The organism is Streptomyces sp. NPDC053755, from assembly GCF_040677675.1.
In the GTDB taxonomy this organism is placed as follows: Bacteria; Actinomycetota; Actinomycetes; order Streptomycetales; family Streptomycetaceae; genus Streptomyces.
Map to the genome: position 1 here is coordinate 56,214 of NZ_JBFASK010000025.1, position 51,025 is coordinate 107,238.

Sequence of the window (51,025 nt, forward strand, 5' to 3'; positions counted from 1 at the left end):
CCGTACAGCCTGCGCAGTTCGGGGTTGCGCATGGGGGCGAGGAAGGCGGCCTCCAGGCGGTCCTTGACCTGCTGCATGCCACCGACGTCGGCGAGGCGTACGGATCCGGGGGCGTCGACGTCCCACGCGGACGCGTCGCCGGGGTCGCCGCTGCCGTCGGCGGTCAACGGCCGCTCCACGCCGTCGTCCGCACCGTCGGCGCCGTCCTCGGCCTCGTCGGTGTCGCTCCCGGCTCGGCTCTCGACGAACCGGGGGCCGACGACGTCTCCGATCTCCCGCTCGGCGGCGGCCCAGTCGAAGGCGGCGGGTGCCGGGTCGGGGGCGGCGGCGGACCGCGAAGCCGCACGGTCCGGGGCCGGGGGGTCCGCGGCCGGGGAGGGATCCGGGGCGGGGGCCGGTGGTGCGGTGTCCGCGGCCGCCGTCGGCAGGCCCATCGCGCGGGCCATCAGGGCGCGGGCGGTCTCGTCCCCGGGCGCGTGCTGGAGCGCCACGGCCGCCTCCGCGACGGCCTCGTCGTTCCGGCCCTCGGCGAGGAGGAGTTCGGCGACGTGCAGCCGCAGGGGAACGTCGTCGGGGGCGGCGGCGACCGCGGCGCGCAGACTACGGATCAGAGGGGATTCGTCGGCCATGCGTGCAGCCTAAGGAGCGCACCGCCCTCCGCGTCCACCGGGTCGGGAAGGCCGGTACGCGCGGGCCGATACGCAACCGGTCCGCGTGCCCGCCGGCACGGGCGCGCCCACGACGGGGCACGGCGAACGCGACCCGGCGCTCCCTCCCGGCACGCCCACGACCGGACACGGCGAACGCGCGCGCCTCAGGACCAGCGGCCGGTGCGTCCCAGCAGGAGGGCCGTCGCCGCCGTGCCGGCGGTGGAGGTGCGCAGGACGCTGTGGCCCAGACGGTACGGCTTGGCCCCCGCCTCCTCGAAGAGCGCCAGCTCCTCCGGGGAGACGCCCCCTTCGGGCCCGACGACCAGCACGATCTCACCGTCCGCCGGAAGCGTGGCGTCGGCGAGCGCTCCGCTGGGGTGGGCGCGGTCCTCGTGCAGGACGGCCGCGAAGTCCGCCCGCGCGAGGAGGGCCGCCACCTGCTTCCCGGTCATGGCGTCGGCGACCTCGGGGAAGCGGGTGCGGCGGGACTGCTTCCCCGCCTCGCGGGCGGTGGCCCGCCACTTGGCCAGGGCCTTGAGCCCCCGCTCCCCCTTCCACTGCGTGATGCATCGGGACGCGGCCCAGGGGACGATCGCGTCGACACCGGTCTCCGTCATGATCTCGACGGCGAGCTCGCCCCGGTCTCCCTTGGGCAGGGCCTGGACGACGGTGATCCGGGGGGTCGGCTCCGGGTCCTGGTGCGTGGCCGTCACCTCGACGGTCAGCCGGTCCTTGTCCTCGGCCGCGGTCACCGCGCACGCCGCCCAGGCTCCGCGCCCGTCCGTGAGGACGATCTCCTCGCCCGCGCGCAGACGCTTCACGGAGACGGCGTGGCGGCCCTCCGGGCCGTCGAGCACGAAGGCGCCGGGGCCGGGGACGGCCTCGACGACGAAGACGGGGGCGGTCATGTCACACGTTCCTCTGTGCGGGCGCGGTGAGCGCGGCGAGCGCGGTGTCGGTCTCGGCGGCCAGTACCTCCACGAGCTGGCCGGCCGGGAGTTCACGGGCGAGACGGTGGCCCTGGCCGGCCCACAGGGCCATGCCCTGCGCGTCGCCGGCGGTGGCGGCGGCCTTGCGCAGAGGGGCGGTGAGGTGGTGGACCTCGGGGTAACCGGCGGGGGCGTACGGCCCGTGCTCGCGGACGAAGCGGTTGACGAGCCCGCGCGCCGGCCGGCCCGAGAAGGCCCGGGTCAGTTCGGTGCGGGCGAAGAGCGGATGGGTCATCGCCTGCTTGTGCAGGGGGTGCGCGCCCGACTCCGGGCAGACGAGGAAGGCGGTGCCCAGCTGGGCGGCGTCCGCGCCCGCGGCGAGCACGGCGGCGATCTGCGCCCCGCGCATGAGCCCGCCGGCCGCGATGATCGGCAGGTGCACGGCCTCCTTGACCAGGGTGACCAGCGCCAGGAGCCCGGTCCCGGCGTCGGCCTCGGGGTCGTCGCGGTGGGTTCCCTGGTGTCCGCCCGCCTCGACGCCCTGGACGCAGACCGCGTCGGCGCCGGCCCGCTGGGCGGCCTGGGCCTCCTCGGCGGAGGTGACGGTGACGACGGTGAACGTACCGACGCGGGCGAACGCCTCCAGGGTGTCGGCGCCAGGGCAGCCGAAGGTGAAGGAGACGACGGGGACCGGGTCCTCCAGGAGGATGGCCAGCTTGGCGTCGTACGCGTCGTCGCGCCCGCTGTCGGCGTCGCCGAGGGCGGTCTCGTACCAGGTGGCCTCGCCGGCGAGCTGGTGGCGGTACATCTCGACGGCGGCGGGGTCTGCGTGCTGGCCGCTCTGCGGCATGAAGAGGTTGACGCCGAAGGGCCGGCCGGTCAGCCCGCGCACCTGCTTGATCTCCTGGTACAGGCCGCCCGCGGTCTTGTAGCCGGCGGCCAGGAAGCCGAGCCCTCCGGCCTCGCACACGGCTGCGGCCAGCTGCGGACACGAGGCGCCACCCGCCATGGGGGCCTGCACGATCGGGTAGCGGGACAGATCGTTCAGTGCGGTCGTGGACATGCGGGCATCGTGTCACGAGCGGGCTCGGAGACCGAAACGACGGAGGGCGCCGTCCGCGGTGTGCGAACGGCGCCCTCCGGTGGGCCGGGGTCGCCGGAGACCCGTGCCTGGGCCGCGACCTCTTCCGGTTGCGTCCTAGCGCCCGTTGAACGCGTCCTTCAGGCGCGAGAACAGCCCCTGCTGCCCCGGCTGGAACTGCCCGGTCGGGCGCTCCTCGCCCCGCAGCTTGGCCAGTTCGCGCAGCAGGCGCTCCTGCTCCGGGTCCAGCTTCGACGGCGTCATGACCTCGACGTGCACGATCAGATCGCCGCGCCCGCCGCCGCGCAGGTGCGTGATGCCGCGCCCGTGCAGCGGGATCGACTGCCCGGACTGCGTTCCGGGACGGATGTCGACCTCCTCGACGCCGTCGAGGGTCTGCAGCGGCACCTTCGTGCCGAGCGCGCCCGCCGTCATCGGGATCGTGACCGTGCAGTGCAGGTCGTCACCGCGCCGCTGGAAGGTCTCGTGCGGGACCTCGTGGATCTCGACGTACAGGTCACCGGCCGGGCCGCCGCCGGGGCCGACCTCGCCCTCGCCGGCCAGCTGGATGCGGGTGCCGTTGTCGACACCGGCCGGGATCTTCACGGTCAGCGTGCGACGCGAGCGGACCCGCCCGTCGCCCGCGCACTCCGGGCACGGCGTCGGGACGACCGTCCCGAAGCCCTGGCACTGGGGGCACGGCCGCGAGGTCATGACCTGGCCCAGGAAGGAACGGGTCACCTGGGACACCTCACCGCGGCCGCGGCACATGTCACAGGTCTGCGCGGAGGTGCCGGGCGCGGCACCCTCGCCGGAGCAGGTCGTGCAGACGACCGCCGTGTCGACCTGGATGTCCTTGGTCGTACCGAAGGCGGCCTCGTTGAGGTCGATCTCCAGACGGATCATGGCGTCCTGGCCGCGGCGGGTGCGCGAGCGCGGTCCGCGCTGCGACGCCGTGCCGAAGAACGCGTCCATGATGTCGGAGAAGTTCCCGAAGCCGCCCTGGCCGAAGCCGCCGGCTCCGCCGCCACCGCCCGACGCGGACAGCGGGTCGCCGCCGAGGTCGTAGACCTGCTTCTTCTGCGGGTCCGACAACACCTCGTAGGCGGCGTTGATCTCCTTGAAGCGCTCCTGCGTCTTCGGATCGGGATTGACATCCGGGTGCAGCTCGCGGGCGAGCCGACGGAATGCCTTCTTGATCTCGTCCTGGGACGCGTCGCGGCGCACGCCGAGTACGGCGTAGTAGTCCGTGGCCACTTACGACTCCGCCAGGATCTGTCCGACGTAACGTGCCACTGCGCGTACCGCTCCCATCGTTCCGGGGTAGTCCATGCGGGTCGGTCCGACCACGCCGAGTTTGGCGACTGCCTCGTCGCCCGAACCGTAGCCGACCGCGACGACGGACGTGGAGGTGAGCCCCTCGTGGGCGTTCTCGTGCCCGATCCGTACGGTCATGCCCGAGTCCTTGGCCTCGCCGAGCAGCTTGAGGAGCACGACCTGCTCCTCGAGTGCTTCCAGCACCGGCCTGATCGTCAGGGGGAAGTCGTGCCCGAAGCGGGTGAGATTGGCGGTGCCGCCGATCATCAGCCGTTCCTCGTGCTCTTCCACCAGGGTTTCCAGCAGGGTCGCGAGCACCGTCGAGACCGTGCCCCGGTCCTCCGTCTCCTCGAAGGACTCCGGGAGATCCTGCACCAGCTGCGGCACGTCCGCGAAACGGCGGCCGACGACCCGGCTGTTGAGCCGGGCCCGCAGATCCGCCAGCGAGGTCTCCCCGAACGGCGCCGGGCAGTCGATCACCCGCTGCTCGACCCGGCCGGTGTCCGTGATCAGGACCAGCATCAGGCGGGCGGGAGCCAGCGACAGCAGCTCCACGTGCCGGACGGTCGAACGGGTCAGCGACGGGTACTGCACGACGGCGACCTGGCGGGTCAGCTGCGCGAGCAGGCGGACCGTGCGGCCCACGACGTCGTCGAGGTCCACGGCGCCGTCGAGGAAGTTGTGGATGGCGCGCCGCTCCGGCGTCGACAGCGGCTTGACGCCGGCCAGCCGGTCGACGAAGAGGCGGTAGCCCTTGTCGGTGGGGATGCGGCCGGCGCTGGTGTGGGGCTGGGCGATGTAGCCCTCGTCCTCCAGGACGGCCATGTCGTTGCGCACCGTGGCGGGTGACACGCCGAGCTTGTGGCGCTCCGTGAGCGCCTTGGAGCCCACCGGCTCCTCCGTCCCGACATAGTCCTGGACGATGGCGCGCAGCACCTCGAGTCTGCGTTCGCTGAGCATGTCGCACACCTCCAGCTGTCGATCCGGTTGCTCCGTGTTTGGCACTCGCCCTGTTCGAGTGCCAGGAAACCCCCGGCAAGTGTACGGCGGCGGGCGTCACTCCTGGCAAGGAGGCCGTGCCCGAGCCGCCTTGTGGCCGCCGCGTGGTCGTGCCGTGGCCGTCCTGTGGTCCCGCCGTGGCCGGTCCGTGTCCGCGCTGTGGCCGCCACCCGGCCGCCCCGTGGCTCCGTCGTAGCGGATAGCGTCGCCGTATGGACGTCGGTTGGGAAGAGTTCGGCTGGGAACGGCTCGCGGACGGGGTGGGGCGGCGGCGGCTGCCCGGCTGGGACGCCACGGTGGGTCTGGTGCTCGGCGAGAGGTCGGTCCTCTTGTATGACACGGGTTCCACGCTCCGGGAGGGCGGGGAGCTGCGATGCCAGGTGGAGAGCATGACCGGCCGCAAGGTGACGCACATCGCACTGAGCCACCCGCACTTCGATCATGTCTTCGGCACCGCGGCGTTCTCCGGGGCGGAGGTCTTCGGGGCGGTGGGCGTCGACGACCTCCTGCGGCGGGAACGGCAGGCGCTGCGGGCGGACGCGGTGCACCACGGGGTCGACGAGGCCGCGGCGACGGAGGCGGCCGACACCCTGGTGGCGCCGCGCCACACGGTGTCCGGGGAGTGGACGCTGGACCTGGGCGGCCGCCAGGTGCTGCTGGCCAACGTGGGTCCGGGTCACTCGGGGCACGACCTGGTGCTCCTCGTCCCCGGCGCCCCGGAGATCGTGTTCTGCGGCGACCTGGTGGAGGAGTCCGGCGAGCCGCAGGCCGGCCCGGACGCCATCGGTTCGCAGTGGCCGGCGGCGCTCGACCGGCTGCTGCGGCTGGGCGGGGAGGACGCGGTGTACGTGCCGGGGCACGGGGCGGTCGTGGACGCGGCGTTCGTGCGGACGCAGCGCGATGAGCTGGCACGGCGGTTCGGAGTGTCATAACGTCGCGCGAATGCGGAGCTACAACCCCGATCTCACGCCCCCGTGGAAGAAGCCGGCCCCCGTACCGGAGGTGCCGGCGGACGTCGACCTCGTCGTGGAGGAGGTGTCGACGGGCTTCTGCGGGGCGGTGATCCGCTGCGAGGCGGGCACGGTGACCCTGGAGGACCGCTTCGGCAAGCACCGGGTCTTCCCGATGGAACCGCGCGGCTTCCTCCTCGAGGGGCGCGTGGTCACCCTCGTACGGCCCGCCGCGGGCGCGCCGGTCCGGCCCGCCCGCACGGCCTCGGGTTCGATCGCGGTGCCGGGCGCCCGGGCCCGGGTCGCGCGCGCCGGTCGCATCTACGTGGAGGGCCGCCACGACGCCGAACTGGTGGAGCGGGTGTGGGGCGACGACCTGCGCATCGAGGGCGTGGTCGTGGAGTACCTGGAGGGCGTCGACGACCTTCCCGCCATCGTCGCCGACTTCGGGCCCGCGCCGGACGCCCGGCTCGGCGTCCTGGTGGACCACCTGGTCGAGGGCTCGAAGGAGTCCCGTATCGCGTCCCGCGTCTCGTCGCCGGACGTCCTGGTCGTCGGCCACCCGTACATCGACGTGTGGGAGGCGGTGAAGCCGTCCTCCGTCGGCATCCCGGCCTGGCCGGTGGTCCCCAGGGGCCAGGACTGGAAGACGGGCGTGTGCCGCGCCCTCGGCTGGCCGGAGAACACGGGCGCGGCCTGGCAGCACATCCTGTCGAAGGTCCGCTCCTACAAGGACCTGGAACCGGCGCTGCTCGGCAGGGTCGAGGAGCTGATCGACTTCGTGACGGCGCCGTAGCCCGCTTCGGGACGACGGTGGGCGGGCGCAGGCCGCCCACCGTCGCCGGACCGGGCAGGCGGGCACTCCCCGAGGGGCGTGGGCCGGCGGGACGGGGCCCCGAGGGGCGTGGCCCGTCGGGGCGATGGCTCCCGAGGGGCGTGGGCCCGACGGACGGGGGCCCTCCCGGGAGCCGGGACACGCCCTAGTCCACCAGGTCCCGCACCACCGCGTCCGCGAGGAGGCGGCCCCGCAGGGTGAGGGCCGCGCGGCCGGCGGCGTAGGGCTCGGCGGCGAGGAGGCCGTCGGCCAGTGCCTTGCGGGCCGCGGCGAGCCCCGCCGGCCGCAGGAGCGCGAGCTCGACGCCCTCCCGGAGCCGCAGCTCCAGGAGGACCCGCTCCACGCGCCGGTCCTCCGCCGACAAAATCTCGCGCCCCGCCCCCGGGGAGCGTCCCTCCGCCAGCGCGGCCGCGTACGCGCCCGGGTGCTTGACGTTCCACCACCGCACACCGCCCACGTGGCTGTGGGCGCCCGGCCCCGCGCCCCACCAGTCGGCGCCGCGCCAGTACAGCTCGTTGTGCAGGCAGCGCCCGGCCTCGGACGTGGCCCAGTTCGAGACCTCGTACCACGCGAAGCCGGCCTCGGCGAAGACGGCGTCGGCGATCAGATAACGGTCCGCGTGCACGTCGTCGTCGGTCATCGGCACCTCGCCGCGCCGGATCCGCCGCGCCAGCTGCGTGCCCTCCTCCACGATCAGCGCGTAGGCGCTGACGTGGTCGGGGCCGGCGCCGATCGCGGCGCCGAGCGATGCCCGCCAGTCGTCGTCGGTCTCGCCCGGCGTGCCGTAGATCAGATCGAGGTTGACGTGCTCGAAGCCGGCGGCCCGCGCCTCAGCGACGCACGCCTCGGGACGTCCGGGCGTGTGCGTCCGGTCCAGGACCTTCAAAACGTGCTGCCGCGCGCTCTGCATGCCGAAGGAGACGCGGTTGAACCCGCCCTCGCGCAGCTCCGCCAGATACGCCGGGTCCACCGATTCCGGGTTCGCCTCGGTCGTCACCTCGGCGTCGTCGGCGAGCCCGAACTCGTCCCGGATCGCCCCCAGCATCCGCACGAGGTCTCCGGCGGCGAGCAGCGTCGGCGTCCCGCCGCCCACGAAGACGGTCCGCACCGGCCGGGGGTCGTCGCCGAGCACCTTCCGGGCGAGTCTGATCTCCTCGACGACCTGCTCGGCGTAGTTGTCACGGGAGGCGAGCACGCCCCCGCTGCCGCGCAGCTCGCTGGCGGTGTAGGTGTTGAAGTCGCAGTACCCGCAGCGCGTCGCGCAGTAGGGCACGTGCAGATAGAACCCGAGGGGCCGCTCGGCCGCCCCTTCCAGGGCGTGCGCGGGCAGCGCCCCGGTCTCGGGCATGGGCTCACCATCGGGCAGTACGGAAGGCATGAACCCATTGTCCCGTACCGCCCGAGGTGGACCGTCGCCCTGTGGACGACCGGGCTCCTGTGGAGAACCCGGTCACCCCGGAGAGGCCGCCGGCCCGCCGGTCCCGGCCCCACGCGGGTCCGGCGCCTCGCGGGTCCGGCCCACGTGCGTCAGGCCTCGCGCGACCCCGCGTACATGTCCTCGATGAGGTGCTTGTACGTGCGCTCCACCACGGGCCGCTTCATCTTCAGGCTCGGCGTGAGTTCGCCGTGCTCGACGTCGAGGTCGCGCGGCAGGAGACGGAACTTCTTGATCGTCTGCCAGCGCTGCAGGCCTTCGTTGAGGCGGTCGACGTAGCCCTGGACCAGCTTCTCGGTCTCGGGAGCCGCCACGACCTCCGCGTAGGTCTTGCCGCCGAGGCCCTGCTCGGCCGCCCAGCCGAGGATGGCGGGCTCGTCGAGGGCGATGAGCGCGCTGCAGTAGTTGCGGTCGGCGCCGAGGACCACGATGTTGGAGACGAACGGGCAGACGGCCTTGAACTGGCCCTCGACCTCGGTCGGCGCGATGTACTTCCCGCCCGACGTCTTGAACAGGTCCTTCTTGCGGTCGGTGATCCGCAGGTAGCCGTCGGCCGACAGCTCGCCGATGTCGCCGGTGTGGAACCAGCCGTCCGGCTCCAGTACCTCGGCCGTCTTCTCCGGCAGGCCGTGGTAGCCCTCCATGATGCCGGGGCCGCGCAGCAGGATCTCGCCGTCGTCGGCGATGCGGACCTCGCAGCCGGGCAGCGGCTTGCCGACCGTGCCGGTGCGGTACGCCTCGCCGGGGTTGACGAAGCTCGCCGCGCTGGACTCGGTGAGGCCGTACCCCTCCAGGATGTGGATGCCGGCGCCGGAGAAGAAGTAGCCGATCTCGGGCGCCAGCGCGACCGATCCGGAGACCGCGGCGCGGAGCCGGCCGCCGAACGCCTCGCGCAGCTTCTTGTAGACCAGCGCGTCAGCGATCTTGTGCTGGGTGGCGAGCCCGAAGGGGGCGGAGGCGGTGCCGGTGCGGCGGAAGTTGTCCTGGGTGACCTTGGCGTACTCCCGGGCGACGCCGGCGGCCCACTGGAAGATCTTGTACTTGGCGCCACCGCCCTCGCGCGCCTTGGCGGCGACCCCGTTGTAGACCTTCTCGAAGATGCGGGGCACGGCGGCCATGTACGTGGGCTGGACGACCGGCAGGTTCACGATGATCTTGTCGATGCGGCCGTCGACGGCGGTGACGTGCCCGACCTCGATCTGTCCGGAGGTCAGCACCTTGCCGAAGACGTGCGCGAGCGGCAGCCACAGGTACTGGACGTCGTCCTTGGTGACCAGGCCCGTCGACGCGATGGCCTTGGCCATGTACGACCAGTTGTCGTGCGGGAGGCGGACGCCCTTGGGACGACCCGTGGTGCCCGAGGTGTAGATGAGGGTGGCGAGCTGGTCGGCGGTGATGGCCGCGACGCGCTCCTTCACGGCCTCGGCGTGGGTCTCCAGGTACGCCTTCCCGCGCGACTCCAGGTCGGCGAGGGTCAGGACCCAGTCGTCCGTCTCGACGCCGGTGGGGTCGATGACGACGACGTGGTGGAGGCCGGGCAGCTCGGCGCGGCGCTCCCGGGCCTTGGCCACCTGGGCCGCGTCCTCGGCGATGAGGACCTTGGACTCGGAGTCGGCGAGGATGAACGCCGACTCCTCGGCGTTGGTCTGCGGATAGACCGTGGTGGTCGCGGCGCCCGCGCACATCACGCCGAGGTCGACCAGGATCCACTCCACCCGGGTGGCGGAGGCCAGCGCCACCCGCTCCTCCGACTGGACGCCGAGGCCGATCAGACCGGCGGCGATGGCGTAGACCCGCTCGGCTGCCTGCTCCCAGCTGAGCGACTTCCATTCGTCGGGTCCCTGGCCGGAGGCGGCCGGGACCGGGTAGCGATAGGCCTCCGCGTCGGGAGTCCGCGCCACGCGCTCAAGGAAGAGGGTCGCCACGGAGGGCGGCCGGTTCTCGATCTGGGTCAGTGTGTCGCTCACGACGTCCTCCGGGCGGCGGCGGTGCCTGCTGGTGGTGCGATCTGGCGGTGCGTATCTAACTGGCGAGTAACCTGCGATCCGGGATCAGACTAGATGGCCGAAGTCCGGTGCGTAAGAGCCTGCGGGCCGCCGCTTCATACCCGGTTGATAACAGAACGAACGCCGAACGGGCCCCCGCACCATGCGTGCGGGGGCCCGTTCGATGTATCCGTCAGCTAATCGTCCGATCGACCCGGGGCCCGATCGGGTGACCCGGCAGGCCGGCCGGCCCGGGCGGCCGACTACTTCTTGCTCTTGCCGCCCGCGGAGTCGTCGCTCGACAGCACGGCGATGAAGGCCTCCTGCGGGACCTCCACCGAGCCGACCATCTTCATCCGCTTCTTGCCTTCCTTCTGCTTCTCCAGCAGCTTCCGCTTACGGGAGATGTCACCGCCGTAGCACTTGGCGAGGACGTCCTTGCGGATCGCGCGGATGGTCTCGCGGGCGATGACCCGGGAGCCGATGGCGGCCTGGATGGGCACCTCGAACGCCTGCCGCGGGATCAGCTCGCGCAGCTTGGCGACGAGCCGCACGCCGTACGCGTACGCCGCGTCCTTGTGGGTGACCGCCGAGAACGCGTCCACCTTGTCGCCGTGCAGCAGGATGTCCACCTTGACCAGGCTGGAGGCCTGCTCGCCGGTGGGCTCGTAGTCGAGGGAGGCGTATCCGCGCGTCTTGGACTTCAGCTGGTCGAAGAAGTCGAAGACGATCTCGGCGAGGGGGAGGGTGTAGCGGATCTCCACCCGGTCCTCGGAGAGGTAGTCCATGCCCAGCAGCGTGCCGCGGCGGGTCTGGCACAGCTCCATGATCGCGCCGATGAACTCGCTCGGGGCCAGGATCGTGGCGCGTACGACCGGCTCGTACACGTCACTGATCTTGCCCTCGGGGAACTCGCTCGGGTTGGTGACCGTGTGCTCGCTGCCGTCCTCCATGACCACGCGGTAGACCACGTTGGGGGCGGTGGCGATCAGGTCGAGACCGAACTCGCGCTCCAGACGCTCCCGGATCACGTCCAGGTGGAGCAGACCGAGGAAGCCGACGCGGAAGCCGAAGCCGAGCGCGGCGGAGGTCTCCGGCTCGTAGACCAGCGCGGCGTCGTTGAGCTGCAGCTTGTCGAGGGCCTCGCGCAGGTCCGGGTACTCCGAGCCGTCCAGCGGGTAGAGCCCCGAGAAGACCATGGGCTTCGGGTCCTTGTACCCGCCGAGCGCCTCGGTCGCGCCCTTGTTCAGGGAGGTGATCGTGTCACCCACCTTGGACTGACGGACGTCCTTCACACCGGTGATGATGTAGCCGACCTCGCCGACGCCGATGCCGTCGGCCGACGTCATCTCGGGGGACGAGACGCCGATCTCCAGGAGTTCGTGGGTGGCGCCGGTCGACATCATCTTGATGCGCTCGCGCTTGTTGAGCTGTCCGTCGACGACACGGACGTACGTCACGACACCGCGGTACGAGTCGTAGACCGAGTCGAAGATCATCGCGCGGGCGGGGGCGTCGGCGACACCGACGGGGGCCGGGACGTTCTGCACGACCCGGTCCAGGAGCGCCTCGACGCCCAGGCCCGTCTTGGCCGAGACCTTGAGCACGTCCTCGGGCTGGCAGCCGATGAGGTTGGCGAGCTCTTCGGAGAACTTCTCCGGCTGGGCGGCCGGCAGGTCGATCTTGTTCAGTACGGGGACGATGGTGAGGTCGTTCTCCATCGCCAGGTACAGGTTCGCGAGGGTCTGCGCCTCGATGCCCTGGGCCGCGTCCACGAGCAGGACCGTGCCCTCGCAGGCCGCGAGGGAGCGGGAGACCTCGTACGTGAAGTCGACGTGCCCGGGGGTGTCGATCATGTTGAGGATGTGGGTCCTGCCCTGACCCGCGCCCTCGGTGGGCGCCCAGGGAAGACGGACCGCCTGGGACTTGATGGTGATGCCGCGCTCGCGCTCGATGTCCATCCGGTCGAGGTACTGGGCGCGCATCTGCCGTTGGTCGACGACACCGGTCAGCTGGAGCATCCGGTCGGCAAGGGTCGACTTGCCGTGGTCGATGTGCGCGATGATGCAGAAGTTGCGGATCAGCGCCGGGTCGGTACGGCTCGGCTCGGGCACGTGGGTAGGAGTCGCGGGCACGCAGGGTCTCGTCTCGGGGCGATGTCGGATCGATACGTAGGCTCCATGGTCCCACGAGTGCGGTGCGGCGCTCGGTTTGGGCGGCACCGAGGGCGCCTGATACCGTGGACAGCTGTGTCTCGTACGCCCTCTCAGCTACGGGGTCACACACTCAGAAACATCATCGAACCTGAAAAGGCTCTTTTCGTGGCGAACATCAAGTCCCAGATCAAGCGGAACAAGACGAACGAGAAGGCGCGCCTGCGCAACAAGGCCGTCAAGTCCTCGCTCAAGACCGCGATCCGCAAGGCCCGCGAGGCCGTCGCCGCGGGTGACGTCGAGAAGGCCGTCGTGGCTTCCCGCGCCGCCTCCCGCGCGCTCGACAAGGCTGTCTCGAAGGGTGTCATCCACAAGAACGCCGCCGCCAACAAGAAGTCGGCGCTGGCCACCAAGGTTGCCGCCCTGCAGGGCTGAGCTCTGATGTGACGCCGGACGGGACCCAGCGGGCCCTCTCTCCCGCTCCCAACCGGCACCCCGGACTCGTACGCGATACGCGTTCGCCACGCGTGTACGGGCCCACCCCGTCTTACGCCGAAGGCCCCGTTCCTCTCCTTCCCCAGGAGAGAGCGGGGCCTTCGCCGTACGCCGCACAGGCCGGCGGGGCCTGCGGCACACCAGCCGGACGCGCATCGGGGCATGGCCGGGCGGGACGGGCCCGACCGGCAGACCTTCAGCGGGCCGGCAGGACCGACCGACCGGCAGACCTTCAGCGGGCCGCCGGGACGTTCTGCGGGTCGGCGGCCCCGGCTAGCGGCTAGCGGCTAGCGGCGGAGTCTGGCCGCCCTCGCCACCGCGACGACCGCCTTCTCCAGGGCGTACTCCGGGTCGTCGCCGCCGCCCTTCACGCCCGCGTCCGCCTCGGCCACCGCGCGCAGGGCGAGCGAGACGCCGTCCGGCGTCCAGCCCCGCATCTGCTGGCGGACGCGGTCGATCTTCCACGGCGGCATGCCCAGCTCCCTGGCCAGGTCGGCCGGCCGGCCGCCGCGCGCCGACGACAGCTTGCCGATCGCGCGGACGCCCTGGGCGAGCGCGCTGGTGATGAGGACCGCCGGGACTCCAGTCGACAGCGACCAGCGCAGCGCTTCGAGCGCCTCCGCGGCCCGCCCCTCCACCGCCCGGTCGGCGACGTTGAACGAGGACGCCTCGGCCCGGCCCGTGTAGTACCGCCCGACGATCGCCTCGTCGATGGTGCCCTCCACGTCCGCGGTCAGCTGCGATACCGCCGAGGCCAGCTCCCGCAGGTCGCTGCCGATGGAGTCGACCAGCGCCTGGCACGCTTCGGGCGTGGCCGAGCGCCCCAGCGCCCGGAACTCCTGCCGTACGAACGTCAGCCGCTCCGCGGGCTTCGTCGTCTTGGGGCAGGCCACCTCGCGGGCGCCCGCCTTGCGCGCCGCGTCGAGCAGGCCCTTGCCCTTGGCGCCGCCCGCGTGGAGCAGCACGATCGTGATCTCCTCGATCGGCGCGTCGATGTACGCCTTGACGTCCTTGATCGTGTCGGCGGAGAGGTCGTGGGCGTTGCGCACGATCAGGACCTTGCGCTCGGCGAAGAGCGACGGGCTCGTCAGCTCCGCCAGCGTGCCGGGCTGGAGCTGGTCGCTGGTGAGGTCGCGCACGTCCGTGTCCGCGTCGGCGGCGCGGGCGGCCGCCACCACCTCCTGCACGGCTCGGTCGAGGAGCAGGTCCTCCTGGCCCACGGCGAGCGTCACGGGGGCGAGGAGGTCGTCGGTCGAATTCTTCCTGGGTGCCATCGCGTCCCAGCATCCCACGGGCCACCGACACCCCCGCCCGGATCGCCGCGGCCGTACCGGAGAATGGCCCGGTGAGCGAACGACACGTACTCGTACTCCCGGACCGCGACGCCGCCGAGGAGGTCGCCGAGGAGCTGCCCGCCCGCTTCGGCGTCGCCGAGGAGCCGCAGCTCGTCAGGGACGCCCTGGCGGGTGAGGACGACGCGGAGGACGCCCAGTGGCTGGTCGTCGTGGAGGACCCCGAGAACCGGCTGGACGCGGGGGCGCTCGACGCGCTCGCCGCGGAGTACGAAGGCTGGCTGGAGGCTCCGTAACGGGGCGGGCGGCGCGGGGGTCCCGCCGCCTCGTCCCTCGCGGGACCCGGCGCTCCGGCGTTCGGCCCGGCGCCAGCCCGGCCGACGCTCCGGCGCTGGGCCCGGCGTCAGCCCGCGGGGGCCGTCAGAGCGCCGCCAGCCCGGCGGGGCCGCTCCCCCGGGGGGCGGAGGACCGGCAGCTCGGTCAGCACGATGCCGAACAGGTCGCGGTAGGCGGCGCGCACCTGGTCGTCACCGTCCAGCAGCCGCTCGGTGCGCCGGCCCTGCGCGCGGGTGACGAGCTTGTGGCCGCTGAGCGTGATCCGGCCCTGCTCGGTCAGCCGGGAGCAGACGAGTGAGCGCGTGAAGTGCGAGTCCGGCGAGGTGCGGTGGTACCAGGCGCCCGCCGTGAAGTCCGCCGCGGTCCGTGGCCGCGGCTCCAGCCGGTACTGCGGCTTCCCGTCCCGCAGCACGTCCAAATCCCCTTCGTCCGTCTCCACGATGCGGAACGTGCCGCCCGGATCCGCCTGGTCACCGCGCTCGTCCAGGGCCGTCGGGAAGTGGCTGTGGTCGCCGAAGCCGACGTCCGCGAGCCATCGCCCCTCCGGTGTCCCCACCACGACGCCCATGTGGTCGTACGGGATGCCGAGCCGGCCCTCGCCGTCGAAACACCGCGCCTGGACGAGGGCGACCGGGAAGCCGAGCGCGCGGAGCAGGACGGCGAACGCGGTGTTGAGCTCGTAGCAGAAGCCGCCCCTGCGGGCGCCGACCACCTTGTCGAGCAGCGCCTTCTCCTCCAGGACGACGTCCTCGCCGAGGTGGAGGGAGAGGTTCTCGAAGGGGACGCTCCGCAGGTGCCGCAGATGCAGCTCGCGCAGGGCCGCCGCGTCGGGCCGGGCCGGTCGCGCGGCACCGATGCGCCGGAGGTAGGCGTCCACCGTCGCGGGGGGAGGCCAGGCGGTCGATGCGGTCTGCGGGGCGGGTTCCGGGGCGGTCATCCGTCCAGTCTGCCCGGGCGGGCGCCGGGTGATCCAGGACCTCAGGCCACGGGGACGGCCTCCTCGGCCGGTGCGGGCAGGTCGCGCGTACGGGGCAGCGGTGACGGCAGCAGCCACAGCACGGCGAACACCGCTCCGACGGTCGCGACCCACAGCGTCGGACGCAGCCCGATGGCGGTGCCGAGGAAGCCGCCGGCGAGTGCGCCGAGCGGACGGAAGCCGTGGTTCAGCGTCCGGAACGCCCCCATGACCCGGGCCCGGACGGCGTCGGGTATCAGCGCCATCTGGAAGGAACCGGCGGCGATGTCGACGATCATCACCCCGACGCAGGACAGGAACTCCGCGCCGAACAGCAGGGCGACGACCAGGGCGGTGGGCCCTTCGGCGAGGGGGATCAGCAACAGCGGCAGGGTGAAGCCGAGGAAGCCGCCCGTGATCGACGGGCCGATGCCGAACCGCCGCACGACCGTCCCCGCACACGCGGCGCCGATCAGCCCTCCCACGGCTCCCGCGCCGAGGACCGCGCCGAGCACGCCCGCGCTCAGGCCGAGTTCGGCAGTCGCGTACAGCACGAACAGGGTGTGGAACATGTAGTTGAAGAACTGGATCGTGCCGGAGGCCGCGAACAGGGCCCGCATGGAGGGGTTCCGCACGACCCAGCGCAGTCCCGCGGTGAAGTGCCCCTTCCCGACCGGCGCGGGCGGGGGTTCGACGGGGTGGATCCTGGCCAGGAAGCACGCCGAGAGCAGATAGGTGAGGGCGTCGGCGAGCAGCGCGAAGGGGGCGGTGAGGACCTGCACCAGCACGCCGCCGATGCCCGGGCCGGCCAGCCAGGCGGTGGAACGGCCGCCGTTGACCAGGGCGTTGGCCTGGACGTAGCGCTCGGTGGGGACGAGGGCCACGAACAGCGCGGCGTTGCAGGCCTCGAACAGCACGCTCAGCGCCCCGACCCCGAACGCGACCGCGTAGAGCTGTCCGAGCGTGAGGGCGTCGAGCAGGTAGGCGACGGGGAGCGTCACCAGGAGCGCCGCCCGTCCGAGGTCGGCGGCGATCATGGCGCGTCTCCGGCGTGCCTGCCGGTCGGCCCACGCGCCGAGAGGCAGGTTGAGAAGGAGCGCGGGCAGCAGCTCGGCCGTCTTGAGCCAGCCCATCTCGGCGGCGTCGGCCCCCAGGACGAGCACCGCGGCGAGGGGGATCGCGATGAGCGATATCTGGTCGCCGACGAGCGAGACCGTCTGGCCCGTCCAGTACCTCCGGAAGGACCGCTCCCGCAGGAGCGCGGGTACGCGGGCGGCGAGTGTCATCTCTCACTCCTCGTCAGGGGCGACCCGCTCGGCGGGCTCGGCGTCAGGGCCGGGGCCGGGGCCGGGGCCGGAGTCATGGGCAGGGCCGGAGTCACGGGCAGGGGCAGATTCGGCGTCAGGGCCGGGGGCGGCGTCATGGGCGGGTGTCGGGGTCGTCGGACCGGCCCGGGGCGGCCGGGTCGATCGCGTCGCCCTGCGCGGCGAGGGTCTCGCGGTCGAGGTAGGCGATCCGCAGCACGCTGACGGGCTTGGCCCCCTCCGGCCGGAGCGACGGGTCCGTCTCACGGTCCTCGTAGGGCCGCAACAGGTCGTCGACCCGCTCGCCCAACGCCGTCAGCTCGGCGGGCGTGAGGTAGAGGAGGGAGTCGCCGAGCTGCTCGGCCTCCCGCCACTCCCGCGGCAGGCTCCGCCGGTCCTCCATGGCCCTCAGGACCCGCCCGAAATACAGCTCGGCGACCGCGGCGCTCAGCGCGTCCGCCGCCTCCGCGACCGAGGCGTCCTCACTGTCCCCCGGCCAGTCGGTGTAGCGAGCCGTCGCCCGCCAGGGCTTCTCCCGCCCCCGGCCGCCCGGCGCCTCCTCCACGAGCCCGTACTTCGCGAGTATCCGCAGGTGGTAGGAGCAACTGGCCACCGACTCCCCGGTCAGCTCGGCCGCCCGGGTGGCGGTGAACGGCCCGTCGGCCCGCAGCATCCCGACGAGCCTCATCCGCGTGGGATGTGCGTACGCCCGCAGGGCCCGGGGGTCCGTGAGGCTGATGCTGCGCGGCTGTTCGTGCTTCCCCATGATGTAAAGCTATCTTTAGAAAGCTTCCTTTACAAGGATGGGTGCCGCTCATAGGCCGTTACCCCTCGGCAGGGCGCGCAGGGCCGAGCCCGCCCCCGCCACCGCGATCGCGCCGTCCCTGTCCGTCCTGAGCACCCGCGCCCCGCCGGCCCGCAGCGCGTCGAGGGTCCGGGGCGAGGGATGCCCGTACGGGTTGTCGCGCCCCGTCGACACCAGGGCCAGCCGGGGCCGGACCGCCCGCATCAGTCCGGGATCCTGATGCGCGGAACCGTGGTGGGCGACCTTGAGCACGTCCACCGGACGCAGAGCCGGGTAGGACCGTGACAGGCCGCGCTGGGCAGGAGGTTCGAGGTCCCCCAGGAGAAGCAGCGTCAGCCCTCCCGCCGTCCGCACGAGCAGGGTGACGCTGGCGTCGTTCGGTCCAAAGTCCTCCGCTCCCCTCGCGTCCGGCGCCGCACGGGGCCACAACACCTGCCACTCCAGCGTCCCCAGACGCCGTCGTTCCCCGGGCACGGCCCGGACGACCGGGACCCCGGCCGCGGCCGCCGTGCGCCGTACGAAGGCGGCCTGCCCCGGCGGATCGTCCAGCCCCGTCGTCTGGATCGCCCCGACGGCCCGCCCCCGCATCACCCCCGCCAGCCCGGCGACATGGTCCGCGTGGAAGTGCGTGAGGACGAGCAGCGGGATCCGGCGGATCCCCAGGTCGCGCAGGCAGCGGTCCACCAGCGCCGGATCGGGCCCGGCGTCCACCACGACGGCCGTCCCGCCGCCGGCCGCGAGGACGGTGGCGTCGCCCTGCCCGACCTGGCACATCGCGAACGCCCAGTCCGGCGGCGGCCATCCCGTGACCAGCCGGGCCAGCGGCGCCGGCCGGAGCACCACGACGAGCAGCAGGACGGCGCACCCGGCACCGATCCACCGCCGCCACGGCAGCTTCCGCGCGCCGAGCACCATCAGCACGCAGACGGCTGCCAGGAGCAGCCCGCCCGGCAGGCCTCCCGGCCAGGTCACCTCCGCGCCCGGCAGCGCCGCCCCGGCACGGGCGACCGTGGCGATCCACTCGGCGGGCCAGGCCGCGACCCGGGCGACCAGCTCCGCGGCCGGCAGGGACACCGGTGCCAGCGCGAGGACGGCGAACCCGAGCACCGTCGCGGGTGCGACCGCCGGCTCCACGAGGAGGTTGGCGGGAATCGCGACCAGGCTCACCCGGGCGGCGAAGACCGCCACCACCGGCGCGCACACCGCCTGGGCCGCCAGAGCCGCGGCCAGCGCCTCCGCCGCACGTCCCGGCACCCGGCGCCGCCGCAGGGCGTCACTCCAGCGGGGCGCGATCGTGAGCAGTGCCCCGGTGGCGAGCACGGAGAGCAGGAATCCGTAACTCCGGGCCAGCCACGGGTCGTACAGCACCAGCAGCAGCACCGCCGCGGCGAGCGCGGGAAGCAGCGACCGGCGCCGCCCCGTGCCGATGGCGAGCAGGGCGACCAGGCCGCAGGCCGCCGCTCGCAGCACGCTCGGATCGGGCCGGCAGACGATGACGAAGGCCAGGGTGAGCCCGCCTCCGAGCAGCGCCGTGGAGCGCAGCGGGATGCCGAGCCGCGGCGCGAGTCCTCCGCGCTCCGCACGCAGGGCGCTGCCGGGGCGGCCGACCAGGAGCAGCAGCACGATCGTGAGGTTGGATCCCGAGACCGCCAGCAGGTGGGTGAGGTCCGTGGCCTGGAAGGCATCGCTCAGTTCGGGCTCGATCCGCGAGGTGTCCCCCACGACCAGGCCGGGCAGGAGTGCCCGCGCGTCCGGCCCGAGACCCTCGGTGGCCCGTCGCAGTCCGGCCCGCAGCTTCCCCGCCGTGCGCTGCGGGGTGTTCGGCGGGCCCGTGATCCGTGGAGGGCCCGCCCCCTCGACCCGCAGCACCGCGGCGAACGGCTCGCCCTGACGGGTCGTCGGAGCGAGACGGCCGTCGACCCGCAGCCGCGTGGAGGGCAGCAGCCGCAACCACCGCTCCCGGCCCTCTCCCGCCGGCACGATCACCAGGACCGGTGTCCTGGTCCGGTGCGCCGACCCGTCGGGCCTCGCGATCCGGGCCGCCTCGGCCTCCAGCACGACGGAGACCGGGGCCGCGTGGTCGCCCCGGATCCGGGGCCGCGTGAGCCGCGCGTCGGAGGTGACCGCCAGCTCGGCGCTCACCCGGGCGTACTCCCCCGCGAGGGCGGGCACCGGCCCTCGCGTCAGGTCCGCCGCGTGCAGCCCGCCGGACGCGGCCCCGGCCGCCGCGCAGAGCAACGCCGCCGCCGTCGCGGTGGCTTTGAGCCGCCACGCCGCTTGGCGCCGGGCCCGGGTCGCCACGGGGAGGAGCAGGAGCAACGCTCCGGCGAGGCAGGCCAGCACCCCGCCCAGGGTCCACCGTCCGGGGAGGCCCACCGCGACCGCGGCCGCTCCCCACGCAGCCAACGCCGGGGGCACGAGCCGCAGATCGGCCGGCCCCTCGTCACCCGGACCGCGCGGGTCACGGCCGCCGACGGGCCCCTCGTCGGCCGGACCTGGCGCCTGCCGAGCCAGGGTGAGCGCTCGCGTCCCCGTCCCCGGCCGGCTCACGGCCGGACCAGGGGTTCGAGATCCGCGAACCGGCGCTCACCGATGCCGTTGACCTCTCGCAGCTCGGCGACCGACCGGAACCCGCCGTGTTCCACGCGGTGATCGACGATGTGCTGGGCGAGGACCGGCCCGACGCCGGGCAGGGTGTCGAGCTGCTCCACCGTCGCCGCGTTGAGGCTCAGCGGCATCGCCCGCGTCCCGGCCACGGAGCCGCCGCCCGCCCCGCCGCCGACGAGGGACCCGTTCACCGGTCCGCCGCCGGCCGTCGTCGGCAGACCGACGACGACCTGTTCACCGTCCATGAGGACCCGGGCCCGGTTGAGACCGGTGACGTCCGTCCCCGGCCGGACTCCTCCCGCCGCACGCAGGGCGTCGGCCACCCGTGATCCGCTCGGCAGGGTCAGCACCCCGGGCCGCAGCACCTTGCCGCCGACGTCGACCACCACGGCCGACGGCGGTGCCCCCGACGTCGGGGCGGGGAGCGCCGTGGACGGAGGAGACGCCCCGCTCTCCGGCAGCGGCGCGGTCCGCACGAACTCGGGTGCGCGGACCGCCTCGGGCCGTCCCGCCCAGTAGTGGCGCCCTGCCAGCCCGGCGGCCACCAGCAGGACCACGGCCAGCGCGACCAGCGCCCTCGGCTCGAGGCCGCACCTCGACTGCGCCCACAGCGGCAGCCGTTCCCCGAGCGCGAGCGCCCACCGCTCCCGCCGCCGCGGCCCCGCCCGCTCCGGCCGCTCGCGCCGCTCCGGCTCCACGGCCGGTGCGGCGACGACGGCGGGGGCGGGAGGGTCGGCGGGGCCGGGGCCCCCGGCGTGCGGGAAGAGGGCCTCGCCCCGCTCCCTGACGGCAGCGCCGGCCGCCGCGAGCGCGTGCCTTCTGCGGACCCGCCGGGGAGCACGCCCGGAAAGCGTGCCGCGCCCGCCGCCACGGAACCGGCCGTCCGACCCGGGCTCCCGCCCGGGACCGCTGGTCGCGGCCGAGGTCCTCGCGCGCGGCACGGCGGCCGGGGCCCGCTGCCCGTCGGGCACGGGTGCCGTGGCCGGCGAGGAGGAGGCGCGCGCGCCCGAGGAGGCCGGGGGCGCGGACGACGGGGACGGTGGGGAGGGTGGGGACGGTGGGGAGGGTGGGGACGGTACAGACGACGCGGGCGGTACGGACGACGTCGTCCGTGAGTCGGAAGGTGTGCGAAGAGCCATGGACAAGACGGTAGGCACGTCGGCCGCAACCAGCCGAGACCTCTCGATTTCGGTGCAGACAGGGCCAGTTGTGGATAACTCCGTCACTCACACGAGGGAAGGCTCACCGAGGGAAAGACCCGCACGAGGAAGAGGACGGGTCAGCGGGGCGAGACCACGACCGCGAGGAGCCCCGGCCCCGTGTGGGCGCCGATCACCGCTCCCACTTCGCTCACCTGCAACGCCTCCACGCCGGTCATCCGCGCCCGCAGGCGGTCGGCCAGGACGGCGGCCCGCTCGGGTGCGGACAGGTGGTGCACGGCGACGTCCACCGGCCCGGTCCCCGCCCGCTCCACGGCGATCTCCTCGAGACGGGCGATCGCCTTCGACGCCGTGCGCACCTTCTCGCGCAGTTCGATCCGCCCGCCGTCGAGTTCGAGGAGGGGCTTCACCGCGAGCGCGGAGCCCAGCAACGCCTGGGCGGCTCCGATGCGCCCTCCCCTGCGGAGGTACTCCAGCGTGTCGACGTAGAAGAAGGCGGAGGTGCCCGAGGCTCGCTTCTCGGCCGCCGCGACGGCCTCGTCGAGCGAGCCGCCCGCCTCCACGGCCTCGGCCGCCGCCAGCGCGCAGAACCCGAGCGCCATCCCGACCATGCGGGTGTCCACGACCCGTACGGGTACGGGCGCGTCCTTGGCCGCCAGGACGGCGGCGTCGTACGTACCGGAGAACTCTCCGGAGAGATGGAGCGAGACGATGCTCCGCGCGCCGGCCTCGGCCAGGGAGCGATAGGCGGCCGCGAAGACCTCGGGGCTCGGCCGCGAGGTGGTCACCGGCCGTCGCTTCTGGAGGGCCTGGGCCAGGGAGCGCGCCGAGATCTCGGTGCCCTCCTCGAGGGCCCGGTCACCGATGACGACTGTCAGCGGCACTGCTGTGATGCCGTGCCGCTCCATCGTCTGGGGTGGCAGGTAGGCCGTGGAATCGGTGACGATCGCGACATGCCGGGACATGAGCGGGAGGTTACCCGCCGAGAGCGCCCCACGGCAGCCCGGCCCCCGCCCGGCGATCACTCGCGTCAGGTGGTGGTCTCCGGCCGCGCCGACTTCTCCCACGGATAGCCCGCCTGCCGCGGGTCGCGCCCGGTGATCGCGGGCGGAGCCTGACGGTCCCGTTCGCCGCCGTTCGCACCGGTCGCGCCCGGCGTGCCGGGCACCTCGGGCTCCGCGTCGGATTCCGCGGGCCAGACCTGTTCCCGCGCGGCCTCCGGCTCCGCCGTACCCGCCTCGGGCCAGGAGAAGTCGGCCGCGTCGCGCCCCTGCGCGTCCGCGCCCGACCAATGGCGCAGGGCCCCGGCCTCCAGGTCGATCTGCGCGCTCAGTGAGGACAGGTCGTCCTCGGCGAACTTCTGCGCCCGGTCCCTGGCCGCCCAGCGGAGGGAGTCCGCCGACCTCGTGATCTGCTCGGTGCGCTGCCGCAGGTCGGCGAGCTGACCGGACACCCTCACCCGGTCCGGCTCCCGCTCCAGCCGCTTGAGCTCTCCGTCCAGCTCCTGCCCGTGGGCGCTCAGCCGGTGGAAGAGGTCGAGGGTCTCCTTCAGCGAGGCGTCCTCGGCGACACCCGCACGCAGGGCCTCCTGCGTGGCCCGCATCGACGTGCGCAGCGAGAGACGCAGCTGGGCCAGTTCGCCGGCGACGCCGACCTGGCCGAAGCTCTTGGCGCGCAGCGTCGTGTCCTCGACCGTGCGCCGGGCCTGTGTGATCGTGCGGTCGACGCCCCGCTTGGCGGCCTTGACGACCTTCACCGTGGCGTACACCCCCAGCGCCACGAAGGCGAAGAAGAGCAGCGCCAGGATCACGATGACGGCTTCCATGTGCGCCCCTCCGGCGGTTTCGAGTCCTCGGCGGTCGAGTTCCCGCGATAGTCGTTCCTCCACGGTAAACGGAAGGGGCAGGCCGAGGGTTCCATCGGAACCCCCAACCTGCCCGTAGGGGAAACCCCTCACACCTCGCCGGGGCCGCGACGGCGGTGTCCGCCCCTGGGTCGCGTCCGGAGAGGCCCGCCTGAGCCGCGGGCGGACGCCGGTCCCACCCGGACCCTCCCTAGGCGACGATCCGGACCCTCTCTAGGCGACGATGTTGACCAGCTTCGGCGCGCGCACGATCACCTTGCGGATCTGTGCTCCGCCCAGCGCCGCGACCACGTGCGCGTCGCCCAGCGCCAGCGCCTCCAGCTCCGCGTCGGTGATCGACGGGGAGACCTCCAGGCGCGCCTTGACCTTGCCCTTGATCTGCACGACGCAGGTCACCGTCTCGTCCACGACGTACGCCGGGTCGGCCACCGGGAAGTCCTGGTGGACGACCGAGCCGGTGTGGCCCAGCTTGCGCCACAGCTCCTCGGCGATGTGCGGGGCCAGCGGGGCGACCAGCAGCACCAGTTGCTCGGCGACCGGCCGGGAGACCGCCCCGCCCGCCTTCGTCAGGTGGTTGTTCAGCTCGGTGACCTTGGCGATGGCGGTGTTGAAACGCATGCCCGCCATGTCCTGCGAGACGCCGTCGATGGCCTTGTGCAGGGCGCGCAGCGTGTCCTCGTCGGGCGCGGTGTCCACGACGGTGACCTCGCCGGTCGACTCGTCGACGATGTTGCGCCACAGGCGCTGCAGCAGCCGGTACTGGCCGACCACCGCGCGCGTGTCCCACGGCCGGGAGACGTCCAGGGGGCCCATGGCCATCTCGTACAGGCGCAGCGTGTCGGCGCCGTATTCGGCGCAGATCTCGTCCGGGGTGACGGCGTTCTTCAGGGACTTGCCCATCTTGCCCAGGACCCGGCTGACCTTCTCGCCCTGGTACCAGAAGCCGCCGTCACGCTCCTCCACCTCGGCCGCCGGGACGGCGATCCCGCGCGCGTCGCGGTAGACGAAGGCCTGGATCATGCCCTGGTTGTAGAGCTTGTGGAACGGCTCGGCCGAGGAGATGTGCCCCAGGTCGAACAGCACCTTGGACCAGAACCGCGCGTACAGCAGGTGCAGTACGGCGTGCTCGGCGCCGCCGACGTACAGGTCGACGCCGCCGGTCGGCATGCCCTCGCGCGGGCCCATCCAGTACTGCTCGATGGCCGGGTCGACCAGCTTCTCGGAGTTGTTCGGGTCCAGGTAGCGCAGCTCGTACCAGCACGAACCGGCCCAGTTGGGCATGGTGTTGGTCTCGCGGCGGTACTTCTTCGGCCCGTCGCCCAGGTCCAGGGTCACGTTGACCCAGTCCTCGTTGCGCGACAGCGGGGTCTCGGGCTGGGTGTCGGCGTCGTCCGGGTCGAAGGTGCGCGGGGAGTAGTCCTCGACCTCCGGCAGCTCCAGCGGCAGCATCGACTCGGGCAGCGAGTGTGCGACGCCGTCCTCGTCGTAGACGATCGGGAAGGGCTCGCCCCAGTAGCGCTGGCGGCTGAACAGCCAGTCCCGCAGACGGAAGTTGACGGTGGCTTCGCCGATGCCGCGGTCGGCCAGCCAGGCGGTGATCTTCGCCTTGGCTTCGACGACGCCCAGACCGTCCAGGGAGATCTCGTCGTTCGCGGAGTTCACCAGCTTCGCCTCGTACGAGGAGAAGGCGTCGTCCCAGGTGGAGGTGTCGGTGCCGCGGTCGTCCGAGGGCTGGACGACGCAGCGCATCGGCAGCTCGAAGGCGCGGGCGAAGGCGAAGTCCCGGGAGTCGTGCGCCGGGACGGCCATGATCGCGCCGGTTCCGTAGCCCATCAGGACGTAGTCGGCGATGAAGACGGGGACCCGCGCGCCGCTGACCGGGTTGATCGCGTACGCGCCGGTGAAGACGCCGGTCTTGTCCTTGGCCTCGGCCTGTCGCTCGACGTCGGACTTGGAGGCGGCCTGCTTGCGGTAGGCGTCGACGGCCTCGGCCGGCGTGGCGTGCCCGCCGGTCCACACGTCGTGGGTGCCCTCGGGCCAGGCGGCCGGGACGATCTTCTCGACCAGGTCGTGTTCCGGGGCCAGGACCATGTAGGTGGCGCCGAACAGGGTGTCCTGGCGGGTGGTGAAGACGGTGATGGCACCGGCGTCGCCGACCCGGAAGTCGACACGGGCGCCCTCGGAGCGGCCGATCCAGTTGCGCTGCTGCAGCTTGATGGCCTCGGGCCAGTCCAGCGCGTCCAGGTCGTCCAGCAGCCGGTCCGCGTAGGCGGTGATGCGCATGTTCCACTGGCGCAGCTTGGCCTTGAAGACGGGGAAGTTGCCGCGCTCGGAGCGGCCGTCGGCGGTGACCTCCTCGTTGGCCAGGACCGTGCCCAGGCCGGGGCACCAGTTGACGGGCGCGTCGGAGGCGTACGCCAGGCGGTACTCGCCCAGGACGTCGGAGCGCTCGGCGGGGCTCAGCTCGCTCCACGCGCGCGTGCCGGGGACGTCACGGGTGCCGTTCTCGAACTGCTCGACCAGCTCGGCGATCGGTCGGGCCTTGCCCGCCTCCTCGTCGTACCAGGAGTTGAAGATCTGCAGGAAGATCCACTGGGTCCACTTGTAGTACTCCGGGTCGATCGTGGCGAACGACCGGCGCTTGTCGTGGCCCAGGCCCAGCCGGCGCAGCTGGACCTTCATGTTCTCCATGTTGGCCTCGGTGGACACACGCGGGTGCGTGCCCGTCTGCACGGCGTACTGCTCCGCCGGCAGGCCGAAGGCGTCGAAGCCCAGGGTGTGCAGGACGTTGTGGCCGGTCATGCGCTGGTGGCGGGCGTAGACGTCCGTGGCGATGTAGCCCAGCGGGTGACCGACGTGCAGGCCCGCACCGGAGGGGTACGGGAACATGTCCATGATGAACTTCTTGGGCCGTGCGGCGATCTCCGGGTCGCCCGCCAGGTCGCCGGAGGGGTTCGGCGCCTCGTAGGTGCCCTCGGCGTCCCAGAAGTCCTGCCAGCGTGCCTCGATGTCGGCGGCCATGGCCGCCGTATAACGATGCGGGGCCGCCGTCTCGGCAGCCGAATTCATCTCGCTCATGATCCCTGAAGCTCCATCGATCGTCTCTGCCCACTGCCACGCAATGCCACGAAATGAAAAATCCCCTCGCACAGGAGGGGACGCCGCGCCGATTCCGACCGGATCTTTCATCCGTCGGGACTGATCAGCGCGGCTCGCTAAGCAGAAGGCGTACGGCACGCATGGCGTCAGGGTACCGCAGGGCCCGAGCGGCCCGCACCGGCGTTCCACCCTGCGGGCGGGCCCTCTCCGTCACCGCCCGTCCCCGGCCGCTCCGGCCCGAGTGGCGCGCACGGCGTCCGGGTTACTCCGCGTAACGACCCTATCCGGGGCAACCCCAGAGTCAGTTGTCCTCCGGGTGCCCCGTAAACGAGCAAACCCCCTACTGCCTGGTATGGAGCGACTTAGCATGCGGCAACGGGACCGCTTATCCGCACCATTCCGGAGTCGCCCCCATGAACCCTCATCGCAAGATCCGTACTTCTCCCGTCACGCGAACCGGTATGAGCCGGCCGGTTCGGGGCGGACTTTCGGTCGCGGCACTGGTGATCATTCCGCTGCTCGCCATAGGCGGCAGCGACGCTTTCCGCGCCGCGCTCGATTTCACCACCGGCGTGCTCTCGCTGGTCTCCCTGACGGCCTCGGTCGCCTGGGGACTCATAGCCAGCGACCGCCTGCTGCTCTCCACCCGGCACCGCCTGCTCGCACAGGGCGTCCACCGGGCCACCGCCATCGCCTCGCTCGGCTTCCTGCTGCTGCACGGCACGGTCAAGGTCTCCCTGGGCCATGTCGAACCGATCGGGGCGCTGATCCCGTTCGGCCTCGGCGTCACCGGCGCTGCGGGACTCGTCGGCTTCGGCTCTCTGGCCGGGCTGCTGATGGTGATCGCCGCCGCGACCGGCGCCCTGCGGAGCACCCTGGCCGGCCGCGGCGGGTTCGCCGCCCGCTGGCGTCCGCTGCACATGCTGGCCTACCCCGCCTGGTGCTTCGCCCTGGTCCACGGCCTGTACGCGGGCCGGCAGGCGGCCACCTGGGTCGTCGTCATGTACTGCCTCGCGCTGGCGGCGGTCGCCGCCGCCGTCTCGCTGCGGCTGCTGCCCGCCCCCACCCAGCGGGAGCTCGCCGAACGGCTCGCCGCGCTCCTCGCCGCCGTGGAAGGACGGCGGCGCGGCTCCCGGAGCGGCGGGCAGCACGCGGCGTCCGGCCCGTCCGCCGCGGCCGTGTCGTCCGCCGCCTTCCCCGGCGGGCGGGACCGCGGCCCCGTCGAGGAGAGCCGTGACGAGCCCCCGACCCTGTCCGCCGAGTGGCTGGACCGCCCCGTCGCCCGCCCCCCGATGAACGCACCGCTCCCCCCGCCCGTACCGCAGTTGTACGAGGCCGCGCCCGAGCTGTACGAGACGGCGCCACCGCGCTACGAGGCCACGCCGCCCCGCTACGAGGCGGCGGCCCCCGGGCCGGACGAGGCCGCGCCCGCGCCCCCGCGCGCGGGCGCCGGTTTCTCGGCCGCCTACCGCGTGGTCTCGCGCAGTCCCTTCCCCGCCCCGGGCGCACCCGCCCCCGACGCGTCCGGCCCCCCGCTGGCCGAGCGCGTCCCGATGACCGAGGAGCTTCCCGTCGTCCCCGATCTTCCGCCCCGCGACCCCTCTCCCCGCCCCGGCTACTGGCCCACGCCGTCGCCGCCGATGCCGACCTACGCGACCCCGCCGCCGGCGGGCGAGCCCTGGACGGCACCGGGAGGGGACCGCCTGTGAACGTTCCGCTTCCCGACGTCCCCGAAGTCCGCGTGGTCGGGCTGCCCCAGCTCACCCAGGGCTTCGACCTGGTCGAGCGGCTGAATCTCGGCATGCATCTGAAGGTGCACGGGCCGCTGGAGCCCATGGGCGGCGAGGTGCTGGCCCAACTCGCGGACGACATATCCCTGAAGGGACGCGGGGGCGCCGGATTCCCCTTCGGCCGCAAGCTCAGAGCCGTCGGCCAGGCGGCGATCCGCCGCGGGGTGCGCCCCGTCGTGGTGGTCAACGGCAGTGAGGGGGAGCCGGCCTGCAGGAAGGACACGGTGCTCCTCAACCGGGCCCCGCATCTGATCCTGGACGGCGCCCTGCTGGCCGCCGAGGCCCTCGGCGCCCGGACCCTGATCGTCGCCGTGACGCGCAACTCCACGGAGATCTCCATCCGGTCGGCGCTGGCCGAGCGAGGTCTCTCGGACCGCCGCGGACAGGCGCTGCGGGCGCGCGTCGTGCGGACGCCCGAGCGGATGGTCTCCGGAGAGGCGTCCGCCGTCATCCGCGCGGTCGGCGGCGGGCCGGCCCTGCCGCAGGGCCGCCGCGAGCGGGCGGCGGAGTCGGGGGTGGGCGGGCTGCCCACGCTGCTCTCCAACGCGGAGACGTTCGCGCAGCTGGCGATCGCCGGCCGGATCGGCCCCCGCCGCTTCGGCCACTCCGGCCTGGACACCGAGCCCGGCACCGTCCTCCTCACGATCTCGGGCGCGGTCGCGCGCCCCATGGTGGTCGAGGTCCCGACGGGCGTCCCGCTGCGGTACGTGCTGATGCTGGCCGGGGCCCCGCCGGTGCCGCAGGGCGTCCTCACGGGCGGGTACCACGGCAACTGGATCGACTCGACGGCCGTCCACAACGCCGTCGTCTCGCGCGCCTCGATGGCGGCCGTCGGCGGCGCCCTGGGCGCCGGGGCGATCCTGCCGATCGGTCCCGAGACCTGCCCGCTCGGCGAGTCGCTGCGCGTCGCGAACTGGCTGGCGGCGGAGACGGCCGGCCAGTGCGGCCCGTGCCGGCTCGGTCTGCCCGCGGCCGCGGGCGGCCTTTCGGACGTGCTGAACGGAGGCGGCCCGGCGGCGCTCGAAGCGCTGCGGGAGGTGACGCAGGCCGTGAAGGGGCGGGGGGCGTGCAAGCACCCCGACGGCTCGGCCCGCTTCTTCGCCTCGACGCTGTCGGCGTTCACGGACGACCTGGCGGCCCATGTCCTCGACGGGGGGTGCGGCAGGCCGACAATCGGGGTGCTGCCGCTGCCCGCGGCGGGCTATCAGGACGCGGAGGAGTCGATCCCGAGCGGCGAGAAGCTGGCCGTGGACTGGACGCTCTGTCAGGGCCACGGCCTGTGCGCGGACATCGTGCCGGAGCTGATCAGGCTCGGCCCGGACGGATATCCGGCGCTCGCCGACGCCTCCGTGCCGATGCATCTGCGGGGGCGGGCGCAGCGCGCCGTTCGCCGCTGTCCGGCGCTGGCCCTGCGGATCGAGGCGCCGCCCAGGGAACAGGCCGCACTGCCGCCCGTGACGGGCCGCAAGGCCCTGGGCCCCGGCCAGGGCTGACGGCGCGTCGGGGTGAGGACGGACCGGGGCCGACCCGCGGGCCCGGTCCGACCGCGCGGCCCCGGGCCGGCCACCCGGCCGGGCGCGGCGGGCCGGGGGCCGCGTCTCCCGGCCCTCTTCCCCCGCCCCTTGCCGCGTACGTCACATCCCCGCCGCACGCCCTCCCCACCGCGGGCACACGAAGAAGCGGGTCACCCGATACCGGATGACCCGCTTCTCTTCTGTGGAGCTAAGGAGAATTGAACTCCTGACCTCCTGCATGCCATGCAGGCGCTCTACCAACTGAGCTATAGCCCCTTGCGTTCCGCCCCCGCTCCGGGTTTCCCCCGCGGCGACAGACAGAACATTAACCGGCCCCCCGTGGGATCGCCAAATCGTTTCCCGGGGGGTCCGGCGGCGGCGGGTAGGGTCCCCCTCTGTGACCGTGTCCGCCCTCACCCGAGCCCGCGCCCGCCAGTGGCCCCTCGCCACCGCGGCCGCGGTGTGCCTGATCTCCTTCGCCGCCTTCTGGGTGGCCCAGCGCCTCGCCCACGTGAACATGCTCGACGTGATGGTCTACCGGGCCGAGGGGGAGACGGTCCGCGCCGGTGGCGACCTCTACGCGATGCGCGCCACCTCGGCGAACCTCGCCATGACCTATCCACCCGTCGCGGGGCTGCTGTTCGTCCCGCTGACGCTGGTGAGCGTCCCGCTCATGCGGACGCTCACCACCGCCGGGAACCTCCTCCTCGTGGTCGCGCTGGTCCAGCTCTCGCTCCAGCTGGTCCGCCCGTCCCAGGCACGCGAGGAGCTGTGGCGCAGGACCTTCTGGGTGGCCGCGCTCGTGGTCTGGTGCGAGCCGGTGTGGACGACGCTGCGGTACGGGCAGATCAACCTGCTGATCGCGGTCGCGGTCCTCTGGGACCTCACCCGGCGGTCCGGTCACCGCTGGGCCGGCGTCGGCATCGGCCTCGCCACTGCGGTGAAGCTCACACCCGGCCTCTTCGTCGTGCTCCTCCTCGTCGCCGGTCTGCTCCTGTGGCGCCGGGAGAGGGGCTGGAACCCGTGGCTGCGCACGGCCGCCACGGCCACGGCGACGTTCCTCGCCGCGACCGCGGTCGGCGCGCTGGTCCTGCCGTCCGACTCACGGCGCTTCTGGACCGGGACGCTCTTCGAGAGCGGCCGGGTCGGCTTCGCCGAGGAGACCGCCAACCAGTCCCTGCGCGGGGTCCTCGCGCGGCTGATGCACACCGACGACCCGGGGATGTGGTGGGCGGTCGTCGCCGCCGTCCTCGGCGGTGCGGCGATGGTGCTCGCGGTACGGGCGGCGCTGCGCGGGGACAAGGCGTCGGCCGTGGTGGTCTGCGCGGTCACGGCTCTGATGATCAGCCCGATCTCCTGGTCCCATCACTGGGTGTGGTGCGTACCGCTGCTGCTCCTCCTCGCGGAGCGGGTGCGACCGGTGTGGCCGGTCCTGGCGCCCGTGGCGCTCGTCTTCGCCTCGTTCGCGTTGTGGTGGGTGCCCCACGACCCGGGGCGGCCCGAGCTGGACCAGACGCCCGGCCAGATGGTGCTCTCCGCCGTCTATCCGCTGACGATGACGGCGCTGTTCGTGGGCTACGTCGTCAGGCGGTGGCGAAGGAGTAGAACCGCTTGAGGGTGCAGTGCTCGTCGAGGAGCCGGCCGTAGATCGGCTCGCCCTCCAGCTCGCGGTAGGTCTCGATCGGGTCGCCTTTTATGATCAGTGCCCGCGCGCACTCCTCGCACCAGTACTGGTACTCGGTGTTGACCGGGTCCATGTCGCGCACGATGGGCGTACCACTGCCGCACCAGTCGCACTTCCGCCTGTGGGCACCCATCACTCAGCTCCAGCTGTGGCCGCAGGACGTGCACACATAGGACACCCCGCCGTTGTCGCCGAGCACTTGGGCGACCTGGGCGGAACCGCACGAGGGACAGCCGAGCAGTGCCCCGGCGCCGTCGGCGCCGCTGTGGTCGTCGACGGCTTCCGCGGCGGCGGGGTCGTCGACGGGGTCCGTGACGCCGTCGACCTCGGCATCCTCGGCACCGCTCGCGACCATCGCAACGCTCCCTCCCGTCCGGGCCGTCGTCCCCCTCCGGCCGTCCGATTCTGCCATGGCCGCGCAAGGGGGTCAGCGACTCCGCGGACTGGCCCCCTCGACTCCCCGAAGATCGTCGCGGCGCCCCGACCCGCCGCGCGCGCCCCCGGCGCAGGGGCGGGGCCGAACGCCCCGGGGGTCGCGACCCGGGCCGGGAACGGGGCCCCGGAGCGCCAGGCAGGCGGGCGGCGGGGGGCAGGCCGGAAACGACGAATCCCGCCCCCTGATGGGGACGGGATTCGGTGACTGTGGAGCTAAGGAGAATTGAACTCCTGACCTCCTGCATGCCATGCAGGCGCTCTACCAACTGAGCTATAGCCCCTCGTGTTCTTCGCGCTCCGCGCTGCGAACAAGAAGAACTTTAGCCTGTGACCTGCCGGAAAGTGAAATCCGGTCTCCGGCCCGTTCGGCGACCGGGTCAGTCGTCGTCGCCGAGGACCGGTTCGGGCAGCGTGCCGGCGTTGTGCTCCATCAGGCGCCAGCCGCGGGCACCCTCGCCCAGGACCGACCAGCAGCAGTTGGAGAGTCCGCCGAGGCTTTCCCAGTGCCGCGCCTCCAGGCCGAGGAGGCGGCCGATGGTGGTGCGGATCGTGCCGCCGTGGCTGACGACGACGAGCGTGCCGTCCACGGGCAGCTTGTCGACGTGCTCCAGGACGACCGGTGCGGCCCGGTCGGCCACCTCGGTCTCCAGCTCGCCGCCGCCCCGGCGCACGGGCTCGCCGCGCTTCCAGGCGGCGTACTGCTCGCCGTAGCGCGCCACGATCTCGTCGTGGGTCAGCCCCTGCCACTCCCCCGCGTACGTCTCGCGCAGGGCGGAGTCGTAGGCGATCTCGTGGCCGGTCAGGGAGGCCAGCTCGCCCGCGGTGGCCGCCGCCCGCTTGAGGTCGGAGGCGATGATCGCGTCCGGCTTCAGCGAGGCGAGCAGCCGGGCGGACCTGCGGGCCTGGGCGACCCCGGTCTGGGTCAGTTCGATGTCCGTGGAGCCCTGGAACCTGCGCTCCAGGTTCCAGGAGGTCTGGCCGTGGCGCCAGAGGACGATCCGGCGGCCCTTGCCGCCCTTGGTGCCGTTCAGCTCAGCTCACCGTCCGCTCCGTCGGCGCCGGTGAGGCGGGCGTGCTCCTCCGCCTTGCCGCGCGTCTTCAGCGCGTCCTCGGGCAGGGGCAGCTCGGGGCAGTCCTTCCACAGCCGCTCCAGGGCGTAGAAGACCCGCTCCTCGCTGTGCTGGACGTGGACGACGATGTCGACGTAGTCCAGCAGGATCCAGCGGGCGTCGCGGTCGCCCTCCCGGCGCACCGGCTTGGCGCCGAGCTCCTTGTTCAGGCGCTCCTCGATCTCGTCGACGATCGACTTGACCTGGCGGTCGTTGGGCGCGGAGGCGACGAGGAAGGCGTCGGTGATCGACAGCACATCACTGACGTCGTAGGCGATGATGTCGTGCGCGAGCCGGTCGGCCGCCGCCTGGGCGGCGGCGTTGACGAGCTCGATGGAGCGATCCGTGGCGGTCACAAGCAGGCTTTCGTCGGCGGTCAGAGACACCTCAAGGGTCTCACGTACCGCCGACAGCCCCGCATCCCCGGCGGCGGGCGGCCGGCCGGCCGCCCGCGCGGGTCATCCGCCCGCGCCGGGGATCTTGTAGTCCTCCCCCAGGACGACGGTGACCTCGGCGTTTCCGGCGGCCTTGCCCTTCTTCACCGCGCCGGGCGGCAGGCCGAGGGTCTTGGCGACCTCGACGGCGGTCGCCTTCGCGGCGTCGTCGGCGTAGAGGACCTGTGACTTCTCCTCGGTGCCGGTGGTGGAGCCGCCCGCGAAGGAGAAGCCGCCGTTGACCAGGACGATCCGGGCGGCCTCGGTGGCGCCGTCGTCGCCGGTGCCGTTGCGGAGGGCGACACGGGCCGCCGCGCCCTGCTCGGGAGCGCTGACCTTTCCGCCGAGGATGTCCTTCACCACGCTGTCGGCGGCGCCCTCGCTCAGCGAGCCGTCCTGCTCCACCGGGAGCAGGGCCGTCTTGTAGTCGCCGACCTTGGCGTGCTCGGCCAGCTTGGCGAGCGAGGCGCCGAGGTCCTTCTCGGGCAGCGAGGGGTCGAGGATCTGGGCGAGCGTCTCGACGGTGACGGTGGCGGCCTTCGGGTCGTCGGAGATCTTCCGCAGCACCCCGTACATCACCTGGCCGAAGCGCTGCAGCTGCTTGGCCTCGGCCTCGCCGGGCGCGCGGTGGGTGGCGTAGGCGACGGCGGCACGGCCGTTGAGTGTCTGGTTCTCGCCCTTGGCGACGAGCGGCGGGTCGCCCTTCTTGTCGGCGGGCACCTCGGCGTCGGTGGTGACCTCGATGTTGCTGACCAGCTCGACCAGGTTCTCCAGATAGGGCGTGTCGAGCCGCCAGGTTCCGGTGATCCGGGCCCCGAGGAGGTTGCCGATCGCCTCGCGGGTGCCGCTGGAGCCGTCGTCCTCGACGGACTTCCCGAGGGTGGTCGTCGAGCTCTCGTCGTCGGCGACGGCGAGGGAGTTGGGGAGCAGGACGGTCGTGCCCTGCTTGGTCGTCGTGTTGTCCACCAGCAGGGCGGTGGAGGTGCCGCCGCCCTTGGTGTCGTGGAGGTGGACGACGATCGTGTCGCGCTTCTGCGGGCCGGTGGCGTCGTTCTGCGGCTGCCGGTCGCCGGAGGTGCCGGGGAGCTTGCCCGCGGACCAGAGGTATCCGACACCGCCGACGGCGGCGAGGACGAGGACGACGACCAGGGCGACGAGCCTGTTCCGGCCGCGACGGCGGGCCTCCTCGCGACGCTCCGAACGGCTCTCGGTGAATTTCAGCCAGTCGATGACGTCCTCGGAGTCCTCGTCGGGCTCCTCGATGAACGAGAACTGCTCGGTGCGGTAGGCGCGCTCGTCGCCGTCACGGTCGTCGGCGGGCGCCGGGCGCTGGCCCGGGACGCCGGCGGGGGCGGCCACGGGGGCTGACTCGGCCCGCCCGGCCCACTGCTGCCCTGTCCGCTGCTGTCCGGGGTGCTGCTCCTGGACCTGCTGCCGGGGCTCGACGTACGGCTGCTGCCCGGTCTCGTAGGACTGCGGGTAGCCGTAACCCTGCCGACCCTGGCCCTGCTGCGGCTGCTGTCCGTACGGGGGCTGCTGCGCGTACGGGTCGTACGGCTGCGGCACCGGCTGCCCGTACGCGTCGTAGCCGTAGCCCGGCTGCTGCTGGACGGGCTGCTGGGGCTGGAGGTGCTCCTGCTGGTGCTGGGCGTGCTGCTGGGGCTGTGCGTACGGGTCGTACTGCTGCTCTGCCTGCGGCGGGGCCTGCTGGTACACCGGCTGCCCGTACGCGTCGTAGCCGATGACGTGCGGCTGCGGGTAGTACGGGTCGTACGGGTTCTGCTGATCGTTCACCGGGGCCCCTCTCCGAGGCTCACTCGCCGCGGTACAGCTGGCGCTTGTCGATGTAGCGCACGACACCGTCCGGCACCAGGTACCAGACCGGGTCGCCCTGTGCGACCCTCGCCCGGCAGTCGGTGGAGGAGATCGCGAGCGCGGGGATCTCGACGAGCGAGACCCCGCCCTTGGGCAGGCCGTCGTCCGTGAGGTCGTGGCCCGGGCGGGTGACGCCGATGAAGTGCGCGAGTGAGAACAGTTCCTCGGCGTCCCGCCAGGTGAGGATCTGCGACAGCGCGTCGGCCCCGGTGATGAAGAACAGGTCCGCGTCGCTGTTGAGGGAGCGCAGGTCCCGCAGCGTGTCGATGGTGTACGTCGGTCCGCCGCGGTCGATGTCGATCCGGCTGACCGAGAACTGCGGGTTGGACGCGGTGGCGATGACCGTCATCAGATAACGGTCCTCGGCCGCCGAGACGACCGCGTGGCTCTTCTGCCACGGCTGCCCGGTCGGCACGAACACCACCTCGTCGAGGTGGAACAGGGCGGCCACCTCACTGGCGGCCACCAGGTGTCCGTGGTGGATCGGGTCGAACGTCCCGCCCATCACGCCGAGTCGGCGCTTGCCGCGACTGCCAGTAGGCACTTCCTGCTCTCCCATGCGTGCAGAGCCTACTGGCACGGCGGCGGACGCCGGATCCGCGGGCCGGATCCCCGGCCCCGGCTCGGCAGGCGCGGATCAGCGGTCGCGGTTGAACCGGGTGGTGATCCAGAGCAGCAGCATGAGCGCACCGAACGCGCCGAAACCGGTGAGGTAGGGGCTGAGGCTTTCGTGGTTGCCGCCGTGCTCGGCGCCCTCGGCGAGCGAGACCAGGTTGGCGGCGGTGCTGTGGAGGCTCATCTTCGGCAGGACCTATCGATCGGGGATGGGAGCGGAGACTTCGCCCACATCGTATGCGGGCGGCCCGGGCACGCTCACGCCGACTCAGTCGTTGGCGCTGTTGTCGTCGGCCGCGCCATCCACAGGCTCGGGCACGGCTCGTCGCCACCGCCTAGGGTGGGCTCCGTCAGGGGGACGAGCAAGGTCTCGTACGAACAGGGGGCATCCATGACAGAGAAGTCCGACAACCATGCCGGCAGCGTGCCGAGCAGGCAGCGCAAGCGCTTCCCCGGCATCTCCTCCCGCGCCTACGAACATCCGGCGGACCGTTCGGCGCTCGTCGCCCTGCGCAGGCTGACCGGCTTCGACACGGTCTTCAAGGCCCTCAGCGGGCTGCTGCCGGAGCGCAGCCTGCGACTGCTCTACCTCTCCGACTCCGTGCGGGTGAGCGACGCCCAGTTCGCGCACCTCAACGACATGCTCAGGGACGCCTGTTACATCCTGGACCTGGAGAAGGTCCCGCCGATGTACGTGACCCAGGATCCGAAGCCGAACGCGATGTGCATCGGCCTGGACGAGCCGATCATCGTGGTCACCACCGGGCTCGTGGAGCTGCTCGACGAGGAGGAGATGCGGGCCGTCGTGGGCCACGAGGTGGGCCACGCCCTCTCCGGGCACTCCGTGTACCGCACGATACTGCTGTTCCTCACCGGGCTGGCGCTGAAGGTGGCCTGGATCCCGCTGGGCAACGTCGCGATCATGGCGATCGTGACGGCGCTGCGGGAGTGGTTCCGCAAGTCGGAGCTGTCGGCGGACCGGGCGGGCCTGCTGGTCGGCCAGGACCTCCAGGCCTCGATGCGCGGCCTGATGAAGATCGCCGGTGGCAACCACCTGCACGAGATGAACGTGGACGCGTTCCTCGCCCAGGCGGACGAGTACGAGAAGGGCGGCGATCTGCGCGACTCCGTGCTGAAGATCCTGAACGTCCTGCCGCGCTCGCACCCCTTCACCACCGTCCGCGCCGCCGAGCTGAAGAAGTGGTCCGAGTCGCGTGACTACCAGCGGATCCTGGACGGGCACTATCCGCGGCGCTCGGAGGACAAGGACACCTCGGTGACCGACTCCTTCCGTGAGTCGGCCGGGCACTACGCCGAATCGGTGCGGACCAGCAAGGACCCGCTGATGAAGCTGGTCGGGGACATCGCAGGAGGCGCGGGCGACCTGGCGGGCGACCTGGGCGGGAAGCTGCGCAACCGCTTCGGCGGCGGCGCCTCGCGGGGCGACGGCCGGGACGGCTCGGGTGACGGCGCCACGGACGGTGAGGGCGGCCCGGGCAAGCCCGACCCGAGCGCGGGCTGACCGGACGGTCGCGGCGGCCACGGCACGGGGCTCAGGCCGGTCCTGGAGCGGGGCCGGACGTCCGCCCCGCTCGAATCGGGTGCCCGGCCCATGCCGGGGGCGGCGGGCCCGTACCACGGCGGCCTGGCGGGGCGGGCCCGTACCGTGCTCGGGCGTCCGGCCGGTGCCACGGCCCGGCGGAGCCCGTACCGAGACCGGCGGGCCCCTGCGCTCGGCCGTCCGGCCTCGCGGGCCCGTACCGAGATCCGTCGCCCCGGACCGGTCGGCAACCCCACAGCCGCCACGGGAGCCGTTGCGAGGGAGACCGAGCCCCCTCACCCCGGGCCGGCCGGCGCCCCAGAGCCGTCACGGGAGCCGTTGCGAGCCCCTGGGAGCCGGCACGGCCCCGGAAGCCCGGGAAGCTCTCGGCACCGCCGTCAGAGCGAGGGCTGGGCGCTCGGTGCCAGGGCTCCGCACAGCGACGCGGCGGCGGGCCGGCCCGTGGCGTACGGGTCGGTGAGCGCCGGGTCCCCGGAGGCGGGCGTCCGCTCGCCCGCGAGGAGCGGCCGCAGGGTGCCGTCGGCCCCGGCCCCGCCGGCGCATGCCTGCGGGCCCGCCTGCACGACACTGGTCAGCAGCTCGGCGCGGTGCATGCGCAGGTCCTCACGGTCGAAGCGCAGCCGCAGCTCGCGGTGGACCGTGAAGAGCGAGGCCTGGGCCGTGGGGCCGGCGCCGGAGGCGGCGGGCCGCAGGGCGTAGGTGACGGTGTGGTCGGCGGTCACCTCCAGCACGTCCGTGCTCGTCTCCGCGAAGCGGAGGGTGCCCTGGACGCGGGGCGTCGGGTCGGCCAGGGCCACCCTCTCCGGGTCGAACCGCACCAGCCAGCCGGAGACCGCGTGCCGGCCGTCGTCCCGCGACGACGCGACACTCTCGTCGAACTGCGCCAGCTGGTCGGGGTCGAGGAGCAGCCGGGCGGGCCGCACGGTCGCCCCGGCGAGCACGTCCGGTTCCAGCGCGGAGGCCACGAGGTAGTCCTTCGCGATGCTCAGGGCGGTCAGGACCTGGCTTTCCGAGAAGTGGCCGGTGCGCCCGGTGACGGGGAAGGTGATGCCGGCGGCGCCGGCGGCGTGCTGCGCCGCCGGGCTGCGGGCGAGGAGCCGGGCGGGTTCGCCACCGGGCACGGCGCCCTGGGGGGCGAGGGGCACGACGGTGATCCGCAGCGGTTCGGCCCGCTGGTCGGCGGGCGGCATGTAGGGGTTGCGGACGCCGAGGTAGATGGCCGTTCCGAACGCCAGGAGGATCAGCAGCACCAGCGTGACGGCCTGGCGGGAGCCGTTCCGCGGCGCCCGGCCGGGGCGGCTGCGCACCGCCTGGGCGTGCTCCCCCATGCGTTCCTCGGCGGAGAACTCCTGAAGCCGGGCAGCACGGACGAACGACTCGTCGAAGACGACGGATCGGTACTCGTCCTCTCCACCGCCGGGGTCGGGTACCGGCCCCTCAGGCGGGTCACCATGCCCTGCCATACCTTCAGAGTAGGTCCGACGGGGCTTCCGTAAACGCCGGGAGAATCGCCGAGTCCCCCGGCTTCCCGGCGGCGGGGCCGTGCCCAGGTCAGGGGGCGTGGGTGGCGGCGGGCACCGGGGGCGGGGAGTACGCGGCGGAGGCGGAGGGCGCCGTCACGGCGGGAGGCACCGCCCGCGGCTTGTCGATGCCGGTGGTCGCCGGGGCCGGGACCTGGTCGTGGCGGTTGGCCGAGGCGCCGCGGTAGACGGCGGTGAAGGCGAGGGCGACCATGCCGACGCCCATCACGAGGGCGAGCACCCAGGCGACCGGGCGGTGCCAGCGGGCGCTGCCGCGGTAGGGGCGCAGGGCTCCGCCGTGGGGGCCGTAGGGGCCGAGGTCGTCGGGGTCGTCGGGATCCCAGTCCTCGGCGCGGCGCACGGCGTAGGGGTCGTCGGGGTCGTAGTCGTCCCCGCGCCGCTCGTCCGGGGGGCCGCCCGCCCTGGCCCGGGCGGCCTCGGCCTCCGCGCGCGCCTGGGCTGCCGCGAGCAGCCGCTCCACGGCGGTCGGTTCATGGACGGGGGCGGCCCTGACGAAGTCCTCGTCGAAGACCACGGTGGCGTCGTCCTCGTCCGCGCCCCCGCGGTGGTCTGCGTCCTCGGGGTCCACGCCGTCCGGGAACGGCTTGCCCCCCACGTCGTCCGGCACGTTTTTCAGAGTAGACCCGAGACGTCCCTTTGGGCAGGGAGTATGCGAAGCGTCCCCCGCCCGTCCGGCCGACGGGGCGCCCTCGTGCGGCCCTCGCCCGGCGCCGCGAGGACGGCGCCGAACGGGGGAACCGGGGGCTACCGCGTGTGACCGTCGCCGGTGACGATGTACTTCGTGGAGGTCAGTTCCGGCAGGCCCATCGGGCCGCGGGCGTGCAGTTTCTGCGTCGAGATGCCGATCTCCGCACCGAAGCCGAACTGACCACCGTCGGTGAAACGGGTGGAGGCGTTGACGGTGACCGTGGTCGAGTCGACCAGCTGGGTGAAGCGGCGGGCGGCGGCCTGCGAGGTGGTGACGATCGCCTCGGTGTGACCGGAGGACCACAGGCGGATGTGGGAGACGGCCGCGTCCAGCGAGTCGACGACGGCGGCGGCGATGTCGTACGAGAGGTACTCGGTCTCCCAGTCCTCGGTGGTCGCCGGGACGACGGTCGCCTTGGAGCCCTTGGCGTGGGCGAGGACCCGCTCGTCGGCGTGCACGGTGACACCGGCCTCGGCGAGGGCGGCGAGCGCGCGCGGCAGGAAGACCTCCGCGATGTCCTGGTGGACGAGGAGCGTCTCGGCGGCGTTGCAGACGCTGACCCGCTGGGCCTTCGAGTTGATCAGGATGTCGACGGCCATGTCGAGGTCGGCCTGGGCGTCGACGTAGACGTGGCAGTTGCCCGTGCCCGTCTCGATGACGGGGACGGTGGACTCCTCGACGACCGTACGGATGAGGGAGGCGCCGCCGCGCGGGATCAGGACGTCGACCAGACCGCGGGCCCGCATCAGCTCCCGTACCGAATCGCGGGACTCGCCGGGCACCAGCTGGATCGCGTCGGCGGGCAGCCCGGCGCCGCCCACGGCGTCGCGCAGGACCCGCACGAGGGCGGTGTTCGAGGAGTACGCGGAGGACGAGCCGCGCAGCAGGACGGCGTTGCCGGACTTCAGGCAGAGGGCGGCCGCGTCCACGGTGACGTTGGGACGGGCTTCGTAGATGATCCCGACGACGCCGAGCGGGACGCGGACCTGGCGCAGGTCGATGCCGTTGGGCAGCGTCGAGCCGCGCACGACCTCGCCGACAGGGTCGGGCAGCGCGGCCACGTCGCGGACGTCCGCGGCGATGGCCCGTACCCGCTCGGGGGTGAGGGTGAGCCGGTCGATGACGGACTCGCTGGTGCCGGCCTCGCGGGCGCGGGCGACGTCCTCGGCGTTGGCCTCGACGATCTCCGCGGTGCGGACCTCGAGCGCGTCCGCGATCGCCAGAAGGGCGTCGTCCTTCGCCGCGCGCGGAAGTGGCGCGATTTCGGCGGCGGCGGAGCGGGCCCGGTAGGCGGCCTGGGCGACCGGGGACAGATTGTCGAGGGGCGTGAGCGAGGTCATGCCCGCAGGGTACTGGCACCTCTGCGGACATCCCTCACGATTCCCGACCTCATCCCGCACTCCGAGACACGTGTCTCGAAACGCCCGTCAGTAGGGGTGCACTCCCACCGGGGCTGCCGGGGGCGGGCCGTAGCCTTCGGCGATCCGCTGGTGGTAGGTCTCACGGTCGATGACCTCCAGGCCGACGATCTCCCAGGGCGGCAGCTTGGCGCTCTGCCGGTGCTCGCCCCACAGCCGCAGCGCGACCGCCGCCGCGTCGTGCAGGTCACGGGCCTCTTCCCAGTAGCGGATCTCCGCGTGATCGTTGGCGTAGCGACTGGTCAGGAGGAAGGGGTGGTCGTGCGCCAGCTGCTCCAGGCCCCGGCGGACCTCCTTCAGCGGGGCCTCGGCGCCCGAGACGCTGAGCGTGATGTGCCAGAGCTTGGACACCTCCCGCTCCTCGCCGCGTGTCTCGCGGCTCCTCTGCTCCGGCGCCTGGGCCTCGGTTCCGTTCTCCTCCACGTCGAAGTCGGCTCCGGCCTCGACACTCGTCAGGGCGCGTTCGGCCGTCCCGCGGGGCACTGCCCCTGGGCGCGCTCGTCTCACCGGCGGCCTCCTGTTGTGATGCGTGTGGTGCTGTACCCCGCCTTGTCTTGCCCCCGAGACAAAGTTGACCAGCCCGGGGGCTTACGTGGGGCGGTTTTGGTGAAGGTCTCCACGGGATGACCGGACTTTCGGCCGTTTCGTCGCGGGATCCCCACAGCTTTCGGAGCGGAAGGTTCCGGTCAGGGCCGGACGACCACCAAGTCGTCGCGGTGTACGACCTCCCGCTCGTACTCCGGGCCGAGTTCCCTGGCGAGTTCGTGAGTGGACCGGCCGAGCATGCGGGGCATCTCCTTGGCGTCGAAGTTGACCAGGCCGCGGGCGACGGGCCGTCCGGCGGTGTCCCGCAGCTCCACCGGGTCGCCGGCGACGAACTCCCCTTCGACGGCGGCGACACCGGCGGCCAGGAGGGACTTCTTCCCGTCGACGACGGCGCGTACGGCTCCGTCGTCCAGGGTCAGGGAGCCCTGCGGGGTGGAGGCGTGGGCGAGCCAGAGGAGCCGGTCGGCGGAGCGGCGGCCGGTGCGGTGGAAGTACGTCCCGGTGTCGCGGCCGCTCAGGGCGTCGGCGGCGCGGCTCGCGGAGGTCAGGACGACCGGGATCCCGGCGGCGGCCGCGATCCGGGCCGCCTCGACCTTGGTGACCATGCCGCCGGTGCCGACGCCCGCCTTGCCGGCCGAGCCGATCTCGACGTGCGCGATGTCCGAGGGGCCGGTGACCTCGGCGATCCGTGAGGTGCCGGGCTTGGCCGGGTCGCCGTCGTAGAGCCCGTCGACGTCCGAGAGGAGCACCAGCAGGTCGGCGCGGACGAGATGGGCGACGAGGGCCGCGAGCCGGTCGTTGTCGCCGAAGCGGATCTCGTCCGTGGCGACGGTGTCGTTCTCGTTGACGACCGGCAGGGCGCCCATGGCGAGGAGCTGGTCCAGGGTCCGGTAGGCGTTGCGGTAGTGCGCGCGGCGGCTGGTGTCGTCGGTGGTGAGGAGCACCTGGCCGACGCGGACGCCGTAGCGGGCGAAGGAGGCGGTGTAGCGGGCGACGAGGAGTCCCTGGCCGACGCTGGCCGCCGCCTGCTGGCGGGCGAGGTCCTTCGGGCGCCGGGTGAGGCCGAGCGGGGCGAGGCCGGCGGCGATGGCTCCGGAGGAGACGAGCACGACCTCCCGCTCGCCGCCGCTGCGGACCTTGGCGAGGACGTCGACGAGCGCGTCCACGCGGTCGGCGTCGAGGCCGCCGGACGCGGTGGTCAGTGAGGACGAACCGACCTTGACGACGACCCTGCGGGCTTCCGTCACGTACTGCCTTGCCACTGTCACCTGCGTCGTCCTCACTCGTCTTCGCCCACCGCGCCGCGCACGTCCCGCCGCGTACCGGGGGCTCGGTCCGCCTCCGGGCCCGCACGCGCGCGGGCTCACCCGTCGTACCGCGGCCGCCTGGCAATCTACGCGAGCGGCGACCGCGCCCGCCCGGCTATTCCGCTGGGTGGACGCGGCCCTCCCAGGCCGAGGCGATCATGGAGCGGACGTCGTGGCGGGCCTTCCAGCCCAGCTCGGTGGCGATCCGCTCGGCGGAGGCGACGACCTTGGCCGGGTCGCCGGGGCGGCGGTCGACGATCTCGGGTGTCGCGTCGAGACCGGTGATCTCGCCGATGAGGTCGATCATCTCCCGCACCGAGACGCCCTCGCCGCTGCCGATGTTGAAGGTGAGGTCGCCGCCCTGGCCGGCCTCCGCGCGCTCGTCGAGCCGCCGGGCGACGGCGAGGTGGGCGTCGGCGATGTCGGCCACGTGGATGTAGTCGCGGACGCAGGTGCCGTCGGGCGTCGCGTAGTCGTCGCCGAAGATCCGGGGCGGCAGCCCGGCGGCGAGCCGCTCGAAGACCATCGGTACGAGGTTGAAGACGCCGGTGTCGGCGAGGGCGGGCGCGGCGGCGCCGGCGACGTTGAAGTAGCGCAGGCAGGCGGTGGACATGCCGTGGGCGCGGCCCGTCGCGCGGACCAGCCACTCGCCGGCCAGCTTGGTCTCGCCGTACGGGCTCAGCGGCAGGCACGGCGTCTCCTCGGTGACGAGATCGACGTCGGGCGTGCCGTAGACGGAGGCCGAGGAGGAGAAGACGAAGGCGCGGACTCCGGCGTCGACGGCGGCCGACAGCAGGACCTGAAGGCCCGTCACGTTCTCCTGGTAGTAGAAGAGGGGACGCTCGACGGACTCGCCGACGGCCTTCTTCGCGGCGAGGTGCACGATGCCGTGGACGCCGTGCTCGCGCAGGACGCGGTCGAGGAAGGGGCGGTCGAGGACGGTGCCCCGCTCCAGCGGCACGCCCTCGGGGACCCGGGCGGCGTCGCCGCCGCTGAGATCGTCCACGACGACGACCCTCTCGCCCGCCTCGGTCATGGAGGCGATGACATGGGAACCGATGTAACCGGCGCCGCCGGTGATGAGCCAGGTCATCCGGGCAGCCTAACCCGTACGCGAACGGCCCGGCGGCCCTCCGTGGGGCTGCCGGGCCGTTCGCGTACGGCTGTGCGGGCGGTCGTACGCCGGTTCAGTCGCCGGGCGTGGCGAGCGAGCGGCGGAACGCCAGGCAGTCCTCGTAGACCGGCAGGATGCCGGCCTCGCGCGCCTCGGCGAGCGTGGGCCCCTGCGCGTCCTTGGGGGACAGCTCGGGCTCGCCGGTCACCGGCCACTCGATGCCGATCGCCGGGTCGAGGGGGTACACGGTCCGCTCGCGCTCGGGGGCGTACCCCTCGGAGCAGAGGTAGGCGACGGTCGCGTCGTCGGTGAGCGCGCAGAAGCCGTGACCGAGGCCCTCGGAGAGGTAGACGGCGTTGCGCTCCTGCTCGTCGAGGCGCACGGCCTCCCACTGGCCGAAGGTCGGCGAGCCGACCCGCACGTCGACGATGACGTCGAGCACGGCGCCGCGCACGCAGGTCACGTACTTGGCCTGGCCGGGCGGGACGTCGGCGAAGTGGATGCCGCGCAGGACGCCGGCCGCCGAGACCGACATGTTGGCCTGCTTCAGACCGAGCGGGTGGCCGACGGCCTCGGCGAGCCGGTCCGCCTTGTACCACTCGAGGAACAGCCCACGGGCGTCGCCGTGCTGCTGCGGTACGAATTCCCAGGCACCCTCGATGCCGAGGGGATTGACCTTCATTGCGGAGTCCTTATATCGGTGCGATATCAGTGCGGTGACGCCTCGAATACGGAGCGGCTATGCCTCGTACTTGAGAAGATTCAGCAGATAGTCGCCGTAACCGCTCTTGGTCAGCGGCTCCGCGAGGGCGCGCAGCTGATCGTCGTCGATGAATCCGGCCCGCCAGGCGGCCTCTTCGAGGCAGCCGATCTTCATGCCCTGGCGCTCCTCGACGACGCGCACGTACTCGGACGCCTGGACGAGGGACTGGAAGGTTCCGGTGTCCAGCCAGACGGTGCCCCGGTCGAGCACGGAGACCTGGAGCTCCTCGCGCTCGAGGTAGTACTTGTTGACGTCCGTGATCTCCAGCTCGCCCCGGGCGCTCGGCTTGAGGCCCTTGGCGACCTCCACGACACGGCTGTCGTAGAAGTAGAGGCCGGGGACCGCGTAGCGGGACTTCGGGTTCGCGGGCTTCTCCTCGATGGAGCGGGCCCGGCCCTGCTCGTCGAAGTCGACCACGCCGTAGGCGGTCGGGTCGGAGACGGCGTGGGCGAAGACCACACCGCCGTCGGGCCGCTGGAAGTCGGCCAGCTGCCGGCCGAGGCCGACGCCGTGGAAGATGTTGTCGCCGAGGATGAGCGCGACGGGCTCGTCGCCGATGAACTCCTCGCCGATGACGAACGCCTCGGCGATGCCGGCCGGGCGTTCCTGCGTGGCGAACTGGATGTTCAGACCCCAGTCCGAACCGTCGCCGAGCAGCCGCTCGAACTGCGGGCGCTCCTCGGGGCCGGTGATGACCAGGATGTCCCGCAGGCCGGCCATCACGAGGGTCGACAGCGGGTAGTAGATCATCGGCTTGTCGAAGACCGGCATCAGCTGCTTCGACACGGCACGGGTGATCGGCCAGAGCCGGGAGCCGGTACCACCGGCAAGCAAAATTCCACGCATGGTCCCGCAGCCTACGACAGCCCCGGGGTCCCCGCCGCCACCGCACCGGTGACACCGGCCACTGAACAGGGGACGACGGGGAGACCATAGAATGGCGCCCCTTATGAAGATTCTCGTCACCGGCGGCGCCGGCTTCATCGGTTCTCAATTCGTGCGGGCACTCCTTCTCGGAGAACTGCCCTCGGGCGAAAACGCCCATGTCACGGTCCTGGACAACCTGACCTATTCGGGCAATGAGGCGAACCTCCTGCCGGTGGCCGACAAGGCGGGCTACACCTTCGTCCACGGCGACATCCGCGACCCCGGAGTCGTCGACGACGTGATGCGCGGCCAGGACGCCGTCGTGCACTTCGCCGCCGAGTCCCACGTGGACCGCTCGATCATGGACTCCTCCCCGTTCGTCACCACGAACGTGCTGGGTACGCAGGTCCTGCTGGACGCCGCCAAGCGTCACGGCGTCGGGCGTTTCGTGCACGTCTCCACGGACGAGGTCTACGGCTCCATCGCCGAGGGCTCCTGGACGGAGGACTGGCCGCTCGCGCCGAACTCCCCGTACTCGGCCTCCAAGGCCGGCTCGGACCTGCTGGCGCTCTCGTACCACCGCACGCACGGCATGGACGTCGTCGTCACGCGCTGCTCCAACAACTACGGGCAGTACCACTTCCCCGAGAAGATGATCCCGCTGTTCACCACGAACCTGCTGGACGGGAAGAAGGTGCCGCTGTACGGCGAGGGCCTGAACATCCGTGACTGGCTGCACGTCTCCGATCACTGCCGGGGCATCGAGATGGTGCTGCGCGGCGGCCGGGCGGGTGAGGTCTACCACATCGGCGGCGGCACCGAGGTGACCAACAAGGAGCTCACCGGCATGCTCCTGGACGCCTGTGGCGCCGGCTGGGACATGGTCGAGCACGTCGCCGACCGCAAGGGTCACGACCTGCGCTACTCCCTGTCGATCGCCAAGATCCGCGACGAGCTCGGCTACACCCCGCTCGTCACCTTCGAGCAGGGCCTGGCCGACACCGTCGCCTGGTACCGCGAGAACCGCTCGTGGTGGGAGCCGCTCAAGGCGAAGGCGGCACTGTCCGCATGACGCGCTGGCTGATCACGGGAGCGGCCGGGATGCTCGGCCGCGACCTGACCGAGGTCCTGCGGGAGAGCGGGGCGGAGTCCGTCACGGCGCTCACCCGGCATGAGCTGGACATCACCGACCCGGAGGCGGTCCGCGCGGCCGTCGCCGGGCAGGACGTCGTGGTCAACGCGGCGGCCTGGACCGACGTCGACGGCGCCGAGGCCGACGAGGCGGCGGCGACCCGGATCAACGGCGAGGGCGTCCGCGTCCTCGCCGGGGCCTGCGCCGGACAGGGCGCCGTCCTGCTCCAGGTCTCCACCGACTACGTCTTCCCGGGCGACGCCGACCGGCCGTACGAGCACGACGCCCCGACCGCCCCGGTGAACGCCTACGGCCGGAGCAAGCTGGCCGGCGAGACCGCCGTCGCCGAGCTGCTGCCCGAGCGCGGCTACGTGGTGCGCACGGCGTGGCTGTACGGCGCGCACGGCCGCAACTTCGTCTCCACCATGCTGGGTCTCGCCCGGACGCGCGAGAGTGTCGACGTCGTCGACGACCAGCGCGGCCAGCCGACCTGGACCCTCGCGCTCGCCCGTCAGCTGCGGGACCTGGGCGAGGCGGCGGTGGCGGGCAAGGCCCCGGCCGGCGTCTATCACGGCACGGCGGCGGACACGGCGACCTGGTTCGACCTGGCGCGGGCCGCCTTCGAGCTGACCGGCCTGGACCCGGAGCGGGTCCGGCCGACCACCTCGGAGAAGTTCGTACGGCCGGCGCGCCGCCCCTCGTACAGCGTCCTGGCGCACGAGCGGTGGGCCGAGGCGGGCGTCGCCGCGCAGCCGCACTGGCGCGACCAGCTCGCCGAGGCGCTGCGATCGACGGACCTCGGCGGACGGCCGAGCGTGTGAGCCTGCTGGACCGCATCACCACGGCGCTCCCCCAGGGCACGGCCTTCGTCGGAGCGGGCACCGCCGTCCTCGGCGTCGCGAGCTACGTCCATCTCGCCGCGGCGGGCCACACGCTCGCCGTGGACGACATGGCGAGCTTCTCCGTCCTGTGGACGGTGGTCTTCTCCATCGGGCTGGGTCTGTTCTTCCCGGTCGAGCAGGAGATCACCCGGGTCGTCGCCTCGCGCGTCGTGGCCGGGGACGGGGCGCTGCCGGTGCTGCGCCGGGGCGCGGCGCTGTCCTTCGGGCTGCTCGCGGTGGTCCTCGTACCGCTGGCGCTGTTCGGGCGGCGGCTCGCGGACCTCTTCTTCCACGGGGACATCGGCCTGGTGTACGCCCTGGGCGGGGCCTTCGCCGCGCTGGCCTTCGCGCACGTCACCCGTGGCGTGCTGGCGGGGCTCGGCCGGTTCCGGGCGTACGGCGTCCAGCTCGGTCTGGACGGCGGTCTGCGGATCGTGATGTCGCTGGCGCTGGCGCTGGCGGGCGTCCGGTCGGTCTTCGCCTTCGCGGCGGTGCTGACGGTGGCCCCGCTGATCGCGGTGCTCGTCACGCTGCGGCCGGTGTTCCAGGGGGCCCGTCCGGGCTCGGCGGCGCACTGGCGTGAGCTGATCGAGCACCTGGGGCTGCTGGTCGGTTCGACGCTGCTCGCCCAGCTCCTGGTCAACATCGCCGTGATCAGTACGAAGCTGATCGCGACGGACGACAACGCGCTGGTCACCGCGCTGCTCGCGGCGCTGGTGCTCGCCCGTGTCCCCCTCTTCGTCTTCGGCGCCTTCCAGGTGTCGCTGCTGGCGGGACTCTCCTCGGCGGCCGCCGAGGGCGACACACAGGGTTACCGGCGGCTGCTCCTGCGGGCGGCGGCGATCACCGCCGGTCTGGGTGTGGCCGGCGGGCTCTGCGCGGTGGCGCTCGGGCCGCTGATGCTGCCCGTCCTCTTCGGTGCGCCGGACGTCCTCGGACCGCTCGACTTCGCGTGGCTCTCGATCGGCACGACGCTGTACATGCTGGCCATGGTGCTGGGGCAGGCACTGCTCACGAGCGGTGGCGCGCGGCAGCAGCTGGTGGCGTGGATCGTGGGGACGGTCGTCCTGGTGGCGGTCACTCTCAGTCCGTTCGAACTGCGCACGAGGGTCGAGATCGCCTACGCCGCGGGGTCGCTCGCGGTCGTCACCAGCATGATTCTCGCCCTCCGCTCTCGTGTAGGCTACCGTTCGGTGCACTCATAGGAATGATCACCATTCCCTCACTCTCCGTAACCATCGCGGCGGACAGTGGACTGCAATTCAAGCGGCTCATTTCTCCCAGCCGCTCAGCCCGGAAGAGTAGACAGGCCCTTTCCATGAGTCGTCCGATACACCGGAGTCCGGCATGAAGTTGTGGATGCTGACTTCGGTCACCGGAGTCATTCTGGTCGCGTGCATCGTCGAGCTGCTGCGTCGGCGCAAGCTCAAGGAGAAGTACGCGTTCCTCTGGGTGATCACCGGCCTGGTGATCATCCCGCTCGGCTTCTTCCCGTCACTGCTCGACTCCGTCGCCCGCGCCGTGGGCGTCGCGTCGGGTGTCAGTCTCATCCTGTTCCTGAGCGTGGCGTTCCTGTTCATCGTCTGTCTCCAGCTCAGCTGGGAGGTCGGCCACCTCGAGGAGGAGGGCCGGACGCTGTCGGAGGAGGTCGCGCTGTTGCGACTGGACGTACGGGAACTGCGGTCGCAGGCCGCGGCCGCCCAGGAGGCGTCGGCCGCGGAGATGGCCGACTCGGGTGAGCAGGGGGCCGGCAAGTGATCGACGGCAAGCGCGTACTGATCATCATGCCCGCGTGGAACGAGGCCGACGGCGTCGCCGACGTCGTCAAGGAGGTCCACACCACGCTGCCGGGCGTCGACGTCCTCGTCGTGGACGACGGCTCCGCGGACAACACGTCCGCCGTGGCCCGTGACGCCGGCGCGACCGTGCTGACCCTGCCGTACAACCTCGGTGTCGGCGGCGCGATGCGCGCGGGCTACCGCTACGCGCACGACCGGGGCTACGACGTCGCCATCCAGGTCGACGCCGACGGCCAGCACGACCCGCGCAACGTTCCGGAGCTGCTGGAGCGCCTGGGCCGCTCCGACCTGGTCATCGGCGCGCGCTTCGCCGGCACCGGGGAGTACGAGACCCGCGGCCCGCGCAAGTGGGCGATGCTCGTCCTCGCGTTCTGGCTCTCGCGCATGGCCAAGTCGAAGCTCACCGACGTGACCTCCGGCTTCCGCGCCTGCAACCGCGACCTCATCGACGTGTTCGCGCACTGGTACCCCGTCGAGTACCTCGGCGACACGGTGGAGAGCACCATCGCCGTGGTCCGGGCCGGCTACCGCATCGAGCAGGTCCCGGTCGCCATGCGTCCCCGCGCGACCGGAACGCCCAGCCAGTCGCCCTGGAAGGCCACGCTCTACCTCGGCCGCATCGGCATGATCCTGCTGCTGGCGCTGAGCCGCCGCTCCGCCCTCGGCCCCGCGCGCAAGGGCAGGTGACCGCTGTGGAGACGCTCGACATCATGCTGCCGCACTACGGCGACACCGGCCTGCTCCAGGCCGCCGTCCGCAGCGTGCTCGACCAGACCGACAAGGACTGGCGGCTGACCGTCGTCGACGACGGCCGCGAGGAGGGCGTCCCCGAGTGGTTCGCCTCCCTCGGCGACAGCCGGGTGCGCTACGAGCGCAACGAGCGCAACCTCGGCATCACCAAGAACTTCCGCAAGTGCGTGGAGCTGGTGGAGTCCACCCACTTCACCATGCTCGGCAGCGACGACCTGCTGCTGCCCGACTACGTCGCCACGATCCGCGCGGCCGTGGCCGCCGTCCCCGACGCGGCGATCTACCAGCCGGGCGTCGAGGTCATCGACGAGAACGGCAACCCCTCGACCACGCTCGGCGACGAGGTCAAGCGGCGGCTGTACGCGCCGAAGAACAACGGGAACCGCCTGGTCCTCTCCGGGGAGCCGCTCGCCGCCAACCTGCTCGGCGGCAACTGGCTGTACTTCCCCTCCATCGCCTGGCGCGCCGACATCGTCAAGGAGATCAGCTTCCGCGAGGACCTCTCGGTCATCCAGGACCTCGCGCTGATCATCGAGCTGATCCGGCGCGGCGAGAAGCTGGTGGTGGACCCGGCGACGGCGTTCCGCTACCGCCGCCACTCCGGCAGCCTCTCCTCCGCCGAGGCCATGACCGGCGCCCGCTTCGGCGAAGCCGTACGGTTCTTCAACGAGGTCGCCGACGACCTCGACCGGCACGGCTGGCCGAAGGCCGCGAAGGCCGCCCGCCGGCACCTGTCCATGCGTCTGCACGCGCTGACGCTGCTTCCCGGAGCCCTGCGGCAGCGCCAGTCGGCGGCGGTCCGCCGCCTGCTCGGCTACGCCCTGACCTCCACTCCGTGATCGTCCTCCCGGGGCGGGGGGGGGGGGGGCCCCCCCCCCCCCCAAACCCCCCCGGGGGCCCCCCCCAAACAAAAAAAAAAACAAAAAAACCCCCCCCCACCCCCCGAAGACA

At 72.7% G+C, this 51,025-nt stretch carries 46 protein-coding genes and 2 tRNA genes (1 of these 48 running past the window's edge); 14 read left to right on the forward strand and 34 right to left on the reverse strand.

The window, feature by feature from the left end; translation table 11 throughout:
- The 5 genes from AB0K65_RS23005 to hrcA form a co-directional block, all read right to left on the reverse strand.
- Nucleotides 1-629 carry the 5' end (the start) of an ATP-binding protein gene (locus AB0K65_RS23005; RefSeq protein ID WP_365719382.1) on the reverse strand. The gene continues 760 nt to the left of window position 1, outside the view, so only the first 629 of its 1,389 coding nucleotides appear in the window; it begins with the start codon at nucleotides 627-629; its stop codon lies beyond the left edge, outside the window.
- 185 nt (nucleotides 630-814) lie between these two features.
- Complete coding sequence (locus tag AB0K65_RS23010; RefSeq protein ID WP_365719384.1) at nucleotides 815-1,558, reverse strand: 16S rRNA (uracil(1498)-N(3))-methyltransferase; 744 nt, start codon at nucleotides 1,556-1,558, stop codon at nucleotides 815-817.
- A gap of 1 nt (nucleotide 1,559) precedes the next feature.
- Nucleotides 1,560-2,642, reverse strand: coding sequence for a nitronate monooxygenase (locus AB0K65_RS23015; protein WP_365719386.1), 1,083 nt, complete (start codon nucleotides 2,640-2,642; stop codon nucleotides 1,560-1,562).
- A gap of 135 nt (nucleotides 2,643-2,777) precedes the next feature.
- Nucleotides 2,778-3,917 carry a molecular chaperone DnaJ gene (dnaJ, locus tag AB0K65_RS23020; RefSeq protein ID WP_365719388.1) on the reverse strand — a complete coding sequence of 380 codons (1,140 nt, stop codon included), beginning with the start codon at nucleotides 3,915-3,917 and terminating at the stop codon, nucleotides 2,778-2,780.
- Nucleotides 3,918-4,937 (reverse strand): heat-inducible transcriptional repressor HrcA, encoded by a 1,020-nt coding sequence (hrcA, locus tag AB0K65_RS23025; protein WP_361434985.1) that lies wholly within the window; start codon nucleotides 4,935-4,937, stop codon nucleotides 3,918-3,920.
- Nucleotides 4,938-5,188: 251 nt separating this feature from the next.
- Here hrcA and AB0K65_RS23030 point away from each other — a divergent pair, with 251 nt between their 5' ends.
- A complete protein-coding gene (locus AB0K65_RS23030) occupies nucleotides 5,189-5,908 on the forward strand; it encodes an MBL fold metallo-hydrolase (protein ID WP_365719390.1) in 720 nt (239 codons plus the stop codon).
- A 10-nt stretch (nucleotides 5,909-5,918) separates the two neighbouring features.
- Nucleotides 5,919-6,722, forward strand: coding sequence for a DUF3097 domain-containing protein (locus AB0K65_RS23035; protein WP_365719392.1), 804 nt, complete (start codon nucleotides 5,919-5,921; stop codon nucleotides 6,720-6,722).
- A gap of 184 nt (nucleotides 6,723-6,906) precedes the next feature.
- On the opposite strand, the gene hemW is transcribed toward AB0K65_RS23035, so the two are convergent.
- The 3 genes from hemW to lepA all read right to left on the reverse strand — a co-directional run bounded on the left by hemW (nucleotide 6,907) and on the right by lepA (nucleotide 12,316).
- Entirely contained in the window at nucleotides 6,907-8,139 is a 1,233-nt protein-coding gene (gene hemW / locus AB0K65_RS23040) for a radical SAM family heme chaperone HemW (RefSeq protein ID WP_365719394.1), read from the reverse strand.
- Nucleotides 8,140-8,288: 149 nt separating this feature from the next.
- A complete protein-coding gene (locus AB0K65_RS23045) occupies nucleotides 8,289-10,163 on the reverse strand; it encodes an AMP-binding protein (RefSeq protein WP_365719396.1) in 1,875 nt (624 codons plus the stop codon).
- Between the two features lie 281 nt (nucleotides 10,164-10,444).
- Nucleotides 10,445-12,316 carry a translation elongation factor 4 gene (lepA, locus tag AB0K65_RS23050; RefSeq protein WP_365719398.1) on the reverse strand — a complete coding sequence of 624 codons (1,872 nt, stop codon included), beginning with the start codon at nucleotides 12,314-12,316 and terminating at the stop codon, nucleotides 10,445-10,447.
- A gap of 186 nt (nucleotides 12,317-12,502) precedes the next feature.
- On the opposite strand from lepA, the gene rpsT reads away from it, so the two are divergent.
- Complete coding sequence (gene rpsT, locus AB0K65_RS23055; protein ID WP_137989361.1) at nucleotides 12,503-12,769, forward strand: 30S ribosomal protein S20; 267 nt, start codon at nucleotides 12,503-12,505, stop codon at nucleotides 12,767-12,769.
- A gap of 347 nt (nucleotides 12,770-13,116) precedes the next feature.
- Here the strand turns inward: rpsT and holA are convergent, their stop codons facing one another.
- Nucleotides 13,117-14,103, reverse strand: a complete 987-nt coding sequence (gene holA / locus AB0K65_RS23060; RefSeq protein WP_365719400.1) for a DNA polymerase III subunit delta — start codon at nucleotides 14,101-14,103, stop codon at nucleotides 13,117-13,119.
- Between the two features lie 71 nt (nucleotides 14,104-14,174).
- Here holA and AB0K65_RS23065 point away from each other — a divergent pair, with 71 nt between their 5' ends.
- On the forward strand, nucleotides 14,175-14,417 hold the full coding sequence (locus AB0K65_RS23065) for a hypothetical protein (RefSeq protein WP_365719402.1): 243 nt from the start codon (nucleotides 14,175-14,177) through the stop codon (nucleotides 14,415-14,417).
- 107 nt (nucleotides 14,418-14,524) lie between these two features.
- On the opposite strand, the gene AB0K65_RS23070 is transcribed toward AB0K65_RS23065, so the two are convergent.
- The 8 genes from AB0K65_RS23070 to leuS form a co-directional block, all read right to left on the reverse strand.
- Nucleotides 14,525-15,394 (reverse strand): arylamine N-acetyltransferase, encoded by an 870-nt coding sequence (locus AB0K65_RS23070; protein ID WP_365719404.1) that lies wholly within the window; start codon nucleotides 15,392-15,394, stop codon nucleotides 14,525-14,527.
- A 41-nt stretch (nucleotides 15,395-15,435) separates the two neighbouring features.
- Entirely contained in the window at nucleotides 15,436-16,698 is a 1,263-nt protein-coding gene (locus tag AB0K65_RS23075) for an MFS transporter (RefSeq protein ID WP_365719406.1), read from the reverse strand.
- Nucleotides 16,699-16,831: 133 nt separating this feature from the next.
- Nucleotides 16,832-17,482, reverse strand: coding sequence for a helix-turn-helix domain-containing protein (locus AB0K65_RS23080; protein WP_365719408.1), 651 nt, complete (start codon nucleotides 17,480-17,482; stop codon nucleotides 16,832-16,834).
- A gap of 48 nt (nucleotides 17,483-17,530) precedes the next feature.
- Entirely contained in the window at nucleotides 17,531-19,939 is a 2,409-nt protein-coding gene (locus AB0K65_RS23085; protein ID WP_365719410.1) for a ComEC/Rec2 family competence protein, read from the reverse strand.
- A 128-nt stretch (nucleotides 19,940-20,067) separates the two neighbouring features.
- Nucleotides 20,068-21,099 carry a ComEA family DNA-binding protein gene (locus AB0K65_RS23090; RefSeq protein WP_365719412.1) on the reverse strand — a complete coding sequence of 344 codons (1,032 nt, stop codon included), beginning with the start codon at nucleotides 21,097-21,099 and terminating at the stop codon, nucleotides 20,068-20,070.
- Nucleotides 21,100-21,407: 308 nt separating this feature from the next.
- Entirely contained in the window at nucleotides 21,408-22,253 is an 846-nt protein-coding gene (locus tag AB0K65_RS23095) for a DegV family protein (protein ID WP_365719414.1), read from the reverse strand.
- A gap of 65 nt (nucleotides 22,254-22,318) precedes the next feature.
- A complete protein-coding gene (locus tag AB0K65_RS23100; RefSeq protein ID WP_365719416.1) occupies nucleotides 22,319-23,113 on the reverse strand; it encodes a hypothetical protein in 795 nt (264 codons plus the stop codon).
- A gap of 252 nt (nucleotides 23,114-23,365) precedes the next feature.
- Nucleotides 23,366-26,230 carry a leucine--tRNA ligase gene (gene leuS / locus AB0K65_RS23105; protein WP_365719418.1) on the reverse strand — a complete coding sequence of 955 codons (2,865 nt, stop codon included), beginning with the start codon at nucleotides 26,228-26,230 and terminating at the stop codon, nucleotides 23,366-23,368.
- A 482-nt stretch (nucleotides 26,231-26,712) separates the two neighbouring features.
- Here leuS and AB0K65_RS23110 point away from each other — a divergent pair, with 482 nt between their 5' ends.
- Both AB0K65_RS23110 and AB0K65_RS23115 read left to right on the forward strand, forming a co-directional pair.
- Nucleotides 26,713-27,960 (forward strand): hypothetical protein, encoded by a 1,248-nt coding sequence (locus AB0K65_RS23110; RefSeq protein ID WP_365719420.1) that lies wholly within the window; start codon nucleotides 26,713-26,715, stop codon nucleotides 27,958-27,960.
- Nucleotides 27,957-29,534 (forward strand): NADH-ubiquinone oxidoreductase-F iron-sulfur binding region domain-containing protein, encoded by a 1,578-nt coding sequence (locus tag AB0K65_RS23115; RefSeq protein ID WP_365719422.1) that lies wholly within the window; start codon nucleotides 27,957-27,959, stop codon nucleotides 29,532-29,534. The genes AB0K65_RS23110 and AB0K65_RS23115 overlap by 4 nt, the downstream gene beginning before the upstream one ends.
- Before the next feature lie 224 nt (nucleotides 29,535-29,758).
- Here AB0K65_RS23115 and AB0K65_RS23120 read toward each other — a convergent pair.
- Nucleotides 29,759-29,831 (reverse strand) — tRNA-Ala (locus AB0K65_RS23120).
- Between the two features lie 121 nt (nucleotides 29,832-29,952).
- Here AB0K65_RS23120 and AB0K65_RS23125 point away from each other — a divergent pair.
- Nucleotides 29,953-31,170 (forward strand): glycosyltransferase 87 family protein, encoded by a 1,218-nt coding sequence (locus AB0K65_RS23125; protein WP_365719424.1) that lies wholly within the window; start codon nucleotides 29,953-29,955, stop codon nucleotides 31,168-31,170.
- Here the strand turns inward: AB0K65_RS23125 and AB0K65_RS23130 are convergent.
- The 8 genes from AB0K65_RS23130 to AB0K65_RS23165 all read right to left on the reverse strand — a co-directional run bounded on the left by AB0K65_RS23130 (nucleotide 31,139) and on the right by AB0K65_RS23165 (nucleotide 35,891).
- Nucleotides 31,139-31,372 carry a hypothetical protein gene (locus AB0K65_RS23130; RefSeq protein ID WP_137989347.1) on the reverse strand — a complete coding sequence of 78 codons (234 nt, stop codon included), beginning with the start codon at nucleotides 31,370-31,372 and terminating at the stop codon, nucleotides 31,139-31,141. The two genes, AB0K65_RS23125 and AB0K65_RS23130, sit on opposite strands and share 32 nt — an antisense overlap.
- A gap of 3 nt (nucleotides 31,373-31,375) precedes the next feature.
- Nucleotides 31,376-31,594 carry a hypothetical protein gene (locus AB0K65_RS23135; protein WP_365719426.1) on the reverse strand — a complete coding sequence of 73 codons (219 nt, stop codon included), beginning with the start codon at nucleotides 31,592-31,594 and terminating at the stop codon, nucleotides 31,376-31,378.
- A 288-nt stretch (nucleotides 31,595-31,882) separates the two neighbouring features.
- Nucleotides 31,883-31,955 (reverse strand) — tRNA-Ala (locus tag AB0K65_RS23140).
- A 96-nt stretch (nucleotides 31,956-32,051) separates the two neighbouring features.
- Entirely contained in the window at nucleotides 32,052-32,705 is a 654-nt protein-coding gene (locus AB0K65_RS23145; protein ID WP_365719469.1) for a histidine phosphatase family protein, read from the reverse strand.
- Nucleotides 32,702-33,139 carry a ribosome silencing factor gene (gene rsfS / locus AB0K65_RS23150; RefSeq protein ID WP_365719428.1) on the reverse strand — a complete coding sequence of 146 codons (438 nt, stop codon included), beginning with the start codon at nucleotides 33,137-33,139 and terminating at the stop codon, nucleotides 32,702-32,704. The genes AB0K65_RS23145 and rsfS overlap by 4 nt, the downstream gene beginning before the upstream one ends.
- A gap of 102 nt (nucleotides 33,140-33,241) precedes the next feature.
- Nucleotides 33,242-35,011: an LCP family protein gene (locus AB0K65_RS23155; RefSeq protein WP_365719430.1), complete on the reverse strand. Its 1,770-nt coding sequence runs from the start codon at nucleotides 35,009-35,011 to the stop codon at nucleotides 33,242-33,244.
- 19 nt (nucleotides 35,012-35,030) lie between these two features.
- Nucleotides 35,031-35,651: a nicotinate-nucleotide adenylyltransferase gene (gene nadD / locus AB0K65_RS23160; RefSeq protein ID WP_365719432.1), complete on the reverse strand. Its 621-nt coding sequence runs from the start codon at nucleotides 35,649-35,651 to the stop codon at nucleotides 35,031-35,033.
- Between the two features lie 78 nt (nucleotides 35,652-35,729).
- Nucleotides 35,730-35,891, reverse strand: a complete 162-nt coding sequence (locus tag AB0K65_RS23165; RefSeq protein ID WP_030550482.1) for a hypothetical protein — start codon at nucleotides 35,889-35,891, stop codon at nucleotides 35,730-35,732.
- Between the two features lie 207 nt (nucleotides 35,892-36,098).
- On the opposite strand from AB0K65_RS23165, the gene AB0K65_RS23170 reads away from it, so the two are divergent.
- Nucleotides 36,099-37,229 (forward strand): M48 family metallopeptidase, encoded by a 1,131-nt coding sequence (locus AB0K65_RS23170; RefSeq protein ID WP_365719435.1) that lies wholly within the window; start codon nucleotides 36,099-36,101, stop codon nucleotides 37,227-37,229.
- Between the two features lie 416 nt (nucleotides 37,230-37,645).
- Here AB0K65_RS23170 and AB0K65_RS23175 read toward each other — a convergent pair whose 3' ends face one another.
- The 8 genes from AB0K65_RS23175 to rfbA form a co-directional block, all read right to left on the reverse strand.
- Entirely contained in the window at nucleotides 37,646-38,731 is a 1,086-nt protein-coding gene (locus AB0K65_RS23175) for a hypothetical protein (protein ID WP_365719437.1), read from the reverse strand.
- 88 nt (nucleotides 38,732-38,819) lie between these two features.
- Entirely contained in the window at nucleotides 38,820-39,416 is a 597-nt protein-coding gene (locus AB0K65_RS23180) for a hypothetical protein (protein WP_365719439.1), read from the reverse strand.
- Between the two features lie 137 nt (nucleotides 39,417-39,553).
- On the reverse strand, nucleotides 39,554-40,837 hold the full coding sequence (locus AB0K65_RS23185; protein ID WP_365719441.1) for a glutamate-5-semialdehyde dehydrogenase: 1,284 nt from the start codon (nucleotides 40,835-40,837) through the stop codon (nucleotides 39,554-39,556).
- Nucleotides 40,838-40,924: 87 nt separating this feature from the next.
- Complete coding sequence (locus AB0K65_RS23190) at nucleotides 40,925-41,422, reverse strand: hypothetical protein (RefSeq protein WP_365719443.1); 498 nt, start codon at nucleotides 41,420-41,422, stop codon at nucleotides 40,925-40,927.
- A 179-nt stretch (nucleotides 41,423-41,601) separates the two neighbouring features.
- On the reverse strand, nucleotides 41,602-42,708 hold the full coding sequence (gene proB / locus AB0K65_RS23195) for a glutamate 5-kinase (protein WP_365719471.1): 1,107 nt from the start codon (nucleotides 42,706-42,708) through the stop codon (nucleotides 41,602-41,604).
- Nucleotides 42,709-42,883: 175 nt separating this feature from the next.
- Complete coding sequence (gene galE / locus AB0K65_RS23200) at nucleotides 42,884-43,861, reverse strand: UDP-glucose 4-epimerase GalE (protein WP_365719445.1); 978 nt, start codon at nucleotides 43,859-43,861, stop codon at nucleotides 42,884-42,886.
- Nucleotides 43,862-43,955: 94 nt separating this feature from the next.
- Complete coding sequence (rfbC, locus tag AB0K65_RS23205) at nucleotides 43,956-44,564, reverse strand: dTDP-4-dehydrorhamnose 3,5-epimerase (protein ID WP_365719447.1); 609 nt, start codon at nucleotides 44,562-44,564, stop codon at nucleotides 43,956-43,958.
- Nucleotides 44,565-44,621: 57 nt separating this feature from the next.
- Nucleotides 44,622-45,491, reverse strand: coding sequence for a glucose-1-phosphate thymidylyltransferase RfbA (gene rfbA / locus AB0K65_RS23210; RefSeq protein WP_365719449.1), 870 nt, complete (start codon nucleotides 45,489-45,491; stop codon nucleotides 44,622-44,624).
- Nucleotides 45,492-45,594: 103 nt separating this feature from the next.
- On the opposite strand from rfbA, the gene rfbB reads away from it, so the two are divergent.
- The 6 genes from rfbB (at nucleotide 45,595) to AB0K65_RS23240 (ending at nucleotide 50,913) form a co-directional block, all read left to right on the forward strand.
- Entirely contained in the window at nucleotides 45,595-46,584 is a 990-nt protein-coding gene (gene rfbB, locus AB0K65_RS23215; RefSeq protein WP_365719451.1) for a dTDP-glucose 4,6-dehydratase, read from the forward strand.
- Nucleotides 46,581-47,465, forward strand: coding sequence for a dTDP-4-dehydrorhamnose reductase (rfbD, locus tag AB0K65_RS23220; RefSeq protein ID WP_365719453.1), 885 nt, complete (start codon nucleotides 46,581-46,583; stop codon nucleotides 47,463-47,465). Before rfbB ends, rfbD begins: the two co-directional genes overlap by 4 nt.
- Entirely contained in the window at nucleotides 47,462-48,730 is a 1,269-nt protein-coding gene (locus AB0K65_RS23225; RefSeq protein WP_365719455.1) for a hypothetical protein, read from the forward strand. Before rfbD ends, AB0K65_RS23225 begins: the two co-directional genes overlap by 4 nt.
- A gap of 154 nt (nucleotides 48,731-48,884) precedes the next feature.
- Entirely contained in the window at nucleotides 48,885-49,283 is a 399-nt protein-coding gene (locus AB0K65_RS23230; RefSeq protein ID WP_365719457.1) for a DUF2304 domain-containing protein, read from the forward strand.
- Complete coding sequence (locus AB0K65_RS23235) at nucleotides 49,280-50,011, forward strand: glycosyltransferase family 2 protein (protein ID WP_365719459.1); 732 nt, start codon at nucleotides 49,280-49,282, stop codon at nucleotides 50,009-50,011. Before AB0K65_RS23230 ends, AB0K65_RS23235 begins: the two co-directional genes overlap by 4 nt.
- A 5-nt stretch (nucleotides 50,012-50,016) precedes the next feature.
- Nucleotides 50,017-50,913: a glycosyltransferase gene (locus tag AB0K65_RS23240; RefSeq protein ID WP_365719461.1), complete on the forward strand. Its 897-nt coding sequence runs from the start codon at nucleotides 50,017-50,019 to the stop codon at nucleotides 50,911-50,913.
- Nucleotides 50,914-51,025: the final 112 nt, after the last annotated feature.

Bases quoted from the DNA above. Each gene is read 5' to 3' on its own strand.
- AB0K65_RS23100 (WP_365719416.1), bottom strand. From the start codon at position 23,113: ATGGAAGCCGTCATCGTGATCCTGGCGCTGCTCTTCTTCGCCTTCGTG.
- rfbA (WP_365719449.1), bottom strand. From the start codon at position 45,491: ATGCGTGGAATTTTGCTTGCCGGTGGTACCGGCTCCCGGCTCTGGCCG.
- AB0K65_RS23080 (WP_365719408.1), bottom strand. From the start codon at position 17,482: ATGGGGAAGCACGAACAGCCGCGCAGCATCAGCCTCACGGACCCCCGG.
- rfbC (WP_365719447.1), bottom strand. From the start codon at position 44,564: ATGAAGGTCAATCCCCTCGGCATCGAGGGTGCCTGGGAATTCGTACCG.
- AB0K65_RS23015 (WP_365719386.1), bottom strand. From the start codon at position 2,642: ATGTCCACGACCGCACTGAACGATCTGTCCCGCTACCCGATCGTGCAG.
- AB0K65_RS23010 (WP_365719384.1), bottom strand. From the start codon at position 1,558: ATGACCGCCCCCGTCTTCGTCGTCGAGGCCGTCCCCGGCCCCGGCGCC.
- AB0K65_RS23070 (WP_365719404.1), bottom strand. From the start codon at position 15,394: ATGACCGCCCCGGAACCCGCCCCGCAGACCGCATCGACCGCCTGGCCT.
- nadD (WP_365719432.1), bottom strand. From the start codon at position 35,651: ATGGGAGAGCAGGAAGTGCCTACTGGCAGTCGCGGCAAGCGCCGACTC.
- AB0K65_RS23095 (WP_365719414.1), bottom strand. From the start codon at position 22,253: ATGTCCCGGCATGTCGCGATCGTCACCGATTCCACGGCCTACCTGCCA.
- AB0K65_RS23030 (WP_365719390.1), top strand. From the start codon at position 5,189: ATGGACGTCGGTTGGGAAGAGTTCGGCTGGGAACGGCTCGCGGACGGG.
- AB0K65_RS23135 (WP_365719426.1), bottom strand. From the start codon at position 31,594: ATGGTCGCGAGCGGTGCCGAGGATGCCGAGGTCGACGGCGTCACGGAC.
- AB0K65_RS23110 (WP_365719420.1), top strand. From the start codon at position 26,713: ATGAGCCGGCCGGTTCGGGGCGGACTTTCGGTCGCGGCACTGGTGATC.
- rfbD (WP_365719453.1), top strand. From the start codon at position 46,581: ATGACGCGCTGGCTGATCACGGGAGCGGCCGGGATGCTCGGCCGCGAC.
- AB0K65_RS23185 (WP_365719441.1), bottom strand. From the start codon at position 40,837: ATGACCTCGCTCACGCCCCTCGACAATCTGTCCCCGGTCGCCCAGGCC.
- AB0K65_RS23035 (WP_365719392.1), top strand. From the start codon at position 5,919: ATGCGGAGCTACAACCCCGATCTCACGCCCCCGTGGAAGAAGCCGGCC.
- hrcA (WP_361434985.1), bottom strand. From the start codon at position 4,937: ATGCTCAGCGAACGCAGACTCGAGGTGCTGCGCGCCATCGTCCAGGAC.
- AB0K65_RS23230 (WP_365719457.1), top strand. From the start codon at position 48,885: ATGCTGACTTCGGTCACCGGAGTCATTCTGGTCGCGTGCATCGTCGAG.
- AB0K65_RS23170 (WP_365719435.1), top strand. From the start codon at position 36,099: ATGACAGAGAAGTCCGACAACCATGCCGGCAGCGTGCCGAGCAGGCAG.
- AB0K65_RS23175 (WP_365719437.1), bottom strand. From the start codon at position 38,731: ATGGCAGGGCATGGTGACCCGCCTGAGGGGCCGGTACCCGACCCCGGC.
- AB0K65_RS23130 (WP_137989347.1), bottom strand. From the start codon at position 31,372: ATGGGTGCCCACAGGCGGAAGTGCGACTGGTGCGGCAGTGGTACGCCC.
- AB0K65_RS23165 (WP_030550482.1), bottom strand. From the start codon at position 35,891: ATGAGCCTCCACAGCACCGCCGCCAACCTGGTCTCGCTCGCCGAGGGC.
- AB0K65_RS23075 (WP_365719406.1), bottom strand. From the start codon at position 16,698: ATGACACTCGCCGCCCGCGTACCCGCGCTCCTGCGGGAGCGGTCCTTC.
- rfbB (WP_365719451.1), top strand. From the start codon at position 45,595: ATGAAGATTCTCGTCACCGGCGGCGCCGGCTTCATCGGTTCTCAATTC.
- leuS (WP_365719418.1), bottom strand. From the start codon at position 26,230: ATGAGCGAGATGAATTCGGCTGCCGAGACGGCGGCCCCGCATCGTTAT.
- galE (WP_365719445.1), bottom strand. From the start codon at position 43,861: ATGACCTGGCTCATCACCGGCGGCGCCGGTTACATCGGTTCCCATGTC.
- holA (WP_365719400.1), bottom strand. From the start codon at position 14,103: ATGGCACCCAGGAAGAATTCGACCGACGACCTCCTCGCCCCCGTGACG.
- hemW (WP_365719394.1), bottom strand. From the start codon at position 8,139: ATGCCTTCCGTACTGCCCGATGGTGAGCCCATGCCCGAGACCGGGGCG.